The following is a 55084-nucleotide window of genomic DNA, read 5'->3' as shown; positions in this document are numbered from 1 at the left end:
TGCTGTCGCGCTTTGGCGAGGCCTTCCTGCGGCGCGCACGCCTGATCGCCACCGAGGCACGCAAGGCCAGCGACGAGATGAGCCAGATGCTCGGCGCGCGCAACGGCGTGGTGCGCGTGGGCGCCACCGGCGGCCCGGCGCACCTGCTGCTGCCGTCGGTGCTGACGCGCTTCCGCGCCCAGCATCCCGATGTGCTGGTGTGCATCGACAGCGGGGTCTACCCGACCCACCTCGACAACCTGCGCGCGGGCGTGATGGACATGGCGGTGAGCCCGGTGCCGGACGAGGGCATCGAGCGCGAATTCACCTGCGAGCCGCTCTACAACAACGATTCGGTGGTGGTGGCACACCGCGAGCATCCGCTGCGGCACGCGCGCCGGCTGCGCGAGCTGGTGGGATCGGACTGGGTGCTGACCGGCCAGCGCATGCAGGGCCCCGGCGCCGCCATCCTCGACGCCTTCCGCGAGCACGACCTGCCGCTGCCGCGCGTGGCGGTGCGCTGCGACACCTTCGGCATGATCCAGTCGCTGCTGCAGGACCGCCACCTGCTGTGCATGCTGCCGCGCCAGCTGGTGCCGGGGCAGCTCGCCGCCGCCGGGCTGGTGGCGCTGCCGATCGAAGACAAGCTGCCCAGTCACCGCGTCAGCCTGATCTACCGCGCCGATTCGCCGATGACGCCGGTGGCCGCGCAGTTTGCCACGCTGCTGCGGCGCGAAGTCCACTACCTGACCCACCTGGCCGACAGCCCGCTGCGCCGGCCCGCCTGAGCGCGCGCTACCGCAGCGCCCGGCTCGCGGGAACTGCCAGTACCGGCACGGTGCTAACCAGCGGTTTACACCTGAACTTCGCCAACCGGCGCGGGGCCGCGCCGGCGCTGGCTTTGCGGCCGCTGCGCCGCGGTGCGGCGGGATTTTCCCCAATCCCTGCGCGGCACCTTCTTGCCTGACAGTGGCACTGACACCAACGGAGCGCAGGGGGCAAGCATGCAGGACATCGAAGACCGGCCGTCGGCACTGGTCACGGGAACGGGGATCGACCGCGCCGGCGACGGCGTCTGGCTGCTGCACGGGCAGGGCCAGAGCTTCGTTGCCGAGATCGGCGACGGCCTGCTGGTGGTCGACAGCGGCCCCGGGGGGCGCATCACGCGCGGCATGATCGCGGCACTGCGCACGCAGACCGATTTGCCGGTGCTGGCGATCTGCTACAGCCACGGCCACCTCGGCTACAACGCCGGCCTGCAGCAATGGCTGGACCACGCCGCCGCGCGCGGCGAGCCCGCGCCGCGCGTGCTGGCCCACGTCAACGTGCTGGCGCGCCAGGCGCGCTACCGCGAGACCCGGCGCATGCAGGAGCGCATGGCCGAGATCCAGTTCCGCCAGCCGGCCGGCGCGCTGGCGCGCAAGCTGGTCGATATCGAGCCCACTGAAACCTTTGCCGACGGCGTGACGCTGGGCCATGGCGAGCGCCGCGCCGAAATCCTGTGGGCGCCGTCCGAGACCGACGATGCCGTGGCGGTCTGGCTGCCGGGCCGGCGCCTGCTCTACGGCGGCCCCGCGGTGATCGACTCGATCCCGAACATCGGCACCCCGTTCCGCACCATGCGCGACACCGTGCGCTGGGCCGACACGCTGGAACGGCTGGCGGCGCTGCAGCCGCGCGCGGTGGTGCGCGAGTTCGGTGCCACCGTGCAGGGCGAGGCCGAATGCCAGCGCGTGCTGGGCGAGACCGCGCGCGCCCTGCGCTGGCTGCGCGCCGAGGTGGTGCGGCTGATGAACGCGGGCTGCAACGAGCGCCAGATGCTGGCCGCGCTGCAGCCGCCCGCGGCACTGTTCGACCAGCCCTGGATGCGGCCCACCTACGGCGACCCCAGCTATATCGCGCGCGACATCTACCGCTCGGAGAACGGCTGGTGGGACCGCAACGCGACCACGCTGCATCCGGCACCACCGCAGCAGGCCGCAGCGGAGATCGCCGCCGCCGTGGCCGACCACGGCGCGCTGCTGCGCCACGCGCAGGCGCTGGCCGAGCGCGGCGATACGCAACTGGCCCTGCACGTGATCGACGTGCTGGCGCTGGCGCCCGACCCGACCCCGACCGTGCGCGAGGCGCGCCGGCTCAAGGCGGCGTGGCTGCGCCAGCGTGCCAAGCAGGTGCGCAGCTATGTGTCGCGCAGCTTGTATGGCGCCGCCGCCGACGCGCTGGAGAGCGAGGCCGCGGACAACTTCGGCCTGCACTAGCAAGCCGCCTGCACAGGAGACACCATGGAATCCACCGTGCCACGCACCCCCCTTGCGGCCGCGGCCACGCCGGCGCCCGACCCGCGCCGGCGCGCGCTGCTGCGCGGGCTCGCCGCGCTCGGGATGATCCCTGCGGCCGCTCCGCTGCACGGCGCCAATGGCTGGCCGGCGCGGCCGATCCGGCTGGTGGTGCCCGCGCCGCCGGGCGGCGGCACCGACCTGTTCGCGCGCACGCTGGCGGCAGCGCTGGGCCAGGCGCTGGGCCAGACCATCGTGGTCGACAACAAGCCCGGCGCGACCGGCATCATCGGCAACGATGCCGTGGCCAAGGCCAGCCCCGACGGCTACACGCTGCTGTTCACCTATGCCGCCACGGTGGTGATCAACCAGACCCTGCAGCCGAAGCTGCCGTATGACGGCCTGCGCGACCTGCTGCCGGTGGCGCAGATCGGCGCGGGCGGCAATTTCCTGGTGGTGACGCCGGAGTTCCCGGCGCGCACGCTCAGGGAATTCGTCGAGCAGGTGCGCAAGCGCCCGGATACCTATGACTACGGCTCATGGGGCATCGGCTCGGGCGGCCACCTGACCATGGAAGCGCTCGGGATGCAGACCGGCATCAGGCTGCGCCACGTGCCGTACAAGGGCGTGGCACCGATCCTGGCCGACCTGCAGGGCGGCGTGATCAAGGCCGCCTTCGTCGATACCTCGTCGTCGCTGCCGCTGATCCGCGCCGGCAAGCTGCGCGCGCTGGCGGTCAGCGGCACGCGCCGCGCGCCGGCCACGCCCGAGGTGCCGACCATGACCGAGCAAGGCTATCGGTTCGACACCGACAGCTGGTATGGCCTGTTCGCGCCCGCCCGCACCAGCGCCGCGATCGTGCAGCGGCTCAATGCCGAGGTCAACCGCCTGCTCGCGGACGCGGCCATGCGCGAGCGCTTCCTGCAACTGAATATGGGCATGGCGCCAGCCAGGACGCCGGAGCAGTTCGCGCGGACGGTGCGCGCCGATGTGGCGGTGTGGGGCAAGGTGATACAGGCCAACGGCATCAGCGTCGACTGATGCGGGCACGGGGCAACTGCTCCATTGCCCTGCCAGGCGCCAGGCGCAAAGTCTCTCACCCGGTGACGACGCCTGCCCTCTCCCCCCGTCCCCTCTGCCGCAGGCGGGAGTTGGCGCGCGGCGCTGCCGTGAGGCGCCGCCGTCGCCGGCCAGTCGACTTCTTCCTATACCGATGTCGGAGCCTCACCGACAGCGCGCGCCCTACCCAGCCGCTAGTATCGATTCATAAAAACAGCACGCCCCACACAGACCCGGTGCCGCAAGCGGCATCCGGGCACGGTTGCGCGCTGCCTGGAACGACCGCAACCACAGCAGGAGGAGCGCCATGGACCGCCGCCAGTTTCTCAAGTGGGGGAGTTTCCTGACCGTTACCGTTGCCACCGGCGGCCTCAGCGCCTGCGGCGGCGGCGGCGATGACCCGGCACCCGAACCGGATACCGGCAATCCCGAGAACTTCAATTTCCTGCACGGCGTGGCGTCGGGCGACCCGCGCCCCGACAGCGTGATCGTGTGGACGCGCGTGGAGGGCAACAATGGCAGGCGCCCGGTGGTGGTGCGGCTGCAGGTGTCGACGCAGCAGGATTTCGACCCGCCCACCCTGTTGGTGAATCAACCGCTGATGGCCCTGCCGGACTGGGACTACACCATCCGCAACAAGGTCACGGGCCTGAGCCCCGGCACCCGCTACTTCTACCGCTTCCTGCTCGGCAACCGCGCCAGCACCACCGGCCGCACGCGCACCGCCGCCGCCGCGGGCACCCCGCTGGCGCAGCTGCGCTTTGCCTTTGTCAGCTGCCAGGACTGGAATGCCAACCACTGGGCCGGCATGGAAGAGCTGGTGCAGCAGGACCTGGACTTCATCGTCCATGTCGGCGACTACATCTACGAGGCCGTGCCGGGCGGCTCGCGCGCCGGCAACGTCGAAGACCGCCATACCGCGCTGCAGCTGCCCAACGGCACCGTGCTGCCCGATGGCAGCATCTACGCCACCACGCTGGACGACTATCGCTACCTGTACCGCAGCTACCGCAGCGATGCGCGCCTGCAGGCGCTGCACGCGGCGTTCCCGATGATCGCGATCTGGGACGACCACGAGTTCTCGGACAACTGCTGGCAGGACCGCCAGACCTACAACATCACCGACGACCAGACCCCGCGCACCGCGCGCCGCCGCGCCGCCAACCAGGCCTGGTTCGAGTTCATGCCGGCCGACGTGACGCTGGACCCGGACAATCCGTCGTTCCAGAACATTCAGATCTACCGCGCCTTCACCTTCGGCAATCTCGCCACGCTGCTGATGACCGACGAGCGCCTGTACCGCGCCGACCACATCATTCCCGAGGCCTCGGTCGGGCGCTCGATCGGCAGCCTGTATTTCGTGCCGACGGCAACGCTGGCCGCGGCGGAGGCGCAGAAGATCGCGGCCGCGGGCAACGCGCTGACGCCGGTATCGATGCTGGGCGACAGCCAGCGCGCCTGGTGGCAGGACCGCATCGGCGCCGACGCCACCACCTGGAAGCTGTGGGGCAACCAGCTGTCGCTGTTGCGCATGCAGGTTGACGTGCCGCTGGCGCTGGCACGGCTGATCGCGCGGGCGCTGGTGCTGGCCATCAATGCGCTGGCCTCGCTCGAGAGCGCGATCGCCAATGCGCTCGCCGACGACCTGCGCGCGGCGCGCACCGCCGGCACCTATGCCAACCTGGCCTATACAGCGCTGCGCAACGTGCTGGCGCAGGCCGGCATCGACAGCGCCAGCTTCGACGCCAACATCAAGCCGCTGATCGAAGCCCGGCTGCCGGCGGTCACGCTGCTCGAACGCTTTATCCTCAATGCCGACCAGTGGGACGGCTTCAACGCCGAACGCAAGAACCTGATGGCGTTCCTGAAGACCAACGGCGTCCGCAACGTGGTGGCGCTGAGCGGCGATATCCACGCCTTCTTCGGCGGACAGGTGATGGACGACTACGATGCCCCGGCGCCTGCGCCCGTGATGGTGGATCTGGTCACGGCCGGGCTGTCGAGCAACACGCTGCTCAGCTCCTTCCGCACCGTGGTCGATACCGACCCGGCCTTTGCCGCGCTGCGCGAGCTGATCTACAGCAACGTGGGCGGCACCCTCGTCAATACCTTCGATGCCACGCTGCGCGCCTTCAATCCCTGGCTGCGGCATGCCGACACCAATGCCGAGGGCTACGCGCTGGTCACGCTGACGCCGCAGAAGCTGAGCTGCACCTTCCACACGCTGAAGCCGCTCGCGGGCGGCGCGGCGCCGGCGCTGCCGGCCACCGCCGGCACGCGCTTGCTGGAAGTGGCGGCAGGCACGGCCGATGTGACCGTGAGCTAGTGACCGTGAGCTAGTAGCCGGCCTGCCGGTCCACCAGGTTCAGCAGCGCGCGCCCCGCGCGCGCGCGCCGCAGGTTGTCGAGGCATTGCCGCGCCACCAGCGGGTATGACGGATCGGCCGCGATATGCGGCGTGGCCTCGATGCGCGGATGGTTCCACACCGGGTCGTCCGCCGCCGGCGGTTCCTTGGCAAACACGTCCAGCGCCGCGCCCGCGAGGTGGCCTTCGTCGATCAGCGCGACCAGGTCGGGCTCGACTACATGCTCGCCGCGGCCGACGTTGATCAGGTAGGCGCCCCGCGGCAGGCGCGACAAGGTGCGCCGGTCGAGCAGCCCCTCGGTGCGCGGCGTCAGCGGCAGCGTACAGACCAGGATGTCGCTCTGCGCCAGCATGGCGTCGAGGCCGTCGTCGCCGGTGAAATCCGTCACGCCGGGCAGGTGCTTGGCGGCGCGGCTCCAGCCGCTGACCGGATAGCCGATGGCGACGAACATGCGCGCCACCTCGCAGCCGATCTCGCCCAGCCCCAGCACGCCCACGCGGCACTGCGCGGCATCGCGCCCCGCATGGCGCTTCCATTCGCCGCGGCGCTGCTGTTCGGCATACAGGCCCAGCGCGCGGGTATGGCGCAGCGCCATCGCCAGCACGAAGCGGGCGATGCCGGCCTGCTGGCCGGGATCGACGATGCGCGTCACCGGGATGTGCGCGGGCAGGTCGTGGGCGGCCAGCAGCTTGTCGACGCCGGCGGTGGCGGCGCATACCAGGCGCAGGTTGGGATAGGCCGGCACCACTCCGGGCTTCAGGCCCCATGCGATGATGGCCTCGACCTCATCCGCGACGGCGGCCTCGCGGCCGTTCCACACGGTGATGTCGGGCGCCGCTTCGCGCAGCAGGGCGGTAATGGGAACCGCCATGAACGACGGCAGGTGGACGAGGATGGCCATGGTCAGTTGCGGTAGTCGGGATCGATGCGGTCGAGGCGGCGCAGCAGGCCGGGCCAGGCCAGGCTGGAGCCCTTGCCCTTGGTGGCCTGGCGCGCCTGCTGGCCCATGCTGGCGCTGGCGGCCTGCGGCACCCGCGTCAGCGGCGTGCCGCCGCTTTGCGCCAGGATCTGGATGCGGCACGCCGACTCCAGCGTATACATGGTCAGGAACGCATCCGCCACCGTGCGCCCGCAGGTGAGCAGGCCGTGGTTGCGCAGGATCATCTGCTTGCAGCGGCCCAGGTCTGCCACCAGCCGCGCCTTCTCGTCCTCGCGCAGCGCCACGCCCTCATAGTCGTGATACGCCAGCCCGGTCAGCGCGAACATTGCCTGCTGCGAGACCGGCAGCAGGCCGTCCTGCTGCGCCGACACGGCGACGCCGTGCGCGGTATGCGTGTGCATCACGCAGCCGACCTCCGGGCGCGCCTCGTGCACGGCGCTGTGGATGATGAAGCCGGCCGGGTTGACGTCATACGGTGTGGCCAGCACGGGCTGGCCATGGTGGTCGACCTTCACCAGGCTCGACGCCGTGATCTCGTCGAACATCATGCCGTACGGATTGATCAGGAACTGGTCCGGCGCATCCGGCACGCGCGCCGAGATATGGGTGAAGATCAGGTCGTCCCAGCCGAAGTGGGCCACCAGCCGGTACGCGGCCGCCAGGTCCGCGCGCATCTGCCATTCGGCGTCGGAGACGCGGTCTTTTACGGATTCGTCGAGCTGGACTTGCGCCATGTGCGGCCTCCCGGGGCATGTGAGTGAGTCATTGAACCGCTGCATTGTCCCGGCGCGCCGGGTCAAAGTCTGTTAAGTGTTAGACAATCTCGGCTGCGGCAAGGAGGGCGATGTGGCGCGTCAGGTGAAGGTGAAGGCTAAGGCGAAGCATGGGTTGCAAGCGGACGAACCGGTGCGCGCGCTGCCGCGCAGCGTGCTGGCCAGCGGCTGGCTGCGCAACGCGCCGCCGCGCGTGCTCGATGCCGTGGCGCAGGCCGCACGCCGCCAGCGCTTCGGCGACGGCGCGATGATCTTCGCGCGCGGCGATCCGCCCACCTATTTCTGCATGGTGGTGTCCGGCCGCGTGCGCATGAGCCGGGTCAGCAGCGGCGGGCGCGAGTCGGTGTACGCGGTGATCGGGCGCGGGCGCTGGTTCGGCGAGATCTCGCTGCTCGACGGCAAGCCGCGCACGCACGACGCCTTCGCCGTCGGCAACACCGAGCTGCTGGTGCTGGGCCAGCGCGATTTCCACCGCATCCTGGCCACGCATGCGGAAGGCATGCAGCTGATCGTGCAACAGATCTGCGCGCGCCTGCGGGTGGCCTTCGACCATGCGCAAAGCGCGGCGCAGGCGCCGGTCGACGCGCGCATGGCGGCGCGCCTGCTGGAGCTGGCCGACCGCACCGACCACGTGGTGCGTATCAGCGCGGAAGAGCTGGGCGACATGGTCAGCCGCTCGCGCCAGACCGTCGCCAAGACGCTGCAGGCGTGGCAGGACGCGGGCCTGATCCGACGCGCCTACCGCCAGATCGAACTGCTGGACCCGGCCGCGCTCAAGCGCCTTGCCAGGCGATGACGGGGCGCGCGGCCAGCCCCGCGTGCGCAAATAACCTGTCCTGGCCGCATTGGCAAGGCTGGTTAACGACCGTTGCAAAAACAAACAGAATGTCAGGTGCCCCGGCGCTACAGTGGCCATTCCCTTGCCTGTAGGCGTTTCTAGGAGGTACACGAATGAAGCAACATCTGGCGAAATCCCTGGTCATGGCTGGCGCGCTGATCGCGTCCTATCCGCTGTTCGCGCAGCAGGCCCAGCCGCTGCAGCCGAGCCAGCCGATGCCGATGACCCAGCCGATGCAGCCGATGCAGTCCGCCCAGCCGATCCAGTCCGCCCAGCCCGTGCAAGCCATGCCCGCGGCCGCGCCGTCGGCGCAGATGGCGCCGGCAGCCCCCGCCGCTGGCGGCAGCTATGCGCAGGCCCCGGTGCCACCGGCCCAGCCCGGCATGGCACCCGCGCCCGCCGATCCGTCGCTGGCAGGCGGCGCGGTCCCGGCCGCGGACCCCGCCAGCATGAGCCTGTCCCCCGATGCGCTCGGCACGCGCCTGGGCCAGCGCAGCCTGTTCCTCGACGGCGCCTGAGCGCCGGCCGGCGCGGGCCCGCGCCGCGCGGATCGCGCCGAACGGCGTGGCAATGCGCCCGCCGGCGCGGTCTGCCTCCAGCGTGGGAAAGGTGCCGATGGCAAAGCCCAGACTGTCTGCCACGGCCTGCAGCGTGACAAAGAAATGATCGAAGCGCAGCGTGCGCACCGGCAGCAGCGACGCATGCCCGGCCTGCTGCAGCCATGACTCCCAGTTGCCCGGCCGCGTTTCCGTATAGAGGAACACGCCCTCCACCAGGTCTTCCACGCCCTGCAGCGGCACCTGTTCCAGCAGCGCGGGACTGGCGATCACGGTCTGGTACTCCGAAAAATCGGCACTGACTCGAACTGCTCGCCACGCTCCAGCGTGCGCCGTATCGCCACGTCGAAGGTGCCGTTGAAGCTCGCTTCATTGCTGAACGCGGTCGAGACCCGCACGTCGACCTCGGCCTGCACGCGCCGGAAATCGTCGAGCCGCGGACAGGCAGTCCCGCTATGCGAGGAAGCCAAACCCCGTACGAAAACCCCCACGCACACTACGATCAGACATGCCGCCCGCAGGGCGCTTTTTGGTTACCTTTTGGCGCTCGGCCAAAAAGTGACCTGCCCAGGAGGGCGGAACCTCGCGTTTCAAAAGCCCACCGCATGTCACCACAGCTTCCGCGCCGCGCACGCGGCGCTGTGAGCGGACGGTCACGATCGGTTCAGAGGCGTCGGTGCTGCGCGGCCTGCAGGACTTCGACATCGACGCCACCCCGCCCCGATCGCCGGGCTGCATGTCGCACGCTACCGGCGCGAGCGCATCGTCGCGGTGATGCCGGCGGGCCATGCGCTGGCGGCGCGCACCGCGGTCACGCTGCAGGATCTCGCCGGCGAACCCGTGATCCGACGCGGTCGCGCGTCTTCGAGCCGGCTTCGCGCATGCGGTGGCCAGCGGCATGGGGCCGAGCTTCACTCCCTGTGCTGCCTTGCGGTGCGCAAGGAACGGCCGTTGATCTCGGCGCTGTTCGCGGTGGCGCTGGGCGGCGGCTGAGAGCGGGACCCGGCGCGCTCGCGTTCCAGTGCTAGTTCGCGCTCGCGCTCGGCCGCGGCCTCGTGCCGGCGCGAGCCGTAGCGGCGCGCGTACTGCCAGGTGAACTCGGCCCCCAGCAGGAAGATCTGCGCGGAATAATACACCCACAGCAGCAGCACCACCAGCGAGCCGGCGGCGCCGTAGCCGTTGGCGACGCCGCTCTTGCCGATGTACAGGCCGATCAGGAACTTGCCCAGCGTGAACAGCAGCGCCGTCACCGCCGCGCCCAGCCACACGTCGGGCCAGCGCACCTTGGCGCGCGGCATGATCTTGTAGATCATGGCGAACACCACCGTGATCAGCACCAGGCTCACCGCGGTGTCGAGCACATGGGCGATCAGTTCCTCGGCCCCGAACAACGGCCCCCACAGGCGGTTGAGCGCGGAGATGGCCGCGCTCAGCAGCAGCGACACCACCAGCAGGAAGCCGATGCCCAGGATCATGCCGAACGACAGCAGCCGCGCGCGCAGCAATGCGAACAGGCCGGAGCTCTTGCGCCGCTCGGGCACCTCCCAGATGCGGTCGAGCGCGGACTGCAGCTCGGCAAAGACCGTGGTCGCGCCGACCAGCAGCACCCCCACGCCGACCACCGCGGTCAGGGCACTGGCCGCGGGCTTGCTGACCGCCAGCAGCATCGCCTCGACGGTCTTGGCGCCTTCCGGGCCGAGCAGCCCCTGCAGCTGCGCCACCACTTCGCCGCGCGCGGCCTCGTGGCCGAACACCACGCCCGCCACCGAGATCACGATCAGCAAAAGCGGCGCGATCGAGAACACCGTGTAGTAGGCCAGCGCCGCGCCCATGCTGGGGGCGTAGTCTTCCACCCAGGCGTTGACGGTATCCCGCAGCAGCCCGTAGAGCGCGCGGGGCGAGGACAGCAGAACCGACGAAATGGAAGGCATCGCCCGACCCCCAGTCACGATACTGCCCTGCTCCCCGCAATTCCCGTTCCCGCCCCGCGGCGATGTGCTGCGGCCATGGCAGGCATGGCGCCGGCGCGCCGGCAGAGCGCCACTCGCGCCGCACCGGGCGGCCAGTGCGCGCCGCCCCGCGCCCCCCTGGCGTGCGGATCGCGTGCATTCTTTACAACGCGCGACTGCGCCTGGCGGCCGGGCCGCGCCCGCCTCACGGCGCCTGCATCGACACCCCGTAGCCGCCAAAGATGCGCGCCAGCTCGCCGTTGCCGCGCAGCGTGTCCAGCGCCGACTGCAGCGCCTCGGCCAGCTCGCGTTCGCCGGCCTTGACCGCCATGCCGACGGCCCAGCCGCGCGGCGGCAGCAGCGGCGCGCTGATGTCGGTGGCGGCATAGCGGCTGGCGGCGTGGCCGCCGGCCTTGAGCGCGCTTTCATACTGCGCGCGCGTCACCAGCGCGGCGGCGATCTCGCCGGAGAACAGCGCCTGCAGCGCCTGGCCGGCCTCGGGGTAGATCCGGACGCGCTCGCGCAGCGAGCCGCCGCCGGCGGACAGCAGCGCGTTGGCCCCGGCCGAGCCCGCGGCCGCGCCGGTGGGCTGGCCGGCCAGGTCTTCCAGGCCGCGCACGTCCGCTACCCGCTCGCGGTCCCGCACCAGCACGAAGGTCTCGCGATAGTAGGGGGCGACGATCAGCGCCTTGTCGTTGGCGCGCATGAAGGCCCGGTCCACCGGCACGTGCAGCATCACGTCGGCCGGTCCGTAGCCCAGGTAATGGCCGCGCCAGACCATCGCGCGCAGGTCGTCGGCCATGTTCTCGTCGGCATCGAACGGCATCAGCGCCACCGACAGGCCCAGCGCCTTGCCCAGCGCCTGCGCCAGCGCCACGTCGATGCCGGCGTACTGGCTGCCGGCCAGCGCCGAGAACGGCGGCAGGCCCTTGTACACCGCCACCTTGAGCGTGCCGGCCTGGCGGATCCGGGCCAGGTCGGCATGCGCCGGCGCCGCGCCGAGCCAGGCGGTAGCGGCCAGCAGGATGCAGCCGAGCCAGCGCGGCATCCGCGCCGACGGCGCGGGCAGGATGGAAAAGGTAAGCCGTGGGCCGCGCACAGGGCTGTCAGGCATGGCATTGCTCCAGTTGGACGAAGGGAACCTGCGGCATCGATCGGGTTGGCGCCGCGCCTACTCGTGGCGCGATTCCAGGTAGGTCTTGATGGCCCAGACCGCCTCCTGGCTCAGCACGCCGTCGAACGGCGGCATGTAGACGCGGCCGTCGCGGGTGCGGCCCTTGCGCACGGTGGTGGTGTAGAACTGCGAGATCTCGCTCTGGCAGGCCTGCTTCTTCCGGGCGTCGGCCAGCGCGACGCAGTCGCTGTCCAGCTTGCGCAGGTCGGGGGCAATGCCGCCCGACACGGCCTCGAGCCCGTGGCAGCGCGCGCAGTTCTGGTTGTACGCCGACGAGCCGATGCGCAGCGCCTCTTTGTGCGCATCGCCGCTGCGGTAGGGATTGTCCGGACGCCATTCGTCGCCCAGCTGTGGTAACGCTTTGGTATCGACGGCCTGGGGCGTGACATCGCCGTGGGCCAGCACCGGGCCGGCGGAAAAAGCGGTCAGGGACGCGCAAAGCGCGAGCAAGGCGAGCAGGCGGCGCTGCGTTTTCATGGATGTCTCCTACAGTGATGAGGCTGGGTTTTGTTTGCCCCATTTCCGCAAGAGCCATACCAACGCGGCGGCACGGCACAAATGCCGGCGAAGTGCCGCGTTTGCCGGGCAGAATCCGCCCGGACAAAGCCGCGGCGCGGCAGCGGTGTCCCGGAATGCCACACCCTGGCAAGTGTTTTGCTTCACCACGCAACACTGTCGAGCCGCCCCCGCGCGGCCGGCGACGACCCGCGCCAAGATCGCGGGCGGATTTTCCACAAGGAGACCGAGACATGACCATCCAGCCGGATCCGGCCCGTCCACGCGCGGACGCTCCCGCCGACGCCCCCGCTCATGCCGGGCAGCACGAGCGTGCCGAGCTGATCGCCCAGGCCCACCAGCGCTCGGAGTCTTATGGCCTGCGCCCCTATGAGTCGCCCGATTTCTGCCCGGTGCTGCAGAGCGAGCTGAAGACCCGCATCGAACGCAGCCAGTCACTGTTCACCTATGCCCTGCCGGTGATGGAGACCCTGCACGACCAGATCGTGGACACCCAGAGCATGATCGTGCTGACCGACGCCGACGGCCTGATCCTGCACGCCATGGGCGACGACGACTTCCTCGTCCGTGCCGACAAGATCTCGCTGCGCCCCGGTTCGGAGTGGTCGGAGGCGCGCCGCGGCACCAACGCCATTGGCACGGCACTGGCCGAGAACCGCGCCACGCTGGTACACGGCGCCGACCATTACCTGGAGGCCAACCAGTTCCTGACCTGCTCGTGCATGCCGATCCTGGACCCTTACGGCAAGACCGTGGGCGCGCTCGACGTGACCGGCGACCAGCGCGGCTTCCACAAGCACACCATGGCGCTGGTGCGGATGTCGGCGCAGATGATCGAGAACCAGCTGTTCGGCAATGCCTTCCGCGACATGGTGTGCATCCGCTTCCATTCGCGCGCGGAGTTCCTGGGCACGCTGGTGGAGGGCATCGTCTCGTTCACGCCCGGCGGGCGCTTCCTGTCGGCCAACCGCAGCGGGCAGTTCCAGCTGGGCCTGTCCAACGGCGCGCTGCAGGCGCATACCTTCTCGTCGCTGTTCGGGATGTCGATGTCGCAGCTGTTCGACGCGGCGCGCGCGGCCCATGCGGGCATCGTCCCGTTGCACCTCCCCAGCGGCGTCAAGGTCAGCGCGCGGGTGGAATGGAAAACCCCGGCCGCGGCGCTGTCCTCCGGCGCCAGCGAGGCGCGCCACGCGGGCGCGGGCGGCGCCACCGGCCTGCCGCGCAGCCTGGCGGCGGGCCCGGCGCCCTCGCCCGGGCTGGATCAGCTCGACACCGGCGACGCCCAGATCCGCACCGTGATCGGCAAGCTGCGCAAGGTCATCGGCAAGGACATCCCGGTGATGGTGCTGGGCGAAACCGGCACCGGCAAGGAGCTGATGGCGCGCGCCATCCACGCCGACAGCGGGCGCCGCACCGGCCCCTTCATCGCCGTCAACTGCGCCTCGATCCCGGAAAACCTGATCGAGTCGGAGCTGTTCGGCTACGAGGAAGGCGCCTTCACCGGCGCGCGCAAGAAGGGCGGCATCGGCAAGATGCTGCTGGCCAACGGCGGCACGCTGTTTCTCGACGAGATCGGCGACATGCCGCTGCACCTGCAGGGCCGCCTGCTGCGCGCGCTGCAGGAGCGCGCGGTATCGCCGCTGGGCAGCAGCAAGGTGATCCACATCGATGTCTCGGTGGTGTGCGCCACCAACCGCAACCTGCGCGACCTGGTCGCCAGCGGCCAGTTCCGCGAAGACCTGTACTACCGCCTCAACGGGCTGGTGGTGCGGCTGCCGGCGCTGCGCGAGCGCAGCGACCTGGACGTGGTCGCCGGCCAGCTGCTGCGCCAGGACCTTGGCGGCAGCGCGGCCGATGTGCCCGAGCACGCGCCCCGCATCAGCGACGCGGTGATGGCGCTGTTCCGCCGCTACCACTGGCCCGGCAATATCCGCCAGCTCGGCAACCTGCTGCGCACCGCGCGGCTGATGGCCGAAGGCGAAGCCGAGATCACCGAGGAGCACCTGCCCGACGACTTCCTCGACGACCTGCGCGCGGCGCCCGCAGCCACGCCCGCGGCCGCGCCGGCGGTGGCGATGGCGCCGGGCATGCAGCCCACGCGGCTGGCCGAGGTCGAGGCGATGGCGATCGTGGCCACGGTCAAGGCGCACAACGGCAATATCTCGGCGGCGGCCAAGGCGCTGGGGATCTCGCGCAACACGGTCTACCGCAAGATGGAGGAGGCGCGCGGCCTGCCGCAGCCGGGCGGCTGACCGGCGACCGCGCGCAAGGCCGCCGGTTCAGGCCGGCGGCTCGCCCTGCAGCCACGCGTCCTCCAGCTGGCGCCAGGCGCGCTGCAGGTTCAGCGGATGGCGCGTCGCGAAATGGCGCCAGTGACGGAACGGCGCCGCCGCCACGGCCTCGGCCGCCTGGCTCGCATCGCGGCCCGCGGCCAGCGCGGCGCCGATGCCGTGCGCGAGCGCATCGAGATAGGCCAGCGTCGGCACCAGCGTCTGCGCCGGCGTGCCGGTGGCGCTGGCGACGACGATGTCCGCCGGCAGCGCGATCAGCTGCCGCAGCGCCTGGCGCCAGCCTTGCAGCGAGGCTTCCTGCATCTCCGGCACGCGCTCCCGGTACCCCAGCCCCCCCGCGCACAGTAGCCGCAGCTGCGGCGCGTACAGCACCGTATCCGATGTACTGTGGGCAGGCGCATGCACCTGCACCTGCCACGCCGTGCCACCCGTGTGCAGCCAGGCGCCGTCCCGCAGCGCCGGCTCCGGCAGCACGATCGCGGTGCCGCGCATGGCCGCGCGGCCGAGCTGCGCGCCCAGGCGGGCCAGGCAGTCCTCGCAGCGTTGCCGCATCAACGCGGCGGTAGCGGGCGACGCCAGGAACCGCGGCCTTGGCCGCAGCCCGGCAAAGGCCGCGTTGGCCAGCACGTTCTCGGGATGGGCGTGGGTGTTGACCACCCAGCGCACCGGCTGCGCCGTCAGCGCCCGGATCGCGCCGAGCAGCGCCCTGCCCCACGCTGCGTGCGGCCCGGGATCGACCACCAGCACGCCCGCGCTCGTGACATGGACCAGGCTGGGCACCACCGCGCCGACGTTGGCGCGCATGGCTTCGGCATTGGACGCGCGGGCGACGTAGAGGCCGGGCTGCAGCCGCTCCAGCGCGACCCGCGTGCCGGCCGCCGTGGCCGCCGCCGGGCACCAGGCGTCGAGTGCCAGCGCCAGTGCGGTTCCGAGAAAGGCCCGACGCGTCGCCATCAAAGCTGCCAGGCGCAGGCGCGGATCTCGTCGGCGAGGGCATCGCGCATGGCGCCATCGGCCAGGTGCCCGCCGTCGACCCAGGCCAGCCGCGCGGCCGGCATGGCGTGCCGCAGCCGCAGCGCATTGGCTGGCCGGCACACCGCGTCGGCGCGGCCATGCAGCAGCGTCACCGGCATGCCGTGCACGGCGATGTCCCGCGCCGCGCGCAGCAACGCCGGCTTGCCCAGCCCGGCGCGATGGCGCAGGTAGTGCGCCTGGATACGGTATTTGCGTACCGTCGCCAGGCACTCGCGCGCGGCCTGCCGGCGTCCCTGTGCAACGTCGCGCAGGCCGAGCCGGTCCAGCTCGAGCCGGCGCCACGCCGTCGCGGTGTCCCGTTTTTGAACAGTCGTCCCACTTTGCAACAGTCGGGACACCGTCAGCAGCCGGGCGCGCGCCTCGGGCAGCCGCTCGCCCGCCGGCGCGACGCGGCGCAGCAGGCCGGCGCCGGGGCGCGCTGCAAACAAGCCCAGCACGTCGTCGCTCCCGGTCAGGAAGGCGCCGCGCAATACCAGCGCCGCGACCGCGTGCGGATAGCGCGCGGCATAGGCCAGTGCCAGCGCCGCGCCCCACGATCCCCCGACCACGCCCCAGCGCGCGATGCCCAGCGCCGCGCGCAGCCGTTCCAGGTCGGCCAGCAGCGCGCCGACGTTGTTGCGCCGCAGGCTGCCTGCCGGGGTCGAGCGGCCGGCGCCGCGCTGGTCGGGCATCACCACGCGGTGCCGTTGCGGGTCGAACCATGCCGCCATCGGCGCGGCGCAGCCGCTGCCCGGCCCGCCGTGCAGGACCAGCCAGGGCTCGCCGTGCGGCGGGCCGCCCAGCCGCACGTGCAGGCGCTGGGCGTCCGGCGTGCGCAGGTGGAAGACGGTGGTGTCCATGGTGGCTTCGGGCATGGTTGTTGCCTTTCAGGGCATTGCGGCAGACACGCTGCCATGCCGCAACGCTAATCACTAACCATGCCAAAGGAGACCGACATGACCTGGACCACGCCCGCCTACACCGAGCTGCGGCTCGGCTTCGAAATCACCATGTATATCGCCAACCGCTGACCGGCGGCGACGTTCCGCAGGTGGGCGCCGCCGGTGGTTGCCGGTATGGCGCCTGCGCGGGGCAGCCGTGGTCCACCCTCGAGCGCTCGCCTCATGACAACCATCCGGGTACTGGGATCGGCCGCCGGCGGCGGCTTCCCGCAATGGAACTGCAATTGCCGCAACTGCGACGGCGTGCGCCGGGGCACCGTGCGCGCCACCCCACGCACGCAATCGTCGATCGCGCTGTGCGGCGACGGCCCGGAGGCGATCCTGGTCAATGCCTCGCCCGATGTCCTGCAGCAGCTGCGCCAGGCCGGCGCGCTGCAGCCCGCGCGCGCGCCGCGCGACACCGCAATCGCCGCGGTGCTGCTGATGGACGCGCAGATCGACCACGTCACCGGCCTGCTGATGCTGCGCGAGCACCGCCGCGCACTGCCGCTCTATGCCTCCGCCAGCGTGCTCGAAGACCTGGCCGGGGCATTCCCGCTGACGCGCATCCTGTCGTACTACTGCGGGCTGCAGTGCCACGCGCTGCCGTGCGACGGCACCGCGTTCTCGGTGCCGCCGCTGGATGGCGTGGCGCTGACCGCGGTGCCGCTGCAAAGCAAGGCGCCGCCCTACTCGCCCCGGCGCCACGCGCCGCAGCCCGGCGACAACATCGGCCTGCGCATCGAAGACCGCCGCAGCGGGCGCAGCGCCTTCTATGCGCCGGGGCTGGGCCAGGTCGACGACCACGTGTTCGCGCAGCTGCGCAGCGCCGACGTGGTGCTGGTCGACGGCACTTTCTGGCGCGACGACGAAATGCAGGCGCTGGGCTTCTCCACGCGCAGCGCCGCCGACATGGGCCACCTGGCCCTGTCCGGGCCGGGCGGGATGATCGAGGTGCTGGACCGCCTGCCCGCCAGCCGCAAGGTCCTCATCCACATCAACAACACCAATCCGGTGCTGGCCGAAGACTCGCCCGAGCATGCCGAGCTGGCCCGGCACGGCATCGAGCTGGCCTACGACGGCATGGAAATCACGCTATGACAGCCACCGTTGCCTGGACCCCGGCCGAATTCGAGGCGCGCCTGCGCGCCCGCGAAAGCGGCTACCACATCTACCATCCGTTCAACCAGCGCATGGCGGCGGGCCAATGCGCGCCCGCGCAGATCCGCGCCTGGGTGGCCAACCGCTTCTACTACCAGGCCAGCATCCCGCTCAAGGATGCCGCGATCCTGTCCAACTGCCCCGACCGCGCCACGCGCCGCGAGTGGTTGGTGCGCATCCTCGACCATGACGGCACCGACACCGAGCCTGGCGGCATCGAGGCCTGGCTGCGGCTGGGCCAGGCCGTCGGCCTGGAGCGCGACGCGCTGCTGAACCACCGGCAGGTGCTGCCCGGGGTGCGCTTCGCCGTCGACGCCTATGTCAATTTCGCGCGCCGCGCGCCGTGGCAGGAAGCGGTGTGCTCGTCGCTGACCGAGATGTTCGCGCCGAAGATCCACCAGCAGCGGCTGGCCGGGTGGCCCACGCACTACCCGTGGATCGAGGCCGGCGGGCTGGATTATTTCCGCTCGCGCATCCCGCTGGCGCAGCGCGACGTCGACCACGGCCTGCGCGTGACGCTGGACTATTTCCGCAGCCCCGCGCAGCAGCAGCGCGCCCTCGACATCCTGCAGTTCAAGCTCGACGTGCTGTGGTCGATGCTCGATGCCATCCAGCAGGCCCAGCCATGACCGCCGGCACGCACGACCTCGCCACCCCGACCCTGCACCGCACCTTCCGGCTGCAGTGGGAAGACTCGCAGCAAAGCTGGGTGCTGCTGTATCCGGAAGGAATGGTCACGCTCAACGACAGCGCCGCCGCGATCCTGCAGCGCTGCGATGGCAACCATACGCTCGACATGCTGATCGACGACCTGCAGGCCGCCTTCGGCGTGCAGGGCATCGCGCCGGAGGTCCATGCCTTTGTCAAACATGCCACCGCACGCGGCTGGCTGGTCTGAGCCGGCGCCGCCCGGCCCGCCGCTGTGGCTGCTGGCGGAGCTGACCTACCGCTGCCCGCTGCACTGCGCGTTCTGCTCCAATCCGGTCGACTACGCCCGCCATACGCAGGAACTGGATACCGCGCAGTGGTGCGACGTATTCACCCAGGCGCGCGCGCTGGGCGCGGTGCAGCTGGGCCTGTCCGGCGGCGAGCCGCTGCTGCGCAAGGACCTGGAAGCGCTGGTGCACCATGCGCGCGGCCTGGGCTTCTACACCAACCTGATCACCTCCGGCGTGGGCCTCACCGACGCCCGCCTGGCGGCGCTGCGCGAAGCGGGCCTGGACCATATCCAGCTGTCGTTCCAGGACTCCACGCGCGAGCTCAATGACTTCCTGTCGAGCACGCGCACGTTCGAGCTAAAGCAGCGCGTGGCCGGGCTGATCAAGGCGCACGGCTATCCGATGGTGATGAACTGCGTGCTGCACCGGCATAACCTGCCGCACGTCGGCACCATCATCGAGCTGGCCTTGCAGCTCGGCGCCGAATACCTGGAGCTGGCCAATACGCAGTACTACGGCTGGGCCTGGGAGAACCGGCTGGCGCTGATGCCGACCCGCGAACAGCTGCGCGAGGCCGAGGCCGTGGTGGGGCAGTACCGCGCGCGCATCGGCCGGCAATGCCAGATCCTGTTCGTGGTGCCGGACTATTTCGAGGAACGGCCGAAGAAATGCATGAACGGCTGGGGCACCACCTTCCTCGGCGTGGCCCCGGACGGCACCGCGCTGCCGTGCCATGCGGCGCGCATGCTGCCGGACCTGGCATTGCCCAGCGTCACGACCGAAACACTGCGCCAGATCTGGCACCACAGCGACGCCTTCCGCCGCTTTCGCGGCACGCAGTGGATGCCGCAACCATGCCGCTCGTGCGAGCACAGCGAGGCGGACCTGGGCGGATGCCGCTGCCAGGCCTTCCTGGTCACCGGCGATGCCGCCGCGACCGACCCCGCCTGCGCACAGGCACCCGGACACGGGCGGCTGCGCGAGATCGTGCTGGAGGGCCGGCTGGCGGCGGCGCGGACGAACGAATATCCGCTGGTGTTCCGGAGTGATGGAAACTCGTTGAGATTGAGTTCATCACGGAATTGCGGGGGATGAGGGTGGGCCGCGCGGACAGATGCCTTGACTTCGTGGATGCGCCGGCCCCTCTCCCCCGCCCTCTTCCGCAAGCGGGAGAGGGGCGCAAACAAGCGGAAGGCGCGAATCCTTTGGGCTCGCTCGCGATAGCGCGTGCGAGCGCAGCGACGCACTCCGTGCCCGAGCCCAGGACCCGAGACAGTGCGTGCCCGCAGCGCAGCCGAAGGCGTCCCACCACTAGCGCCGTGAGTAGGCCGCCACCGACCTGAAGTCGGGTTCGTCCATCCGCCCCGCCAAGCACGACAAACCAACCAACCGCAATACCCCCGACCAGCCCTGAGTCAGCGCCGGCGCCGCCGCCGCCGTTGCAGGCGAGTCTTGCGCCGGCCACCCACGCCCGCGACGGACCTGGGTCCGACGCAGCGCCCCGGCTCAGCCGACGCCAAGCACCCACTCCGCCAGCTTCTTCGCATCGTCCTCTCCCAGGTTTCCGTGCGGCGGCATCGGAATCCGGCCCCACGCCCCCTTGCCGCCCTCCCGGATCTTCTTCGCCAGCGCCGCGGCCGCCTGGCCGTCGCCCTTGTACCGCGCCGCGACCTCGGCAAACCCCGGACCCACCAGCTTCGACTGCATGCCATGGCAGGAAAAGCAGCCGCTCTTGTCGGCCAGGGCCTGCATCTCCGCCGCCGTGGCGGCCAGCGCCGCGCCCGGCAACAACGCGCCGGCTGCCGCCAGCGCCATCCATTCCTTCTTCATGCCTGTATCCCGATCCGATGCTGTTGCTACCATGCTCCGCGCACACCCAGCATCGACGATGCGAGGGCATGTGCGCGGAGCCTCGTCACGCTTTCCCGCTCAGCTCTTGTGCAGCTTGAACACCCACACCGAGCCGCCCTGCTCGAGGAAATTCACGCGCTTGGCCACCTCGCCGCCCCACAGCGGCACCGCACCGCCCCAGCCGGACACCACCGCGACGAACTGCTCGCCGTTCTCTTCCCACGTCACCGGCGGCGCGACCACGCCGCTGCCGGTCTGGAACTGCCACAGCTCCTTGCCGGTCCTGGCGTCGGCGGCCTTCAGGTAGCCTTCCGGCGTGCCCCAGAACACCAGCCCGCCGGCGGTGGTCATGGCGCCGCCCCACAGCGGCGCGCTGTTCTTGACCTCCCACACGATCTTGCCGGTCTTGGGGTTGATCGCGCGCAGCGAGCCGATGTAGTCCTCATTGAGCGGCTGGATGGTGAAGCCCGCGCCGAGGAAGGCGGCGCCCTTCTTGTAGCTGATGGGCTCGTTCCAGATCTCCATGCCCCACTCATTCGCCGGCACGTAGAACATGCCGGTCTGCGGGCTGTAGGCCATCGGCTGCTGGTTCTTGCCGCCCAGGAAGCCGGGCGCGGCGAATACCGACTTGCCCTTCTTCTCGCCGTTGGCGGCGGCGGGGTCGCCGGGGCGGCCCGCGGCGACGTAGTCGGGCCGGCCGCTCTTCAGGTCGATGCCGGTGGCCCAGGTGATCTTGTTGACGAAGGGGAAGGCATTGACCAGCTTGCCGCTGCGCGCGTCGTTGACGTAGAAGAAGCCGTTGCGGTCGGCCTTGCCGCCCATGCGCTTGCCGTCCAGGTCGAAGGTGACGAACTCGTTCACGCCGTCGAAGTCCCAGCCGTCGTTGGGCGTGTTCTGGTAGTGCCAGACGATCTTGCCGGTGGCCGGATCCAGCGCCACGGTCGAGGCGGAATAGAGGTTGTCGCCCTTGCGGATATGGCTGTTCCACGGGCCCGGGTTGCCGGTGCCGAAGTAGGCCAGTCCGGTCGCCGGATCATAGGTGCCGCCCAGCCACGTGGCAGCACCGCCGGTCTTCCAGGTCTCGCCGGGCCAGCTGGCGTTCTGGGTGCCGGTCATGCCGATCTCGGTCTTGTTGCCGTCCTTGTCATACTTGTAGCCCATGTGGCCTTCGACCACCGGCCGCGACCACACCAGCTGCCCGGTCTTGGCATCGCGCGCTTCGACGCGGCCGACCACGCCGAATTCGCCGCCCGAGATGCCGGTCAGCACCAGGCCCTTGGCCACCAGCGGCGCGGCCGTGTACGAGTAGCCGGCCGCGTAGTCTTCCAGCTTTTCCTTCCACACCACCTTGCCGCTGTTCTGGTCCAGCGCCACCAGCTGCGCATCGAGCGTGCCGAAGATCACCAGGTTGTCGTACAGCGCCGCGCCGCGGTTGACCACGTCGCAGCACGGCATGATGCCTTCGGGCAGGCGGTGCTCGTACTTCCACAGCTTGCGCCCGGTCTTGGCGTCGAGCGCGTAGATGCGTGAATACGACGCGGTGACGAACATCTTGCCGTCGTGGATCAGCGGCTGCGACTCCTGGCCGCGCTGCTTCTCGCCGCCGAACGAGAACGACCACGCCGGCACCAGCCGGGCCACGTTCTTGGTATTGATGCGCGACAGCGTCGAATAGCGCTGGCCCTGCGGGCCCATGCCCCACGACAGCACGTCGCCGGGGGACTTCGCGTCGTTCTCGATCATGGCGTCGCTTACCGCGGCCTGCGCGGCCTGCCCCGCTTGCGCGGCAACGCTTGCCGCGGCGGCCGCGATTGCCGCGACCGCCAGCCCTGCTCGTATCATCCTCATTGCCATCTCCTCTCTTGTTTTCGATTTCGCTGGTGCGCCACTGCGCCACACACCAGCACGCAAATGGCAAATCCCATGCCAGTGGGCCCTGGCGCGATCACGCGCCCTGCAGGGCCACCGCACGGTTGGGGCCCGCGCCAGCGTGCAACACTGCGTTGCAGCTGCGCCAGAATTGAACAGCCACCGATGGCCCCGTCACTGGCCCAGCGCGGCGTCCTCGTGCGCCGGGTAGAGATGGATCACGTTGCGCAGGTACTCGGCCGGCATCGCGCCCCAGCGCGCGTAGGGCTCGGGCACGGGCATGGCCATCACCTCGGCCAGGTCGCGTCCCTGCGCCGCGGCCTCGCGCAGGCGCGCATCGAGCCATTGCAGGTAGGCGCGCGTCTGCGCGATGGCCTCGGTGCCGCCCAGCGCGGGGCCATGGCTGGGCACCAGCAGGCGCGCCCCGCTCTGCGCCATCAGCGCCTGCAGCCGCGCCAGGCTGTCGAGCCAGCGGCCGATGTGCGCGTGCGGCGTGGTCGGGATGCGCTCGCGGAACACCAGCCCGCCGGCAAAGACGATGCCGGCGCCGCGGTCCAGCAGCACCAGGTCGGCGTCGGTATGGCCTTCCAGGCGGATCAGTTCCAGCGTGCGGCGGCCGATCGTCTGTGCGCCGGCGTCGAGCGCGTGCACCGGCGGCGCGGGCTCGGTGCCGCGCATCCAGTCGCCGCACAGGCGGTAGAGGTTGTCGGCATAGGCCGCGCCCTCGCGGCGCGCGCCGTCGATGGTGGCGGGCAGCGCGCTGGCGCCCACGTCGGCATAGGCCTGGTTGCCGAAGAAGTAGTCGGGATGCAGGTTCAGGTTCAGCACCAGCCGTACCGGCGCGCCGGTGACCGCGGCGATGGCGCGGCGCTGCTGCTCGCCATACTCGCGCGAGGGGCCGGTGTTGATCACCACCACGCCGTCGCCGGTGTCGATGAAGGCGGTATTGATGATGTTGCAGCCATTGGCCGGGGCGAAGTCGGCATTGGCGCCTTCCAGCAGCCACACGCCGGCGGCAATCTCGCGCGGGGCCAGGCGGTAGTCGGGTGGCTGCGCCGGGGCCGCGTGGACCGCAGCAGTGGCCAGCCACGGCAACAGCGACAGCAGCGCGCGCTTGATGGCGACATTGGTGGCGAGGTTCATGGCGAAACCCGCGCCGCGATGCGGTTGCCGTTGTTGTCGTGGCCGGCCACGGTCATGCCCGGCACCACCGCCTCGCGCAGGTCGAACGAGAAGATCGGGTTCTCCGCCACCGGCTCGTGCAGGGTCAGCCGCAGCAGCGGCTGCCGCACGGCGTCGGCCAGCACCAGGGTCTCGATATGGAACGCGGGGATGCCGGCGACCAGGCCGGTGTCCATCGGGTGCATCACGCGCAGCCGCACGCGCGCGCCGGCCTGGCCCTGTCCCTGATCCAGGCCGGGGAACACGCGCGCCTCGACCCGGTTGAGGGTCCGGCTCCAGCTGCCGTCGCGGCGGGTCGCCCCGGGCACGGTGCAGCCACCGCCGCCGGCGTCGACCCACGCGCTGCCGACATGCCAGGTGCCGTCGCGCGTGCGCGCCGCCACCCGCACCGGCGAGGCCTGCTCCAGCTTGAAGCGGAACGACAGCGACGGCCGCGCGCGCAGCGGCTCGAACGCCAGCACCGCGCGGATCGGGTTGCGGTCCACCGCCACCACGATGCGCTCGACCTCGCCCAGTGCCGACGCGTCGAAGGCAATCGGCACGCGCATCGGGTCCTCCGCGAAGGCGGGCCCGGTGACCCTGACCCGGCTGTCGAACACCACCGGGGCGTTCTCCAGCAACTCCTTGTGGATCCACGCCCATTGCGGCGACTGCAGCGGATCGCTGCGCGCGACCACGGCGTTGGCGGCGCCCGCCGCCGCGCCCGGGGCAACCAGCCCCGGCCACCCCAGCGCCAGCAGCGCCATGGCTTGTCGGCGGCCGCTCATGCCGGCTGTCCGCGCCGCGCCATGCCGCGCTGCGGGTCATAGCCACGCAGCGCCAGCGCGAAACACACCACCGCGCTGGCCGCGACGATGGCCAGGCTGTGCGGCGCCAGTTGCCCGTACAGCGCAAAGCGGATCGCCTCGACCGCATGCGTGAACGGGTTCAGCCGCGCCAGCTGGTACACCGCCTCGGCGCCAGACTCCTGCAGGCGCCACAGCGGATACAGCGCCGAGCTGACGAAGAACATCGGGAAGATAACGAAGTTCATGGTGCCGGCAAAGTTCTCCAGCTGGCGCACGTGGACCGACAGCAGCAGGCCGAGCGCGCCCAGCATCAGCGCGGCCAGCGTCATCGCGCCCAGGCCGGCCAGCAGGTGCAGCGGCGCGAAGCGGATGCCGAAGCCCGCCGCCACCAGCAGGAACACCGCCATCTGCAGCAGCGACAGCAGCGTGCCCGCCGCCAGCTTGCAGCCCAGCAGCCAGCCGCGCGGCAGCGGCGCAGTCAGCAGCAGCCGCATCACGCCCATCTCGCGGTCGTACACCATCGCCAGCGACGACTGCATGCCGTTGAATAGCGCGATCATGCCCAGCAGCCCGGGCGCGACATAGACCTGGTATTCGATATAGGTGTCGTACGGCGGCGCGATCGCGACCCCCAGCGCGTTCTGGAAGCCCGCGGCAAACACCAGCAGCCAGAGCAGCGGGCGCACCAGCGACGACAGCAGCCGCCCGGGCTGGCGCAGGTACTTGCGCAGCTCGCGGCCGCAGACTGCGCGCAGCGCGCGCCAGCGATGGCGCATCAACGGAGGCATGGTGGCGGGCATGGTCATGGTGTCAGGTCGGGGCGCGGCACGCCGTGTCGGCTTCGTCGGCGCCCAGGGTGTCGAGGTTGTTCTTCGGATGCAGCACGCCGTCGGCCGGCGCGGTGCCGACCACGCCGTCCGGGTGCGCCAGCAGCAGCGGCTGGCGCAGCTGGCGGTCCCAGCGCCGGAACGACAGCGGCGGACCCTTGAAGCCGTCCACCACCACCTGTCCCGCGCCCAGCGCCTGCGCCTGCGCGGCAAAGCCGGCGGGCTGCCGCACCACGCTCTCGGCAATGGCCTTGACCGCGACCCACGCGGCCCAGTCGTAGCCGGTCATGGGCCGGCCCGCGGCGCGCGCGAAGCGCCGGTTGAGCTGGGGCCCGCCGTTGCGCTCCCAGGCCCAGTGCCAGGCCTGCGCGCCCAGGCCGCTGGCGCCCACCACCGGGCGCGGCAACTGCGTGGCATAGGGCAGGCCGCGCGCGAACTCGCCATCGGCGTCGGCCACCACCACCACGTCGTAGTCGGCGCCAGCGGTCAGCAGCCTGACATTGGCCTGGTCGCGCTCGCGCGGATCATTCGACAGCCGGAACGCCCGCTGCGCGCTCCAGGCGATGCCGAAGCGCCGCGCCGCGCCCACCAGCGCGTCGCGCTGCGCGGCATCGGCCGGCGACGGCCCGCTCAGCAGCAGCGCGCGGCGCCACTTGCGCGCGGCCAGGTATTGCATCAGCGCGTCGGCGCGCATGCGCATGCTCGGCAGCGTATGCAGCAGCACCGGCGCGCAGCCGGCGCCGCGCAAGCCATCGTCGTCGGCCGAGACATTGAACAGCAGCGCCTCGCCCGGCCTGACCGCGCCCGCCGCGGCCCGGACCGAAGCCGGCGGGAGGTCCAGCAGGATAAAGCGCGTGCCCTGGCGCGCCAGCGCCGCGACCAGCGTGGCCACCTCGGCTTCGCTGCGGGCCTGCTGCGCCTCGAGCCGCAGCGACTGGCCCGCGGCCTCGAGCGCAAAGCGCGCTTCCGCCGCCGCCACCTGCGCGCCGTCGAGCGCGCGGCCGTGCGGCTGGTCGGGATAGCGCTGCGCCAGGCGCCGCGGCGCATGGCGGGCATCGTCGGCCAGCGACACCACCGCCACGCGCACCTCCGCGGCGTGCAGCGGCGCCGCCAGCGCCAGCGCCAGCATGAGGGCCGGCAGCGCCAGCGCGCGCTCAGTCATCGATCGCCACCGAATGCGGCACGCGGCCCGCCCTGAGCGTGGCCACCGCCTTGCGGCTGGCGGTGTCGACCACGCTGACATCGTCGGACAACCCGTTGGCAACGTAGAGCCGCGCGTTGTCGCGGCTCAGCGCCAGCCCCCAGGCGCGCCGCCCCACCAGCACGTAGTCCTGCACGCGGCGCGACGCCACCTCCACCACCGCGACGTGGTTGGCGCGGCCCAGGCCGATGTAGGCGTGGCTGCCGTCGCTGCGCGCCGCCATCCCGACCGGGGTCACGTCCTCGGGGCGCATGCCGCGCGGCGCGAAGGCAATGGTCTGGACCACTTCCAGCGTATCGGTGCGGATCACGCTGACGCTGGCCGACAGCTCGTTGGAGACCCACAGCTCCTTGCCGCCGCGCACCAGCAGCAGCCGGCGCGGCCGGTTGCCGACGCGGATATTGCGCACCACCTTGCGCGTGGCGACGTCGACCACATGGACCAGGTTGGCCACCTCGGAGGCCACGTACACCTGGCGTCCGTCCGCGCTGACCCTGACGCCTTCGGGTTCTTCGCCCACCGCCACCGCGAACACGCGCTTGCCGGAACCGGTGTCGTAGGCCGACAGCAGCGCGTCCTCTTCGTTCGACACGTAGAGGGTGCGGCCGTCCTGGCTCAGGTCGAACAGTTCCGGATCGTCGCCCACCGGCAGCGACGCCACGGTCTTGCGCGTCGCCACGTCGACCACGTCGACGCGGTGGTCGTCGCTGCAGGCCACGTACAGCCGCGCGCGATCCGGTGACAGCTGCAGATGGCGCGGCCGCCGGCACTGGCGCCATGCCGCCAGCTGCTGGCCGCTGCCGGCATCGTAGGCGGTCAGCGCGTCGTCCTTTTCGCTGGAGACAAAGACCTGGCCGGTGGCGGCGCGGGCGGCGCCCGGCGCGCCCTCGGCCAGGCCGGCCGCAACCAGCAACGCGGTGGCGAGCAGCCAGGTGCCGGCAAGCCAGGCGGGGGATGGCATCGGCTTCATGCGGTCAGCTCCGTTTGCGCCGCGCGGACGAGCGACGGCGTCATGGCAAGGAATGCGGCCTCCAGCGTCGTGGCTGAGGTGGCGCCCAGCAGCGCGGCCGGGGTGCCGTCGAAGCGCACCGCGCCGCGGTCGAGCACGATCACGCGGTCGGCCTGTTCCACCTCCTGCACCAGGTGGGTGGCCCACAGCACGCCGGCGCCGGCGTGCCGCGCCAGCCGCCGGGTCTCGGCCAGCAGCTGCACGCGCGAGGCCGGGTCCAGCCCCACCGTCGGCTCGTCCAGCAGCAGCATGGCCGGTTCGTGCAGCAAGGCGCGCGCCAGTTCGACCTTACGCCGGCTGCCGCCCGACAGCTCGCGCACCGGGCCCTGCGCGCGCGCCGCCAGGCCGAAGGCCTGCAGCAGGCGCGCGATGCGCTGCGCCGCGACCCGCCGCGGCAGGCCATGCAGATCGGCATGGAAGCGCAGGTTGGCCAGCACCGGCAGGTCCAGGTCGATGGCGGGCTGCTGGAACACGATGCCCAGCTGCGCCAGCGCGCGCACGGGCTCGCGCCGCATGTCGCGGCCCATCACCGTGACCTGCCCGGCGTCGGCGACGAACAGGCCGCTGAGGATCTGGAACAGCGTGGTCTTGCCGGCGCCGTTGGGCCCCAGCAGCGCCACGAACTCGCCGCGGCGCACGCACAGCGAAACCCCGTCCAGCGCAACGCGGCCGCCGAACGCCTTGCGCACGGCATCGCAACCGAGCGCCGGCGCGTCCTGCATTGGCAGCGCGTTCATAGCTGCTCCTTCGCCCGCGCCGTGCCGGCGCGCTCGGCAAAGGCGCGTTCGGCCTCCCAGGCCTGGCGCAGAAACGCTTCGTATTGCGCGGTGCCCAGGTAAGTCAGCTCCTGGTCGTAGCGGGCCAGCTCGGCGAGATGGCGCGGCTGCTGCATGGCGGCGCGGAAGGCGTCGTGCAGCCGCCTGACGATGGCCGCATCGGTGCCGCGCGGCACGCCGATGCCATAAGGCGAGTTGTGGACCGCATCGGCGAAGCCCAGCTCGGCCACGGTCGGCACCTCGGGCCAGCGCGCCGAACGCTGCGCGCTGAACACCGCCAGCAGGCGCAGCTTGCCGGTCTCGACGAAAGGCGCGAAGCCGGTGGAATTGACTCCGGCCATCAGCGAGCCGTTGGCCACCGCCAGCATCTGGTCGGCGGTGCCATGGTACGGCACGTGCACGTAGCGCACGCCACTGCGGCCGAGCACGTCCTCCATCGCCAGGTGCGCGGTGGTGCCGATGCCGGTGGAGCCCACGGTGAGCTGCCCCGGATGCGCGCGGCCCCAGGCAATCAGCTCGCGCAGCGAGCGCCACGGGCTGTCGGCGGGCACCACGATGCCGAAGGTATAGCCCGAGATCATCAGCACCGGCTGGATGTCGCGCAGCGGCTGCCACGCCGTCTTCTGCTGGTGCGGGAACCGGTACACCGTCAGCGGCAGCTGGCCGATGGTGTAGCCGTCCGGCCGCGCCGCGGCGAGCAGGCCGCCCACCAGCGTGCCGCCGGCGCCTGGGCGATTCTCCACCACGATCGGCTGCCCCAGTTCGCGCCCGGCCAGCTCGGCCAGGATCCGCATCGAGATATCGGTGGCGCCGCCGGCCGGCCACGGCACCACCAGCGTGACCGGACGCGACGGATAGGCGGATGCGCCCTCGGCCCGCGCGCAGCCCGCCGGCATCAGGCCGAGGCACAGCGACAGCAGGCAGGCAAGGCAACGGAACATGGCGCAGCACCGGACCGGGTTGGGATGCGGTGTGACAGAGCAAGGCCGATACCAGGTGCGATGCAGCACGGCATGCCGCATCCGCGCGGACCTTGCCGGGCCGGCGCTGCACGGCTCCGGCCCGCCTCCCTCGCAGCGACGCGTGCTGCGATGCGCCGCGCCGCACTGTGCCGTGATGAAACACCGGCCCGCTCGCAGCAACGCCCGACTGTCCTGTTTTGTGACAGGGCGCCGGCCCGCGCCGCGGCCCGGTGCAGCGCCGCCCGCCCGGCCCCGCCACCATGCGCGGCACGGTACGAAAACTGCTGAAGCGCTGCCGACAGGCGCGGCCCGATGCAGGCATGCGCCACCTATCCCGAGGAGACCGACCATGCCAGCCCTCCCGCGCCCTGCGCCGCCAGGCCAGCGGACATCCCGATCGCCGCGCGCCGGCGCGGCCCGCCCGCGTTGGCGCGCCGGCACGCCGGCCGCGGTGCTGTCCGCGCTGATCACGCTGCTGTGCCAGCGCGCCGCTGTGGCGCAACAGGACACTGCTGCGCCAAACCGGGACACTGCGCTGTTGCCCGAGGTGCTGGTGGTGGCCGCCGCGCCGCTGCCCGGCATCGGCGTCGCCAGCGACCTGGTGCCCTACACCGTGCAGACCGTGCGCGGCAGCGACCTCGGCGGCGCGCGCGCCGGCAACCTGGCCGACTACCTGAACCGCCACCTCGCCGGCGTCAACGTCAATGACATCCAGGGCAGCCCGTTCCAGACCGACATCACCTACCGCGGCTTCCGCGCCTCGTCGATCCCCGGCGTGCCGCAGGGGCTGTCGGTATACCTGGACGGGATCCGCGTCAACGAGCCCTTCGGCGACGTGGTCAGCTGGGACATGATCCCGGAGGCGGCGCTGGCGAGCGCGTCGCTGGTGTCCAGCGCCAACCCCGCCTACGGCCTCAACTCGCTTGGCGGCGCGCTCGCCATGACCACGCGATCCGGGCTGGACTCGCCCGGCTTCAGCGCCGACTTGTCCTACGGCAGCCATGCGCGCAAGCGTGCCGACCTGTCCGCCGGCGTGCGCAGCGACGGCGGCTGGCACGCCTTCGCCGCCGGCACGCTGTTCCAGGAGCACGGCTGGCGCGACCATTCCGAGGGCCGGCTCGGCAATGGCTTCGCCAAGGCGGGCTACGCCGGCGCCAGCAGCAGCTGGGACGTCTCGCTGCTGCACGGGCGCAGCACGCTGACCGGCAATGGCCTGGTGCCCAGCTATCGTGCCGGCGATGATGGCGGCACGGTGCCGGAGCTGTACCAGTCCAACCCGCGCGCGGTCTACACCTATCCCGACCAGACCCGCAACCTGGTCACGCAGGCCGCGCTCAACGGCCGCCACTGGTTCGACGACACGACCAGCGTGGCGGCGCTGGCCTATGTGCGCAACAGCCGCCGCGACACCGCCAACGGCGACGTCAACCCGGACTACGAGGCCTATGCCGAAAACTGCGAAGGCGGCTTCAACGCCGACGGCAGCCCGCGCGGCGCCGACTGCGGCATGACCCGCGCCGCAGGCGCGGCGCTGCACCCGGCCGTGCTCAACACCAGCCATATGCGCCAGCAGACCGTCGGCATGGCGCTGAGCCTGGCGCGGGAGGGCGAGCACCACGTGCTCAATGCCGGCCTGACGCTCGACCGCAGCCGCCTCACCTATTCGCAATACGCACAACCCGGCAGCTTCACCGACGACCGCGGCGTGGTCGCCGATCCTGCCGAGGCCAATGCCCTGTTCTCCGGCGTCAGTGGCAACGCGCGCACGCTCGGCCTGTACCTGTCCGATACCTGGTCGCTGACGCCCACCACCTTCCTCACCGCCTCGGCGCGCTGGAACCACGTCACCGTGAGCAATACGCTGCGCAACAGCGACGGCAGCGAGCAGCCGCGCGAGAGCTTTACTTATCGCCGCCTCAACCCGGCGCTGGGGCTGGCGCAGAAGCTGGGCGGCGGCGTCACGGTATTCGGCGGCTATGCGCAGAACAACCGCGTACCGACCGTGCTCGAGCTGGGCTGCGCCGACCCGGAACGGCCCTGCCGGCTGCCGGCGGGACTGCAGGCCGATCCCTACCTGAAGCAGGTGGTGTCGCATTCGTTCGAGGCCGGCGTGCGCTGGCAACCGCGCGAGCACACCGAGGTCACGGCGTCGCTCTATCGCATCGACAACCACGACGACATCCTGTTCGTGCGCGCACCGAATACCCAGCTCGGCTACTTCGCCAACTTCGACCGCACCCGCAACCAGGGGCTCGACCTCGCCGCGCGCCACCGCCTCGGCGCGGTGACGCTGCGGCTGGCCTACAGCTACCTGCAGGCCACCTACCAGGCCGCCGGCGCGCTGGCCGCGGGCGAACGCACCATCGATATCCGTCCGGGCATGCGCATGGCCGGACTGCCGCGCCATACGCTCAAGCTGGGCGCCGACTGGCAGGCGCTGGCCGGGCTGGTGCTGGGCGCCGACCTGGTGGCGGTGTCGGGCTCGGTCTCCAGCGGCAACGAGGACGGCCTGCGCAGCGACCCGCAGCCGGGCGCAGCGCCGCAGGCCGCCGACTGGAGCACGCCCGGCTACGCCACCATCAACCTGCGCGCGGCGTATCAGGTCAGCAAGCGCTTCGAGATCTACGCGCGCGTGGCCAACCTGCTCGACCGGCGCTACCAGACCTACGGCCAGATCGCCAACGATGTGTTTCCCGGGGGCAGCCTGGTGCGGCCGCACGTGGCCCCGGGCGATGCCGCCAGCGCCCTGTTCGTGGCGCCGGGAGCGCCGCGCAGCGTCTGGCTGGGGGTGGTGCTGCGGATGTAGCCGCCCGCTGTTGCCCCGGCGCCGCGGTCTTCACGATTCCTTACAGACAACGGCGCTGGCACAATCTATTCTCCTGTCGCAATTGGAATCCCCCACAACAAGGAGAATGCAATGAAATCCGTCCTGGCCCTTCTGGTCGCGTGCAGCGCGCTGCTCGGCGGCTGCGTGGTCGCCCCTTACGACACCTACGGCGACGGCCCGCAGGGCTGTCCGCCGGGACAGGCCAAGAAAGGCAACTGCCGCGTCGACCCGTACGGCAACGAGTCATTCTGCCCCCCGGGACAGGCCAAGAAGGGCCGCTGCTAAGCCGGCCCGGGGGTTGCACCGGCCGGGCCGGCAGCCGGACAATGGCGGCTGCGGACATCCCTTCCTGCAGGAGCGCGCCATGCCACCCCGGTCCCTGCCCCGCCGTCGCCTTGCCCTCTTTTGCCTGGCCGCCCTGCTCGGCGCCTGCGCCACGCTGCAGCCGGAACAGACCGGCCGGCAGATGATAGGCAGCCCCGAAAGTGCCGTGCGTCAGACTTTCGGGCCGCCCACCGAGACCCACCGCCTGGCCGACGGCACCACCCGCTGGCTGTGGTCGCGGCAGCCCTTCGGCCATGAGGTCTACGCCGCCGATTTCGACGCCGCGGGCAGGCTGACCCGCTACCGCCAGATGCTGACCGAGGCCGAGATCTATCGCGCCGAGGTCGGGGTCTGGACCAAGCAGGACGTGCAGCAGCACTTCGGCCTGCCACGCGAGCCGGTGCAGTATTACCCGTTGATGCAACGCGAAGCCTGGTCCTGGCGCATGTACAAGGACGGCCTGCAGACCGCGCACTTCAGTTGCTACTTCGACCATGCCGGCGTGTTGCGCCAGACCATGATCATCGTCGATCCGCTCGGCGGCGACGCGCGCCGCGCGCGCTGACGCCGCCGCCGGTGCCAATGCCGGCAGCAGGGGCTCCCCGGCCCCGGCGCCGTTTTGCGCGCAGAATGGAGGCGATGCGGCAATGCCCGCCAACCCTCCATGCGGAAACCCGACGTGACCACAGCCATCCTGCTCGAGAACATCCACCAGAGCGCCAACGCCCGGCTGGCCGAAGCCGGCCTGCAGGTCGAGCGCCGCACCGGCGCGCTGGCCGGTGCCGAACTGCGCCAGGTGCTGGCCGATCATGACGTGATCGGCATCCGCTCCGCCACCCACCTGCGCGCGGACGATATCCGCAGCGCGCCCGGGCTGCTCTCGATCGGCTGCTTCTGCATCGGCACCTCGCAGGTCGACCTCGACGCCGCCACCGCCGCCGGCATCCCGGTTTTCAACGCGCCCTTTTCCAACACCCGTTCGGTGGCCGAGCTGGTGGTCGCCGAAGCGGTGATGCTGCTGCGCCGGATCCCCGAGAAGAACACGCTGGCGCATGCCGGCAAATGGGCCAAGGGCGCCACCGGCGCGTTCGAGACGCGCGGCAAGACCATCGCCATCGTCGGCTACGGCAATATCGGCTCGCAGGTCGGCGTGCTGGCCGAATCGATGGGCATGCGCGTGGTCTATTACGATGTGCTCGCGCGGCTCTCGCACGGTTCGGCCCGCGCCGCCGGCTCGCTCGAAGAAGCGGTGTCGCAGGCCGAGGTGGTGACGCTGCACGTGCCCGCCACGCCGCGCACGCGCAACATGATCGATGCCAACATCCTTGCCGCCTTCAAGCCGGGCGCGATCCTGATCAATGCCTCGCGCGGCAGCGTGGTCGACATCGCCGCGCTGGCCGCGGCGCTGCGCGAGCAGCGGCTGGGCGGCGCGGCCATCGACGTGTTCCCGGAAGAACCCAAGACCAACCAGGACCCCTTCACCAGCGAACTGCAGAACCTGCCCAACGTGCTGCTGACCCCGCACGTCGGCGGCAGCACCGAAGAGGCACAGGAGAACATCGGCACCGAGGTCGCGGCCAAGCTCGCGCACTTCCTGGCCACCGGCGGCACCATCGGCGCGGTCAATTTCCCCGAGGTCGATCCCGGCCCGCTGCATGCGCCGGCGCGCCTGCTCAACGTGCACGGCAACGCGCCCGGCGCGCTGGCCGCACTCAACACGCTGCTGGCGCAGGAAGGCGTCAACATCACCGGCCAGCATCTGCAGACGCGCGGCCACACCGGCTACGTGGTCACCGACCTCGACCGCGCGCCATCCGCGCAGCTGATGCAGGCGCTGCAGACGCATGCCGGCTTCGCGCGCTCGCGGCTGATCCTGCGCGGGGCGGCCTAGCACTGGCCAGGGCCGTCGACCATGGCGCTGGCCATGGTCGCGACCCGCTCGCTTTAATCTCCACCAAACTGTCTGAAATCCCAAAAATGCTCTGAAGCAGTGACTATGCTGAATGCAGCCCACGCGCGCACTGGTGGGCCTGCACGGTACGCGATGACAATGGCGGCCCGCGTCGGCGCCGCACCAACAATCGTGAGGTCAGACATGTCGCTTGAACGGAGCAGGAAGGCCGCCGCCATGGTCGCGCGGCTCGCCGCAGCCACGCTGCTGTTGACCGCGGCGATCGGCAGCGCGGCAGCGCAAACCGGCACCATTACGTTCCTCGGTGCGATCACCAACCCCTCGTGCGGATTCCGCCCGTCGGCGGGCCTGGTACAGGCCAGTTGCCACCAGCCTTCCGGCCAGATCGTCTCGGCGCCCTTCGCCGTGGCACCGCACCAGCCGGCCGGCCCGACGCGCATCGGCGTGGCCAGGCTGGAACTGCAACCCGCCCGCGCCGGCAAGCCGAGCGCGGTGCCGGCCTACCTGGTCGTGGTGACCTATCACTAGATGACATATCCGGCCGACTGCCTGGCGCCGGCTACCGCAACCGGGGGATCGGGCGGCCCGCGTTGCGGCCCATGCCGCATCCCGCGCCGCCGCCGGCCGCCCCGCCGCGAGTGCAGTCTTGACACCTTCGCATGTGCTGCCTTTAATGATGTAACGCATCGGGCCACACCTGCTCCCATTTTTGCCGAGGACGTCAACTGCGATGGAAACCGGTGATACCCACGATCCGCAACGCAAGCAAGAAGAACTGCGCAGTTTCCTTTTCCTGACCGCCGTGATGGTGCCGGTGCTGTCCGTCATCATCGTCGCGGGCTATGGGTTCATTGTCTGGATGACCCAGCTGATCAGCGGACCGCCGTCGCACTAGGCGCGGCCCGTGCAGGCCCGGTGCGGCAGGCCCGCCGCCGCCGGGGCATTTGACGGATAAAAACAAGCTGCAGCACAGACTGAAACGGCATCGAACCGGAGCTTGCGCATGCCCGCCGCCAGACGTGCCATCCCCATCCAGCCACTGCCGGCGAGCGCAGAGTGGCATATTGCCGGCATCGTGGTCCACGCCCTTCCCGACAGGCTGGCGCAGGTGCGTGCGGCGATCGAAGCCATCGCCGGGGCCGAAATCCATGCCGTCAGCGACAGCGGCAAGCTGGTGGTCACCCTCGAAGCGCCCAGCTCGCGCGCCATTGCCGCGCACCTGACTTTCCTGCACCAGTTCGACGGCGTGCTGTCGGCGGCACTGGTCTACCAGCACAACGAAGACGCCGAGGCCATGCACGAGGCCGTGAATCCCGCAATGAACGAGGAGGCAGGCACATGACCATCTCTCGTCGTGACTTCATCAAGCAGACCGCTGTCGCTGCGACGGCATCGGTGGCCGGCGTGGCGCTGCCGGCCGGGGCCGCCAACATGGTCACAGACAGCGAAGTGACCAAGCTGAAGTGGTCCAAGGCGCCGTGCCGCTTCTGCGGCACCGGCTGCGGCGTGACGGTGGCGGTGCGGGACAACAAGGTGGTGGCGACCAACGGCGATCCGCAGGCCGAAGTCAACAAGGGCCTGAACTGCGTCAAGGGCTACTTCCTGTCCAAGATCATGTACGGGCAGGACCGCCTGACCCGGCCGCTGCTGCGCATGAAGAACGGCAAGTACGACAAGAACGGCGAATTCGCCCCGGTCAGCTGGGAGCGCGCCTTCGACGAGATGGAACTGCAGTTCAAGCGCGTGCTGAAGGAAAAAGGCCCGACCGCGGTGGGCATGTTCGGCTCGGGCCAGTGGACCGTATGGGAAGGCTATGCCGCGTCCAAGCTGTACAAGGCCGGGTTCCGCTCCAACAACATCGACCCCAATGCACGCCACTGCATGGCATCGGCCGTGCAGGGCTTCATGCGCACCTTCGGCATGGACGAGCCGATGGGCTGCTATGACGACTTCGAAGCCGCCGACGCCTTCGTGCTGTGGGGCTCGAACATGGCCGAGATGCACCCGATCCTGTGGACCCGCATCACCGACCGCCGCCTGAGCCATCCGAAGACGCGCGTGGCGGTGCTGTCGACCTTCACGCACCGCTCGTTCGACCTGGCCGACATCCCGGTCATCTTCAAGCCGCAGACCGACCTGGCGATGATGAACTACATCGCCCACTACATCATCAAGAACAACAAGGTCAACAAGGACTTCGTCAACAAGCACACCGTGTTCAAGGAGGGCGTGACCGACATCGGCTATGGCCTGCGCCCGGAACACCCGCTGCAGAAGGCGGCCAAGAACGCCGCCGATCCGGGCGCCGCGCGCCCCATCAGCTTCGACGACTTCGCGCGCTTCGTCGCCAGGTACGACGCCGATACCGTCAGCAAGCTGTCGGGCGTGCCCAAGGCAAAGCTCGACCAGCTGGCCGAGCTCTACGCCGACCCCAATATCAAGGTGATGTCGCTGTGGACCATGGGCTTCAACCAGCATACGCGCGGCAGCTGGGCCAACAACATGGTCTACAACCTGCACCTCCTGACCGGCAAGATCGCCACCCCGGCAACAGCCCGTTCTCGCTGACCGGGCAGCCGTCGGCGTGCGGCACCGCGCGCGAGGTCGGCACCTTCTCGCACCGGCTGCCGGCCGACATGGTGGTGACCAACCCCAAGCACCGCGAGGAAGCCGAGCGCATCTGGAAGCTGCCGCCCGGCACCATTCCTGACAAGCCCGGCTACCATGCCGTGCTGCAGAACCGCATGCTCAAGGACGGCAAGCTCAACGCCTACTGGGTGCAGGTCAACAACAACATGCAGGCCGCCGCCAACCTGATGGAAGAAGGCCTGCCGGGCTACCGCAACCCGCAGAACTTCGTGGTGGTGTCCGATGCCTATCCCACCGTGACCGCGCTGGCGGCCGACCTGATACTGCCCAGCGCGATGTGGGTGGAGAAGGAAGGCGCCTACGGCAACGCCGAGCGCCGCACGCAGTTCTGGCACCAACTGGTCGATGCGCCGGGCGAGGCGCGCTCCGACCTGTGGCAGCTGATGGAGTTCTCCAAGCGCTTCAAGGTCGAGGACGTGTGGCCCGCCGACCTGATCGCGAAGAAGCCCGAATACCGGGGCAAGACCCTGTTCGACGTGCTCTACCGCAACGGCCAGGTCGACAAGTTCCCGCTCAAGGAGATCGACCCCGACTACCACAACGCCGAAGCCAACGCCTTCGGCTTCTACGTGCAGAAGGGGCTGTTCGAGGAGTATGCCACCTTCGGCCGCGGCCATGGCCATGACCTGGCCCCTTTCAACACCTATCACGAGGCGCGCGGCCTGCGCTGGCCGGTGGTCAACGGCAAGGAAACGCGCTGGCGCTACCGCGAGGGCAGCGACCCGTACGTCAAGGCTGGCACCGGCTACCAGTTCTACGGCCACCCCGATGGCAAGGCGGTGATCTTCGCCCTGCCCTACGAGCCGCCGGCTGAGTCGCCGGACCAGGAATATCCGTTCTGGCTGGCCACCGGCCGCGTGCTCGAGCACTGGCACTCCGGCTCGATGACGCGACGCGTGCCCGAGCTGTACCGGGCCTTTCCCAACGCGGTGGTGTTCATGCATCCCGAAGACGCCAAGGCCATGGGCCTGCGCCGCGGCGTCGAGGTCGAAGTGGTGTCGCGGCGCGGACGCATGCGCTCACGGGTCGAGACCCGCGGCCGCGACGCGCCGCCGCGCGGGCTGGTGTTCGTGCCGTGGTTCGACGCCAGCCAGCTGATCAACAAGGTGACGCTGGACGCCACCTGCCCGATCTCGCTGCAGACCGACTTCAAGAAGTGCGCGGTCAAGATCGTCAAGGTCTAGGCCCCAACCTAACAGGGAGACGCCATGAAGCCAAGCCGATCCTGGATGCCGCTGCTGGCGCTGTGCGCGCTGCTGCTGGCGCTGCTGGCGCCGCAGGCCCCGGCGCGCGCGCAGGGCGTGGTCGACGCGATGCGCGGGCCCACGCCGATCGCCAATGAAGCCAAGGCGCCGCTGCTCTACCCCACCGAAAACAAGGACATCCGCCGCACCCGCAACTACACCATGCAGCCGCCGACGATTCCGCACAAGATCGACGGCTACCAGCTGGACAAGGACTTCAACCGCTGCATGTTCTGCCACGCGCGCACCCGCACCGAAGAAACCCAGGCGATCCCGGTCAGCATCACGCACTACATGGACCGCGACAACAACGTGCTCGCCGACGTGTCGCCGCGCCGCTACTTCTGCACCCAATGCCACGTGCCGCAGGCCGACGCCAAGCCGCTGGTGGGCAATACCTTCATCGATGTCGAGCAGATGCTCAAGCGCAAGCCCGGCGCCAAGGGCTCGTCCAACTAGCCGGTACGCGCCATGCTCGACCTGATCAAGCGTTACTGGCGAACCATCAACCGGCCCAGCGCGTATTTCAGCCTGGGCTTCCTGACGCTCGGCGGCTTTATCGCCGGGGTGGTGTTCTGGGGCGCGTTCAACACCGCGCTGGAGCTGACCAACACCGAACAGTTCTGCACCGGCTGCCACGAGATGCGCGACAACGTCTACCAGGAGCTGCAGGGCACCATCCATTTCACCAACCGCAGCGGCGTGCGCGCCAAGTGTTCGGACTGCCATGTGCCGCACAACTGGACCACCAAGATGGCGCGCAAGATGCAGGCCTCCAAGGAGGTCTGGGCCAAGATCTTCGGCACCGTCGACACCCGCGAGAAATTCCAGGCGCACCGGCTTACGCTGGCCCAGCACGAATGGGCCCGCTTCAAGGCCAACGATTCGCTGGAATGCCGCAACTGTCACGACTACCAGTCAATGGACTTCACCCGGCAGAGCCCGCGCGCGCAGGCCATGCATTCGACCTACCTGGCCAACAAGGAGAAGACCTGCATCGACTGCCACAAGGGCATCGCCCACCATCTTCCCGACATGTCCAAGGCCGAGGTGAAATGACGCCTGCCGCCGCGTCCGTGCTCCGTGCCAGCGGCCTGGCGGTGTCGCGTGCCGGCCGCCCGGTCCTGCAAGGCCTCGACTTGGGCCTGGCGCCGGGCGGATTGCTGCAGGTGCTGGGCGCCAACGGCAGCGGCAAGACCACGCTGCTGCGCGTGCTGTGCGGCCTGGCCAGCGCCGATGCCGGCACGCTGCAATGGCATGGCCGCCCGCTGCGCGCCGCCGATCCGGAGTTCCAGCAGGCGCTGGCCTACCTCGGCCACGCCAACGGCATCGACATCGACCTGACCCCGGCGGAGAACCTGCGCTTTGCCGCCCGCCTTGCCGGCCGCCATGCCGATGCCGGCCGGCGCGCCGACAGCATCGCGCGCGCGCTCGCCGCCCATGCGCTGGAGCGCGTCGCGCACGTGCCGGTGCGCACGCTGTCGCAAGGGCAGCGGCGCCGCGTCGCGCTGGCGCGGCTGGCGCTGGCGCCGCGCACCCTGTGGCTGCTGGACGAACCGGTCACCGCGCTCGATGCCGACAGTTGCGTGCGCTTCCAGCGCCAGCTGGACGCGCACCTGGCCGCCGGCGGCATGGCCGTGATCGCCACGCACCAGCTGCTGCCCGGCGGCGGCGCGGTGCTGCGCCTGGACCGGCCGGCGGCATGACGGACATGCTGCGCGCGCTCGCCGCGATCGTCGCGCACGATGTCTCGCTGTCGTGGCGGCGGCGCGGCAGCCTGCTCGGCGGCGTGGTGTTCTTTGTCATGGCCGCGAGCCTGTTCCCGCTGGCGATCGGCCCCGAGCCGCAGCAGCTGCGCGCGCTGGCGCCGGGCATCCTGTGGGTGACGGCGCTGCTGGCCTCGATGCTGTCGCTGTCGCGCCTGTTCGCGCAGGAGCATGCCGACGGCAGCCTGGACCAGCTGCTGCTGTCGCCGCATCCGCTGGCGCTGCTGGTGCTGGCCAAGATCGCCGCGCACTGGCTTGCCAGCGGACTGCCGCTGCTGGTGCTGACGCCGCTGCTGGCGCAGCAATACGGGCTGCCGTCCGGCGCCGCGCTGTTGCTGGCGGCATCGCTGCTGGTCGGCACGCCGGCGCTGAGCCTGATCGGCGCGGTGGGCGCGGCGCTGACGCTGGGCCTGCGCGGCGGCGCGGTGCTGCTGTGCATCCTGGTGCTGCCGCTGTGCGTGCCGGTGCTGGTGTTCGGTGCCGGCGCCGCGGCCGCCGCCGATGCCGGGCTCGACGTGACGGCGCAGTTCTCGCTGCTGGGCGCGTGCCTGGCGCTGTCGCTGTTGCTGTGCCCGCTGGCCGCCGCCGCCGGGCTGCGCATTGCCATGGAGACCCCGGCATGAGCCAGCCGCTGCCCTCGTTGCCACAGCGCATGCCGTCGCAAGCCCGCGCCCGCCGCGGCTGGCTGGCCTATGCCGCGCCGGTGCGCTTCTATCCGCTGGCCGGGCGCATGGCCCCGTGGTTCTTCGCCGCGGCGGCGCTGTGCGCGGTGGCCGGCTTGTGGACCGGCTTCGGCGTGGCGCCGGCCGATGCGCAGCAGGGCGAGGTCTACCGCATCATCTTCATCCATGTGCCGGCGGCATGGATGTCGATGTTCATCTACCTGGTCATGGCGGGCTACTGCGCGCTGGCGCTGGTACTGCGCACGCGGTTGTCGTCGATGATGGCGTCGGCGCTGGCGCCGACCGGCGCGCTCTTCACCGTGCTGGCGCTGTGGACCGGCGCGCTGTGGGGCCAGCCCACCTGGGGCACGTGGTGGGTGTGGGACGCGCGGCTCACCTCCGAGCTGCTCCTGCTGTTCCTGTACCTGGGCTTTATCGCGCTGGAAGCCGCCATCGACGAGCCGCGCCGCGCCGAGCGCGCGTGCGCGGTGCTGGCGCTGGTGGGCGTGGTCAACATCCCGGTGATCTATTTCTCGGTGCAGTGGTGGAACACGCTGCACCAGGGCGCCTCGGTCAGCCTGACCGCGGCGCCGTCGATGGCCGCCACCATGCTGGCCGGCATGCTGCTGATGACGCTGGCCTGCTGGATGTACACGGTGGCGGTGGCGCTGGTGCGCGTGCGCTGCATCCTGCGCGAGCGCGGCGACGTGCCGCACGGCCCCGCCATGGTTACCGGAGAGAGGTCATGACGCTGTCCACGCTGCTGCCCTACGGGCACCACGGCATCTTCATCGCCGGCGCCTTCGGTGCGAGCGCGCTGCTGCTGGCGCTGGAACTGGCGCTGCTGGCGCGCCGCTGCCGGGCCACGCGCCGGCGCCCGGATCCGGAAGCCGGCCAATGACACCGCGCCAGCGCCGCTTCGGGCTGCTGGCCGCGGCGCTGGCCTGCTGCGGCATCGCGGCGGCGCTGGTGCTCAATGCCTTCCGCTCCAACCTGGTGTTCTTCTTCAGCCCGAGCCAGGTGGCCGCGCGCGAGGCGCCGGTGGCGCGCAGCTTCCGCCTGGGCGGGCTGGTCGCGCCGGGCTCGATCCGGCGCGAGGGCGACGGCATGACGGTGCGCTTCGTCGTGACCGACAGCGCGCGCGAGGTCCCCGTGCAGTATCGCGGCCTGTTGCCCGACCTGTTCCGCGAAGGCAAGGGCGTGGTCGCGCGCGGCCAGCTGGGCGCCGACGGCACCTTCATCGCCAGCGAGGTGCTGGCCAAGCACGACGAGAACTACATGCCGCCCGAAGCCGCCGATGCGCTCAAGCAGGCCGGCCAGGCCAACCCGCGCATGGCCGGCGCCATGGCCGCGCAGGAGCTGCGCCGGTGATCGCCGAGCTGGGCCACTTCACGCTGATCGTCGCCCTGCTGGTGGCGCTGGTGCAGGCGGTGGTGCCGCTGGCCGGCGCCGCGCGCGGCCGGCTGGCATGGATGGCGCTGGCGCGCCCGCCGCGCGCGCGCAATGCGTGCTGGTGGCGCTGTCGTTCGCCGCGCTGACCTGGTGCTTCGTCGACCACGACTTCAGCGTGCGCTACGTCGCCGCCAACGCCAACAGCGCGCTGCCGCTGGCCTACCGCATCGCCGCGGTGTGGGGCGGGCACGAGGGCTCGATGCTGCTGTGGACGCTGATGCTGGCGCTGTGGTCGCTGGCGGTGTCGGTGTGGAGCCGGCAGCTGCCGCTGGCCGCGGTGGCCCGCGTGCTGGCGGTGATGGGCGCGATCAGCGCCGGCTTCCTGGCGTTCCTGCTGTTTGCCTCCAACCCCTTCGTGCGGCTGCTGCCGCCGTCGATGGAAGGCCGCGACCTCAACCCGCTGCTGCAGGATCCCGGCATGGTGTTCCACCCGCCGCTGCTGTACATGGGCTACGTCGGCTCCTCGGTGACCTTTGCCTTTGCCGTGGCGGCGCTGCTGGCCGGGCGCGTCGACGCGGCGTGGGCGCGCTGGTCGCGACCGTGGACCACGGTGGCATGGGCCTTCCTGACGCTGGGCATCATGCTCGGCAGCGCCTGGGCCTACTACGAGCTGGGCTGGGGCGGCTGGTGGTTCTGGGACCCGGTCGAGAATGCCTCGTTCATGCCCTGGCTGGCCGGCACCGCGCTGATGCATTCGCTGGCGGTGACCGAGAAGCGCGGCGCGTTCCGCGCGTGGACCGTGCTGCTGGCGATCTTCACCTTCTCGCTGAGCCTGCTCGGCACCTTCCTGGTCCGCTCGGGCGTGCTGACCTCGGTCCACGCCTTTGCCGTGGACCCCAAGCGCGGCATCTTCATCCTGGCGCTGTTGGGGCTGGTGACCGGGCTGGCGCTGGCGCTGTATGCCTGGCGCGCGCCGGCGCTGGCGCGCCGCGTGAAGTTTGCGGCGGTGTCGCGCGAGTCGATGCTGCTGGCCAACAACGTGCTGCTGGCGGTGGCCGCCGCCACGGTGCTGCTGGGCACGCTCTACCCGCTGCTGGTCGATGTGCTCGGCCTGGGCAAGATCTCGGTCGGCCCTGCCTATTTCGAGCAGGTGATGGTGCCGCTGATGGCGCCCGCGGTGCTGCTGATGGGCGCCGCGCCGCTGGCGCGCTGGCGCCACGGCGACCTGCCCGGCATGGCGCGCCGGCTGCGCTGGGCCGCGGTGGCCAGCGCGGCGCTGGCCCTGGGGTTGCTGCTGGCGCTGCGCAATGCCTCGGCGCTGAGCGGGCTGGGGCTGCTGCTGGCGGCCTGGTGCGTGCTGAGCGCGGCGGCCAGCGTGGCGGCGCGGCTGCAGCACCAGCGCGGCCGCCGGCTGGCGGCGCTGCGCCAGTTCACGCCGAGCTACTGGGGCATGCTGCTCGCGCACGCCGGCGTGGGCGTCTTCATCGCCGGCGTGACGCTGGTGTCCGGCCAGGAAAGCCTGCGCGAATTGCCGCTGCGCGCCGGCGACAGCGTCGGCGTGGGCGGCTATGACTTCCGCTTTGCCGGCGTGACGCAAGCCGGCGGCCCCAACTACGAAGCGCTGCGCGGCACGCTGGTGGCTTCGCGCGACGGCCGGCGCGTGGCGGTGCTCCATCCCGAGCGCCGCATCTACCGCAGCCAGGACCTGCCCACCACCGAAGCGGCGATCGACAGCGGCGTGACGCGCGACCTCTACGTGGCGCTGGGCGAGCACGTCGGCAACGACGCCGCGGGCAGCGCCTGGGCCGTGCGCATCCACGTCAAGCCTTTCGTCGGCTGGATCTGGGCCGGCTGCGTGCTGATGGCGCTGGGCGGACTGCTGGCGGTGTGCGACAAGCGCTACCGGCTGCGGCGCCGCGCCACCGACGCGGTCAACGCGCCGGCCGCAACCGATGCGCCCGCGGTGCCGGCATTGAGCCCGGTCCGCGAGGAGACGCCCGCATGACACGCTTCCTGCTGCCGCTGGCCGCCTTCCTCGCCCTGGCGGTGGCGCTGGCCGCGGGGCTGCGCCACGATCCGCGCGCGCTGCCGTCGCCGCTGGTGGGCAAGGTCGCGCCGGCATTCCAACTGCCCCTGCTGGCGCCCGAGGGCCGCACGCTGGCCAGCGCCGATCTGCGCGGCAAGGTCTGGCTGCTCAATGTGTGGGCCTCGTGGTGCGCCGCCTGCCGCACCGAGCATCCGCTGCTGGTGGACTTTGCCGGGCGCGCGCCAGTGCCGCTGTACGGCCTCAACTACAAGGACGAAGCCGGCGCCGCGCGCGACTGGCTGCGGCGGCTGGGCGACCCCTATGCCGCGTCACTGGTCGACGCCGACGGCCGGGTCGGCATCGACTACGGCGTCTACGGCGTGCCGGAGACCTTTGTCATCGACCAGCATGGGGTGGTGCGCTACCGCCAGGTCGGCCCGGTCACGCGCGAGGTGCTGGAGCGCAAGCTGATCCCGCTGATCGAGCAGCTGCAGCGGCAGGGAGATGGCCATGCGTAGCCGCGCCCTCGCCGCGTGGCTCGCCGCGACCCTGTGCGGCGTGGCGCTGCAAGCGGCGGCGCTGAGCGAAGCCGAGCTCGACGCGCGCGTGCATGCCTTGTCCGCCGAGTTGCGCTGCCTGGTCTGCCAGAACCAGACCCTGGCCGACTCCAACGCCGAGCTGGCGCTGGACCTGCGCCGCCAGATCCGCGCGCAGCTGCGCGACGGCGCCAGCGACGCGGCCATCAAGGATTACCTGGTGCAGCGCTACGGCGACTTCGTGCTGTACCAGCCGCCGCTGCGGCCGCTGACGTGGCTGCTGTGGTTCGGGCCGCTGCTGCTGCTGGCCGCTGCCGTGGCCGCGATCGTGCGCGCGCGCTCCCGCATAGCCGCGGCCGGCATCCCGACCGACCAGCCACTGGACGCAGCCGCGCAACACCAGCTGGCGGACTTGCTCGACACCGCGACCACGGAGCGTCGCCCGCCATGACCACCTTCTGGCTGCTGGCCGCGGCGCTGATCGGCGCCGCCACCCTGTGCCTGCTCTGGCCGCTGTTGCGCCGCGGTGCGCCGTCCGACTCCGCCACGCCCGCGCGCGCGCTGCTGGTCGACCTCTACCACGACCAGTTGCGCGAGCTGGACCGCGACCTGCACGCCGGCACCCTGGGCGCGGCGCGCCATGCCGAAGCCCGCGCTGAGCTGGGCCGCCGGCTGCTCGACGAGGCCGCCGGCAGCGCCACCGCTCCGGCCAGCGCGCGCCCCGCGCCGCTGCTCGCCGCGCTGCTGCTGGCCGCGTTGCCCAGCGCCGCGATCCTGCTCTACCTGCATCTGGGCAACCCGGTGGCGCTGTGGCGGGCCGACGACCTGCCCGCGGCCAGCGGCAGCGAGCACCAGCTCAGCGGCGCGCAGGTCGAGGGCATGGTGAACCAGCTGGCGCAGCGCCTGCGCGAGGCGCCCGGCGATGCGCAGGGCTGGGCCATGCTGGCGCGTTCGTACAGCGTGCTGGAGCGCCATGCCGACGCCGCGGCCGCCTACGCGCGCGCGGTCGAGCTGGCGCCGGACGTGGCCGCGCTGCGCTCCGACTACGCCGACGCGCTGGCCACGCTGGGCGGCGGCGTGCTGGACGATGCGCCGATGGCGCAGGTGCGCCAGGCGCTGGCGCTCGACCCGACGATCCCAAGGGCCTGGCGCTCGCCGCCAGCGCCGCGGCGGCGCGCGGCGACAAAGAGGCGGCGATCGGCTACTGGGAACACCTGTACCGGCTGCTGCCGGCGGACTCGCAGACCGCGGCGCGCATCGCCGCCAACCTCGCGGCCGCGCGCGGCACGCCCGCCGCGGCGCCGGCCGCGGCCATCAGCGGCATGGTGACGCTGAGCGAGCGGGCCGGACGCGCGCCGCAAGCGGGCGATACGCTGTTCGTCTATGCCCTGCCGGTGGACGGCGCGCGCATGCCGCTGGCGGTGCTGCGGCGCTCGGCGCGCGACCTGCCGCTGTCGTTCACGCTGGACGATGCCATGGCGATGCGCCCGACCACCGGCTCTCGGGCCAGCGCCAGGTCATGCTGGAAGCGCGGATTTCCGCCAGTGGCAGCGCCTTGCCGCAGGGGGGCGACCTGGTCGGCCGCACCGGGCCGGTGGCGGTCGGCAGCGAAGGCATCCGCATCGCCATCGACAGCAGCATCGGAGGCAACGCGGCGCCATAGCGGCTCAGGCAGGCAAGCTCGCCCTCAGGTTGGCCAGCATGTCGGCCACCATCTCGCGCAGCCCGTACCGCGCGCGCCAGCCCCAGTCCGCGCGCGCGACCGCGTCGTCGATCGAATCCGGCCAGCCTTGCGCGATCGCCTGGCGATAGTCCGGCTCGTAGCGGATCTGGAAGTCCGGCACCTGCGCGCGGATGGCCGCGGCGATCTGCGCCGGCGTAAAGCTCATGCCGGCGATGTTGTAGCTGCCGCGCTCGCTCAGCCGGTCCGCCGGCGCTTCCATCAGTTCGATGGTGGCGCGGATGGCATCGGGCATATACATCATCGGCAGAGCCTCGTCTTCGCGCAGGAAGCAGGTGTAGGGCTCGCCCTTGACCGCCGCATGGAAGATATCGACGGCATAGTCGGTGGTGCCGCCGCCGGGCGGGGTCTTGTGCGAGATCAGGCCGGGATAGCGCACGCTGCGCACGTCGACGCCATGGTTGGCGTGGTACCAGCGGCACCAGCCCTCGCCCGCCTGCTTGGAGATGCCGTAGACCGTGGTCGGCTCCATCACGGTCTGCTGCGGCGTGTGCGCGGCCGGCGTGGTCGGGCCGAAGGCGGCGATCGAGCTGGGCCAGAACACCCGCTCCAGCCCGTTCTGCCGCGCCAGCTCCAGCACGTTGAGCAAGCTGGTCATGTTGAGGTTCCAGGCCCACTGCGGGGCCTTCTCGCCGGTGGCGGACAGCGCCGCGGCCAGCAGGTAGACCTGGGTGATGCCATGGCGCTCGACCACCGTGGCCAGCTCGCCGCGGTCGGTGGCGTTGAGCATCTCGTGGGTCAGCTGCACGTGGCGGCCGGTGGGCACCACGTCGGATGTAATGACGTTGGCGCGGCCGTAGCGCTCGGCCAGCGCCAGCGCCAGCTCGGAGCCGATCTGGCCATTGGCGCCGACGATCAGGATTTTCGGTTTGGCATCCGCCATCAGATCAGCCCCAGTTCTCGGCCGGCGTGGCCGAAGGCGTCCAGCGCCGCCTGCAGCGTGGCCTCGTCATGCAGCGCGCTCATCTGCACGCGGATGCGCGCCTGGCCCTTGGGCACCACCGGGTAGAAAAAGCCCACTACGTACACGCCCAGCTCCAGCAGCCGCTGCGCCAGCTGCTGCGCCTTGTCGGCGTCGTAGACCATGATCGGGATGATGGGGTGGTCGCCGGACTTGACGTCGAAGCCCAGCCGGCCCAGCCCGGCGCGGAAGAACTTCGTGTTGCGCTCGAGCCGGTCGCGCAGTTCGGTGCTTCCTTCAAGAATATCGAGCACCGCGATCGAAGCGCCCACGATGGCCGGCGCCACGGTATTCGAGAACAGATACGGCCGCGAGCGCTGGCGCAGCAGCGCCACCACTTCCTTGCGCGCACTGGTGAAGCCGCCCGAGGCGCCGCCCAGCGCCTTGCCGAGCGTGCCGGTGATGATGTCGATCTTGCCGAACACGCCGCGCGCCTCGTGCGTGCCGCGGCGCTGGCCCATGAAGCCGGTGGCATGGCATTCGTCGATGCCCAGCAGCGCGCCATACTCGTCGCACAGCGCGCGCATCTGGTCCAGGCGCGCCACGGTGCCGTCCATCGAGAACACGCCGTCGGAGAACACCAGCGTGTAGCGCGCGCCGTCGGCCCGGGCCTGCTCCAGCTGCGCGCGCAGGTCGTCCATGTCGTTGTGCTGGTAGCGGTAGCGCCGCGCCTTGGACAGGCGGATCCCGTCGATGATCGAGGCATGGTTGAGCGCATCGCTGATGACCGCGTCTTCCGCCCCCAGCAGCGTTTCGAACAGCCCGCCGTTGGCATCGAAGGCCGAGCCGTAAAGGATCGTGTCCTCGGTGCCGAGGAAGGCCGACAGCCGCGCCTCCAGCGTCTTGTGCAGGTCCTGGGTGCCGCAGATAAAGCGCACCGAACTGAGGCCGAAGCCATGCGTGCGCAGCGCTTCGTGCGCGGCCTCGATCACGCCCGGATGCGACGACAGGCCCAGGTAGTTGTTGGCGCACAGGTTGATGACCTCGCGGCCATCGCTGGTGCGCACGCGCGCGCCCTGCGGCGTGGCGATCACGCGCTCGTTCTTGTACAGCCCGGCGTCGCGGATGGATTGCAGTTCGTCGCGGATGGACGCATAGAACGCCTGGGCATTCGGCATGGCTTGGCTCCGTTGGGTCGAGGGTGTGCTGGCTGGTGTGCTACGATCCGATCGATAAATCGAACGCGTTCTGTATATCGAACGTTTTGCGCAATATAACGAACATCATTCCATGACGCAAGCCCTGGTCCAGACCCCGCAGGCCGACGGGCCGCCCGCCGTCGGCATGGCGCTGCAGGCGCTGCGCCAGCAGCACCGGCTCTCGCTCGACGAACTGTCGCGCCGCGCGGGGGTGTCCAAGTCGATGCTGTCGCAGATCGAACGCAACCTCGCCAATCCGACCGTCGCGGTGCTGTGGCGCCTGGCCAATGCGCTGGGCGTGAACCTGGCGGATTTCCTGGCCGGCGGCAGGCGAGCGCGCCGGCGGCGGCATCACCGTGGTCCAGCCGCACGCGATCCCGTCGCTGAAGAGCCCGGACACGCGTTGCGACCTGCGCATCCTGGGCCCGATCGAACTGGCCGGGCGCTTCGAGTGGTATGAGCTGACCATCCAGGCCGGCGGCGTGCTGGCCTCCGAGCCGCACGAGGCCGGCACCCAGGAACACCTGTCGGTGCTGAGCGGATCGATGACGGTGCGCGCGGGCGCCGATGAGAAGAAGCTGCGGCACGGCGAGACCGCGCGCTATGCGGCCGATGTCGCACATGCGATCTCCAATGGTGGCAAGACCACCGCCACCGCACTACTGGTTGTAGTGCATCCGGGGTAAGGCGGGCAAGGAAGGCCGCGCCTCCCGCCTATCCGGCCAGGGATGTTCAGCGGGCGCCGAACAAACGCTTCATACGCTCCCACAGCACGCCGAAGAACATTGTCACCGGGTTCAGGCGCACGGCCTGGTTGCGCTCGGCCTCGCTGAGCGTAGGGTCCATCCTGCGCGACACCGCCTTGCCGAAGTCGGCGATCATCCGCCGCACGAAGTCGCGCACCAGCCCCGAGCGCGAGAACTGGGCAGCGGCCCTTGCAGCGAATACTGCAGGTCGACCTCGACTTCGGTCTCGCCGGCGGACAAGGCCTTGAGCGCATAAGCGATATCGCCCGCGGCCTTGGAATTGCTGAGCGAGTCCTGCCCCGCCCCTTTCAGCACGCCGCGCTGGTTTGCATCATCGCGCTGCAGGCGCGCGGCGCCCTCGAACCTCGCCGACATGGGGCCGAACTTGATGGCGATATGGCCCTTGACCTTGTCCCCGGCCACTTCCGTCAGCACCGCGCCGGGCAGGCAGCCCGCCACGGCCGGCAAGTCCGCCATGAAGGCCCATACCTGGTCCAGTGCATAGGGCACGGCGAAGCCGCCTTCGATGCGCGACCAGCCCTTGCGGTCGGCCGAGCGCTCCGGCTCGGCGCTGCCCGCCGCGGCAAGGTGCGGCTGCGTGCCGAGCGCCTCGTCGGCGACCGTGAAGCCCGCGAACGGCAGCGGTGCGGCGGCCGCGCCGGCGTGCCGCGCGATCACGCCGGCGGCCGCGCGACGCGCGTCCAGCACCGAACGGATCGCGGCGACGATGCCCATATAGCCGGTGCAGCGGCACAGGTTGCCCGACAGCTCGTGGCGGATGGTGGCTTCGTCGGCATCGGGCAGGCGCACCACGATATCGCGCGCGGTGGCCAGCATCCCGGGCGTGCAGTAGCCGCACTGCAGCGCGTGATGCCGTTGAAGGCCGCGCGCAGGTCGGCCATGACCGGGTCATCCTCGTAGCCCTCCACCGTGACGATGTCCGCGCCCTGGCAGGCGGCGGCGAAGGTGATGCACGAGCGCACCGGCTTGTCGTCCACCAGCACGGTGCAGGCGCCGCACACGCCGTGCTCGCAGCCAAGGTGGGTGCCAGTCAGGCGATGCGTGTCGCGCAGGTAGTCGCCAGGTGCGTCCGGTCCGCGCACGCGCCGGACACCCGGCGGCCGTTGACAGTGAATTCGATGGTCTGCACGGGACGCTCCTCAGTTCAGCAATTGCGTGACGCAGCGCATCACGACGGTTCGGTACAGCTTGCGGTCGATGGCGTCCTTGCCCGGCGCGGCCTGCGCGACGGCTTCGGCAACTGCCTCGGCAGTCAGCGCGGCCGCGCCCTGCGCCGCCACGGCGCGCGTCAGGCCGGGCAGCACCATGGGCGGACCGTCCAGCGCGCCCAGGACGATGCGGCCGAAGCGGCGGCTGGCGTCGAAGTAAGCGGCGCAGCTGGCCTCGGCGAATTCGCCGGTCTTGCGGCACAGCTTCTGGTAGCCCCAGCGGCTGTGCGCGGTCTTCGGCGGCACCCGCACTGCGGCGATCAGCTCGCCTTCGGCCAGCACGGTGGTGTAGGCGCCGATCATGAACGACTCCATCGGTACTTCGCGCATGCCGGCCGCGGATGCGATCTCGATGCGCGCGCCCAATGCGGTCATTGCCACGACCCAGTCGGCCGCCGGATCCGCATGCGCTAGGCTGCCGCCTACGGTGCCACGATTGCGGATCGCCCGATAGGCGATGCCGCCGGCAACGGCCTGCAGCATGGTGCCGCGCAGCGGTTCGAACACGCCGTCCTCGATCTGCGCGTGGGTGACGCAGGCGCCGATGCGGATGCCGTCAGCGGCTGCAGTCACGTCGCGCAATTCGCGCAGCGCCGACACATCGACCACCGTATCGGGCCGGGTCAGGCGCAGGTTCAGCATCGGCCCCAGCGATTGCCCACCGCCCATGGCCTTGGATACATCGGTACCGCGCCCAGGCGGGACAGCGCCTCCGGCAGCGAGCCGGGCGCGTGGTAGGAAAATGCAACGGCTTTCATCGGTCAGGCAGCCTTCCGGTTATGCGCATCGGCCTCGGCCGCATCCAGCGCCTCCAGGAGCTTGCGCGGCGTCAGCGGCGTCTCCTTGAGCTCGACGCCGAAATCGCGCAATGCGTCATTGACGGCATTGAAGATGGCCGCCGGCGGCGCGATCGCCCGCCCTCGCCCATCCCCTTGGCGCCGAACTCCGTATGCGGTGACGGCGTCTCGAAATGATGGATGCGGATCGACGGGATCTCGGTCGGCCCGGCAGCATGTAGTCCGCCAGCGTCGACGCCAGCGGCTGGCCATTGCCATCGTAGTGCATGGCTTCGAACATCGCGGTGCCGATGCCCTGCGCCACACCGCCGTAGGTCTGCCTTCCACACCATCGGGTTGATCATGGTGCCGCAGTCCTCCACCACCACGTAGTCGAGGATCTCGACGTGGCCGGAGTCGATATCGACTTCCACCGCCACGGCATGCGTGGCGTAGGTGAAGCTGCCGGTATCGACGGCAGGCTTGAAGCCATCGTGACTTCCAGCCCTGCGCGTCGACGTCCGGCGGCAACAGGTGCGGGTTGATGTACCAGGCGTTGGCGATGCGTGCGATATCGGCGGTGCCTGCATCCCCGCCCGCCACGGCGCCGTCCCGGAACGCCACGGCATCCTGCGGCTGGCCGAGCATGTGCGCGCCGATCTTCAGTAGGCGCGGCAGCAGCGCCTTGCAGGCACGCGACACCGCGCCACCGGACATCACCAGCGAGCGCGACGCATACGTGCCGGTCGAGAACGGCGTCAGGCCGGTATCGCCGTGCACGACCTTGATCCGCGCGATGTCGATGCGAGGATCTCGTGGGCGATCTGCGCGAAGGTGGTCTCCATGCCCTGCCCGTGCGAATGCACGCCCACGCGCACCTCCAGCCCGCCGTCCGGCGTGATGCGCACCGTCGCAGAATCGAAGCCCGGGATCACCGGCGTGCCCCACGCGGCGAACACCGAGGTGCCGTGCGCCGATTGCTCGGTGTAGGTGCCGAAACCCACGCCGACATAGGTGCTGCCTGCGGCCCCGCCTTCTGGCGCGCACGGATCGCGGGCAGGCCGATCATCTCCATGGCCTTGCGTACGCTGGCCGGATAGTCGCCGCCGTCGAAATGCTTGTTGGTGACGTTGACATAGGGCATGGCCTCGGGCGGCACCAGGTTTTCGCAGCGCACCTCCCACGGCTCGCGTCCCTTCGCGGGCGATGGCGTCGATCATCAGCTCCATCGCAAAACAGACCCGGTACGCGCCACGCCGCGATAGGGCACGAAGCCCGGCTTGTTCGTCGCCACGCAAGTGGTTTCGCAGCGGTAGCCCTCGAAGGCGTACGGCCCCGGCAGGTTGCCGATCGCCTGCCCCGGTTCCAGCCCGATGGTGAACGGCCACACGGAATAAGCCCCGCATCGATCTCGATCCTTGCATCCAGCGCCAGCAGGCGGCCGCGCGCATCGGCATACGCGGTCAACTCGTAGTGGTGCTCGCGCGAGTTTGCGCCGGCGGTCAGGTGCTCGCGCCGGTCTTCGATAAAGCGGAACGGGCGCTTGTAGGTCAGCGCCAGCCACGCGATGCACAGTTCTTCCTGCTGCAGCACGCACTTATAGCCGAAGGCACCACCCACGTCGGGCGAAATCACCGCACGCGCTCCTGCTCCAGCCCCAGGCAGTGCGCCAGGATCGTGCGGATCATGTGCGGCACCTGCGTCGCGCTGTAGACCACCAGTTGGTCGAACTGGTGGTCCCAGTAGGCCAGCACTGCCTTGCCTTCCATCGGCACCATGCACTGCCGCGCGAGGTCGATCTGGCGGCGCACCACCACCGTGGCCTCGCGCCGGCGCGTCTCGAAGTTCTTGTCGGCGCTCAGCGCCAGGAAGGTATTGTCGCGCCAGTGCTCGTGCACGCGCACCTCGCCGGCAAGCTGGCGGGCCTGCGTCACGTCGGCCAGCGCGGGCAGTTCGTCGAACGACACGGCGACCTGCTCGGCGATATCCTCTGCCTCGGCGCGGGTGGGCGCGAACGCCATCGCCACCGGCTCGCCGACGAAGCGCACCTTGCCGCTGGCCAGTGGCGGCTGTGCCGAGGGCTGGTAGGACGGGAAGGCCGAATCGGCGACGATGTCGCTGGCCGCCGTCATGTCTTCACGCACGATCACGCGGCGGCGTGCCGGGACGGCTTGGTCACCGATAGCAGCCGGGCGTGCGCAACCGGGCTGCGCAGGAACGCGACTTCCTGCAAGTCCGGCATGGCGATGTCCGCGACGAAGCGGCCCTTGCCGTGCAGATGACGGGCGTCTTCCTTGCGCGCCACGCGCGCGCCGACTCCCTGGCCGCGCGCGCTTTCCGGGTGATCCGGTTCGATCGACGATGTCATTGCCTTGTCCGTTCCGATGATAAGCGTGGCTTATTCAGCATACTGACCAAAATCCTATGAAAATGCGGGCGGCCCTGTCAATTGCGGCTTTACCGCATCCCGGCAGCCCGTCATGCCTTGCGGGACCTAGTCCACGCCGATGGCGGCAAGCCCTCCGCCCGCGTGGCGACCGTTGCGTATTTCTGCGCCATGTCGAACAGGTTGGCCTCGTGCGGCGCCAGCGCGCGTCGCCCACGCAGTCGGACAGCACCAGCGGGCGGAAGCCGTACTGCATCGCATCGACCACGCTGGCACGCACGCAGCCGCTGGTGACGGCCCCGGCCACAAGCAGCGTGCGCACGCCGCGCTGCGTCAGCCACGCCGCCAGCGACGTGCCGAAGAACGCCGACGGCACGGTCTTGCGCACCACCAGTTCGCCAGGGCGCGGGGCCAGATCTGCCACGATGGCGCTGTTGAAGGCTTGCTCCTTCAGCGTCAGCATGTTCGGCACCTTCATCGAGAACACGTTGTGGTCGGCGTCGTCGGCATACACGATGCGGCTGTGCGCGACGGGCCAGCCTTCGCACCGCGCCACCGCGAGCAGCGGCACGGTATTGGCAATGGCCTCGCGGATATTGCCGCCGCCGAAGACCGCCGGATCGGCGAAGCCGTTGACGAAGTCCACGATCAGCAGCCCGAAGGGGCCGGCCAGCTCGAGCGTATTGCCAAAGCCCTGGCGCTGGTACGCGCCGATTTCCTTGTGCATCACGACTTGTCCTCCGGGTAGCGGAAGCCGTCGGTCACCTTGCCCGCGGTCACCACGTCGACGCCGTCCAGGCGCACGGTGCAGCGGCGCACCGGGATGTCGATATGGCAGGCCGTAGTGCGATGGCCGCCGGCCTCGTTGTTGGGGCCAAGCGAAAACAGGAAGTTGCCCTCGAACGCGCGCGCATCCATGCGATGGTGGCCTCACGGTCGTACAGGCCCAGCGTCGACCAATGCGCGCGCGGCTGCAGGCCCCAGCCGATATGCGAGATCGCATAGGCTTCGGGATCGTTGAACGACGCCATGTATTCGCTCAGCAACTCCGCATGGAGCCCGCCTTCGATGCGCGTCGCAAAGCCTGCTTCCACCGTCAGGCGGATCGGCTCGGTGACGTAGGTCTTCTGCGGCAGCAGGATGTCGCCCTTGTCCAGCACGATGGTCCCGTAAGCGGCGCCTTCATTCGGCCAGGTCAGCGCGAAGCCGCTCGGCCAGTGGTCCCACCGCCCGGCTCGTCAACAAAGCCATACTCGCTGATCGCGGGGAATTCCCCCAGCGGGCAGCGCAGGTCGGTGCCGGCGGGCGAGACCACGTGCATTTCCCTTGCGCTTGCCAGGCGTTGCGAAGCCGCTTCACGCGTTCGCGATCGGCCTCGCAAGGCACCATGCGCGCCAGCACCTCGGGCGGCTCGACGGCCAGCAGGATCCTGGTTCCGCCTGCAGGATCTCGTGCTGCTCGGCGAGAACAGCAGCGTCATCAGATCCACACCAGGTCGCTCGCCTTCAGCGCGGCGATGGCCGCCGGGTTGC

Annotated in this window: 49 protein-coding genes and 9 pseudogenes (1 of these 58 running past the window's edge); 34 read left to right on the top strand and 24 right to left on the bottom strand. The window is 70.6% G+C overall.

Annotated features, from left to right (window positions below; translation table 11 throughout):
* The 4 genes from CBM2586_RS20775 to CBM2586_RS20760 all read left to right on the top strand — a co-directional run.
* On the top strand, window positions 1-767 hold the 3' portion of the coding sequence (locus CBM2586_RS20775) for a LysR family transcriptional regulator (protein WP_115689532.1). Its footprint begins 166 nt before the window's first position; only the last 767 of its 933 coding nucleotides appear in the window; its start codon lies off the left edge, out of view; its stop codon occupies window positions 765-767.
* A gap of 216 nt (window positions 768-983) precedes the next feature.
* On the top strand, window positions 984-2237 hold the full coding sequence (locus tag CBM2586_RS20770; RefSeq protein WP_115689530.1) for an alkyl sulfatase dimerization domain-containing protein: 1254 nt from the start codon (window positions 984-986) through the stop codon (window positions 2235-2237).
* Between the two features lie 24 nt (window positions 2238-2261).
* On the top strand, window positions 2262-3296 hold the full coding sequence (locus CBM2586_RS20765; protein ID WP_115665145.1) for a Bug family tripartite tricarboxylate transporter substrate binding protein: 1035 nt from the start codon (window positions 2262-2264) through the stop codon (window positions 3294-3296).
* A gap of 325 nt (window positions 3297-3621) precedes the next feature.
* A complete protein-coding gene (locus CBM2586_RS20760; RefSeq protein ID WP_115689528.1) occupies window positions 3622-5640 on the top strand; it encodes an alkaline phosphatase D family protein in 2019 nt (672 codons plus the stop codon).
* A 10-nt stretch (window positions 5641-5650) separates the two neighbouring features.
* Here the strand turns inward: CBM2586_RS20760 and CBM2586_RS20755 are convergent, their stop codons facing one another.
* Window positions 5651-6580: a 2-hydroxyacid dehydrogenase gene (locus tag CBM2586_RS20755; protein ID WP_115689526.1), complete on the bottom strand. Its 930-nt coding sequence runs from the start codon at window positions 6578-6580 to the stop codon at window positions 5651-5653.
* Between the two features lie 2 nt (window positions 6581-6582).
* Window positions 6583-7353, bottom strand: coding sequence for a class II aldolase/adducin family protein (locus CBM2586_RS20750; protein WP_115689524.1), 771 nt, complete (start codon window positions 7351-7353; stop codon window positions 6583-6585).
* A gap of 76 nt (window positions 7354-7429) precedes the next feature.
* Here CBM2586_RS20750 and CBM2586_RS20745 point away from each other — a divergent pair, with 76 nt between their 5' ends.
* The gene (locus CBM2586_RS20745; protein ID WP_240987982.1) at window positions 7430-8188 is read left to right on the top strand and encodes a Crp/Fnr family transcriptional regulator; all 759 of its coding nucleotides are present in this window, start codon (window positions 7430-7432) and stop codon (window positions 8186-8188) included.
* Window positions 8189-8343: 155 nt separating this feature from the next.
* Entirely contained in the window at window positions 8344-8748 is a 405-nt protein-coding gene (locus CBM2586_RS20740) for a hypothetical protein (RefSeq protein WP_115691392.1), read from the top strand.
* A 308-nt stretch (window positions 8749-9056) separates the two neighbouring features.
* On the opposite strand, the gene CBM2586_RS32160 is transcribed toward CBM2586_RS20740, so the two are convergent.
* A complete protein-coding gene (locus CBM2586_RS32160) occupies window positions 9057-9257 on the bottom strand; it encodes a hypothetical protein (RefSeq protein WP_240987981.1) in 201 nt (66 codons plus the stop codon).
* A gap of 253 nt (window positions 9258-9510) precedes the next feature.
* Here CBM2586_RS32160 and CBM2586_RS32155 point away from each other — a divergent pair, with 253 nt between their 5' ends.
* Window positions 9511-9780, top strand: a complete 270-nt coding sequence (locus CBM2586_RS32155; protein ID WP_306418345.1) for a LysR family transcriptional regulator substrate-binding protein — start codon at window positions 9511-9513, stop codon at window positions 9778-9780.
* Here the strand turns inward: CBM2586_RS32155 and CBM2586_RS20725 are convergent.
* The 3 genes from CBM2586_RS20725 to pedF all read right to left on the bottom strand — a co-directional run bounded on the left by CBM2586_RS20725 (window position 9699) and on the right by pedF (window position 12387).
* Entirely contained in the window at window positions 9699-10718 is a 1020-nt protein-coding gene (locus CBM2586_RS20725) for a YihY/virulence factor BrkB family protein (protein WP_115689522.1), read from the bottom strand. The genes CBM2586_RS32155 and CBM2586_RS20725 overlap by 82 nt on opposite strands.
* Before the next feature lie 223 nt (window positions 10719-10941).
* A complete protein-coding gene (locus CBM2586_RS20720; RefSeq protein WP_115689520.1) occupies window positions 10942-11850 on the bottom strand; it encodes a substrate-binding periplasmic protein in 909 nt (302 codons plus the stop codon).
* A 57-nt stretch (window positions 11851-11907) separates the two neighbouring features.
* Window positions 11908-12387 carry a cytochrome c-550 PedF gene (gene pedF / locus CBM2586_RS20715; protein WP_115665151.1) on the bottom strand — a complete coding sequence of 160 codons (480 nt, stop codon included), beginning with the start codon at window positions 12385-12387 and terminating at the stop codon, window positions 11908-11910.
* Window positions 12388-12659: 272 nt separating this feature from the next.
* Between pedF and CBM2586_RS20710 the strand changes: the two genes are divergently transcribed.
* Window positions 12660-14678, top strand: a complete 2019-nt coding sequence (locus CBM2586_RS20710) for a sigma-54-dependent Fis family transcriptional regulator (protein WP_115665152.1) — start codon at window positions 12660-12662, stop codon at window positions 14676-14678.
* Window positions 14679-14705: 27 nt separating this feature from the next.
* Here CBM2586_RS20710 and CBM2586_RS20705 read toward each other — a convergent pair whose 3' ends face one another.
* On the bottom strand, window positions 14706-15671 hold the full coding sequence (locus CBM2586_RS20705) for an MBL fold metallo-hydrolase (protein ID WP_172587103.1): 966 nt from the start codon (window positions 15669-15671) through the stop codon (window positions 14706-14708).
* Entirely contained in the window at window positions 15671-16606 is a 936-nt protein-coding gene (locus tag CBM2586_RS20700; protein WP_115689516.1) for an alpha/beta fold hydrolase, read from the bottom strand. The genes CBM2586_RS20705 and CBM2586_RS20700 overlap by 1 nt, the downstream gene beginning before the upstream one ends.
* Before the next feature lie 81 nt (window positions 16607-16687).
* On the opposite strand from CBM2586_RS20700, the gene pqqA reads away from it, so the two are divergent.
* The 5 genes from pqqA to pqqE all read left to right on the top strand — a co-directional run bounded on the left by pqqA (window position 16688) and on the right by pqqE (window position 19866).
* Window positions 16688-16762, top strand: coding sequence for a pyrroloquinoline quinone precursor peptide PqqA (gene pqqA / locus CBM2586_RS20695; RefSeq protein WP_012355514.1), 75 nt, complete (start codon window positions 16688-16690; stop codon window positions 16760-16762).
* Window positions 16763-16855: 93 nt separating this feature from the next.
* Window positions 16856-17773, top strand: coding sequence for a pyrroloquinoline quinone biosynthesis protein PqqB (gene pqqB, locus CBM2586_RS20690; protein WP_115689514.1), 918 nt, complete (start codon window positions 16856-16858; stop codon window positions 17771-17773).
* Window positions 17770-18462 (top strand): pyrroloquinoline-quinone synthase PqqC, encoded by a 693-nt coding sequence (pqqC, locus tag CBM2586_RS20685; protein ID WP_115689512.1) that lies wholly within the window; start codon window positions 17770-17772, stop codon window positions 18460-18462. The genes pqqB and pqqC overlap by 4 nt, the downstream gene beginning before the upstream one ends.
* Window positions 18459-18731 (top strand): pyrroloquinoline quinone biosynthesis peptide chaperone PqqD, encoded by a 273-nt coding sequence (gene pqqD, locus CBM2586_RS20680; RefSeq protein WP_115665157.1) that lies wholly within the window; start codon window positions 18459-18461, stop codon window positions 18729-18731. The genes pqqC and pqqD overlap by 4 nt, the downstream gene beginning before the upstream one ends.
* Window positions 18688-19866 carry a pyrroloquinoline quinone biosynthesis protein PqqE gene (gene pqqE / locus CBM2586_RS20675; RefSeq protein WP_115689510.1) on the top strand — a complete coding sequence of 393 codons (1179 nt, stop codon included), beginning with the start codon at window positions 18688-18690 and terminating at the stop codon, window positions 19864-19866. Before pqqD ends, pqqE begins: the two co-directional genes overlap by 44 nt.
* 411 nt (window positions 19867-20277) lie before the next feature.
* Here pqqE and CBM2586_RS20670 read toward each other — a convergent pair whose 3' ends face one another.
* The 9 genes from CBM2586_RS20670 to CBM2586_RS20630 all read right to left on the bottom strand — a co-directional run bounded on the left by CBM2586_RS20670 (window position 20278) and on the right by CBM2586_RS20630 (window position 29215).
* On the bottom strand, window positions 20278-20601 hold the full coding sequence (locus CBM2586_RS20670; protein ID WP_115665159.1) for a c-type cytochrome: 324 nt from the start codon (window positions 20599-20601) through the stop codon (window positions 20278-20280).
* Window positions 20602-20700: 99 nt separating this feature from the next.
* The gene (locus CBM2586_RS20665; protein ID WP_115689508.1) at window positions 20701-22470 is read right to left on the bottom strand and encodes a PQQ-dependent methanol/ethanol family dehydrogenase; all 1770 of its coding nucleotides are present in this window, start codon (window positions 22468-22470) and stop codon (window positions 20701-20703) included.
* Between the two features lie 195 nt (window positions 22471-22665).
* On the bottom strand, window positions 22666-23634 hold the full coding sequence (locus CBM2586_RS20660; RefSeq protein WP_373424250.1) for a quinoprotein relay system zinc metallohydrolase 1: 969 nt from the start codon (window positions 23632-23634) through the stop codon (window positions 22666-22668).
* Window positions 23631-24440, bottom strand: coding sequence for a quinoprotein dehydrogenase-associated SoxYZ-like carrier (locus CBM2586_RS20655; protein WP_240987980.1), 810 nt, complete (start codon window positions 24438-24440; stop codon window positions 23631-23633). Before CBM2586_RS20655 ends, CBM2586_RS20660 begins: the two co-directional genes overlap by 4 nt.
* Entirely contained in the window at window positions 24437-25267 is an 831-nt protein-coding gene (locus CBM2586_RS20650) for an ABC transporter permease (protein ID WP_240987979.1), read from the bottom strand. The genes CBM2586_RS20655 and CBM2586_RS20650 overlap by 4 nt, the downstream gene beginning before the upstream one ends.
* A gap of 4 nt (window positions 25268-25271) precedes the next feature.
* Window positions 25272-26450 carry an ABC transporter substrate-binding protein gene (locus CBM2586_RS20645; RefSeq protein WP_115689504.1) on the bottom strand — a complete coding sequence of 393 codons (1179 nt, stop codon included), beginning with the start codon at window positions 26448-26450 and terminating at the stop codon, window positions 25272-25274.
* Entirely contained in the window at window positions 26443-27459 is a 1017-nt protein-coding gene (locus CBM2586_RS20640; RefSeq protein ID WP_115689502.1) for a PQQ-dependent catabolism-associated beta-propeller protein, read from the bottom strand. Before CBM2586_RS20640 ends, CBM2586_RS20645 begins: the two co-directional genes overlap by 8 nt.
* Window positions 27456-28235, bottom strand: coding sequence for an ABC transporter ATP-binding protein (locus tag CBM2586_RS20635; protein WP_172587102.1), 780 nt, complete (start codon window positions 28233-28235; stop codon window positions 27456-27458). The genes CBM2586_RS20640 and CBM2586_RS20635 overlap by 4 nt, the downstream gene beginning before the upstream one ends.
* Window positions 28232-29215 carry a tripartite tricarboxylate transporter substrate binding protein gene (locus CBM2586_RS20630; protein WP_115689500.1) on the bottom strand — a complete coding sequence of 328 codons (984 nt, stop codon included), beginning with the start codon at window positions 29213-29215 and terminating at the stop codon, window positions 28232-28234. The genes CBM2586_RS20635 and CBM2586_RS20630 overlap by 4 nt, the downstream gene beginning before the upstream one ends.
* A 370-nt stretch (window positions 29216-29585) precedes the next feature.
* On the opposite strand from CBM2586_RS20630, the gene CBM2586_RS20625 reads away from it, so the two are divergent.
* The 20 genes and pseudogenes from CBM2586_RS20625 (at window position 29586) to CBM2586_RS32680 (ending at window position 46237) form a co-directional block, all read left to right on the top strand.
* Window positions 29586-32042 (top strand): TonB-dependent receptor, encoded by a 2457-nt coding sequence (locus CBM2586_RS20625; RefSeq protein ID WP_115689498.1) that lies wholly within the window; start codon window positions 29586-29588, stop codon window positions 32040-32042.
* A gap of 111 nt (window positions 32043-32153) precedes the next feature.
* Window positions 32154-32348 (top strand): hypothetical protein, encoded by a 195-nt coding sequence (locus tag CBM2586_RS20620; protein WP_115665166.1) that lies wholly within the window; start codon window positions 32154-32156, stop codon window positions 32346-32348.
* Between the two features lie 79 nt (window positions 32349-32427).
* Complete coding sequence (locus CBM2586_RS20615) at window positions 32428-32952, top strand: hypothetical protein (RefSeq protein WP_115665167.1); 525 nt, start codon at window positions 32428-32430, stop codon at window positions 32950-32952.
* A gap of 99 nt (window positions 32953-33051) precedes the next feature.
* Window positions 33052-34278 (top strand): phosphoglycerate dehydrogenase, encoded by a 1227-nt coding sequence (serA, locus tag CBM2586_RS20610; RefSeq protein WP_115665168.1) that lies wholly within the window; start codon window positions 33052-33054, stop codon window positions 34276-34278.
* 204 nt (window positions 34279-34482) lie between these two features.
* The gene (locus tag CBM2586_RS20605) at window positions 34483-34827 is read left to right on the top strand and encodes a hypothetical protein (RefSeq protein ID WP_115665169.1); all 345 of its coding nucleotides are present in this window, start codon (window positions 34483-34485) and stop codon (window positions 34825-34827) included.
* A 202-nt stretch (window positions 34828-35029) separates the two neighbouring features.
* Window positions 35030-35194, top strand: coding sequence for a periplasmic nitrate reductase, NapE protein (napE, locus tag CBM2586_RS20600; protein ID WP_115665170.1), 165 nt, complete (start codon window positions 35030-35032; stop codon window positions 35192-35194).
* Window positions 35195-35302: 108 nt separating this feature from the next.
* Complete coding sequence (locus tag CBM2586_RS20595; protein WP_115665171.1) at window positions 35303-35641, top strand: chaperone NapD; 339 nt, start codon at window positions 35303-35305, stop codon at window positions 35639-35641.
* A pseudogene (napA, locus tag CBM2586_RS20590) lies at window positions 35638-38132 on the top strand (periplasmic nitrate reductase subunit alpha). Before CBM2586_RS20595 ends, napA begins: the two are co-directional and overlap by 4 nt.
* Before the next feature lie 24 nt (window positions 38133-38156).
* Window positions 38157-38651: a nitrate reductase cytochrome c-type subunit gene (locus CBM2586_RS20585; RefSeq protein ID WP_115689496.1), complete on the top strand. Its 495-nt coding sequence runs from the start codon at window positions 38157-38159 to the stop codon at window positions 38649-38651.
* 12 nt (window positions 38652-38663) lie between these two features.
* Window positions 38664-39251: a cytochrome c3 family protein gene (locus CBM2586_RS20580; protein ID WP_112775016.1), complete on the top strand. Its 588-nt coding sequence runs from the start codon at window positions 38664-38666 to the stop codon at window positions 39249-39251.
* Window positions 39248-39898 (top strand): cytochrome c biogenesis heme-transporting ATPase CcmA, encoded by a 651-nt coding sequence (gene ccmA / locus CBM2586_RS20575; RefSeq protein WP_240987978.1) that lies wholly within the window; start codon window positions 39248-39250, stop codon window positions 39896-39898. Before CBM2586_RS20580 ends, ccmA begins: the two co-directional genes overlap by 4 nt.
* A 5-nt stretch (window positions 39899-39903) precedes the next feature.
* Window positions 39904-40581 (top strand): heme exporter protein CcmB, encoded by a 678-nt coding sequence (ccmB, locus tag CBM2586_RS20570; protein WP_115666470.1) that lies wholly within the window; start codon window positions 39904-39906, stop codon window positions 40579-40581.
* Complete coding sequence (ccmC, locus tag CBM2586_RS20565; RefSeq protein ID WP_115665173.1) at window positions 40578-41369, top strand: heme ABC transporter permease CcmC; 792 nt, start codon at window positions 40578-40580, stop codon at window positions 41367-41369. The genes ccmB and ccmC overlap by 4 nt, the downstream gene beginning before the upstream one ends.
* Window positions 41366-41521 carry a heme exporter protein CcmD gene (gene ccmD / locus CBM2586_RS20560; RefSeq protein ID WP_115689492.1) on the top strand — a complete coding sequence of 52 codons (156 nt, stop codon included), beginning with the start codon at window positions 41366-41368 and terminating at the stop codon, window positions 41519-41521. Before ccmC ends, ccmD begins: the two co-directional genes overlap by 4 nt.
* The gene (ccmE, locus tag CBM2586_RS20555; protein WP_115665175.1) at window positions 41518-41991 is read left to right on the top strand and encodes a cytochrome c maturation protein CcmE; all 474 of its coding nucleotides are present in this window, start codon (window positions 41518-41520) and stop codon (window positions 41989-41991) included. Before ccmD ends, ccmE begins: the two co-directional genes overlap by 4 nt.
* Window positions 41988-44017, top strand: a pseudogene (locus CBM2586_RS20550) (heme lyase CcmF/NrfE family subunit). Before ccmE ends, CBM2586_RS20550 begins: the two are co-directional and overlap by 4 nt.
* The gene (locus CBM2586_RS20545; RefSeq protein WP_115689488.1) at window positions 44014-44556 is read left to right on the top strand and encodes a DsbE family thiol:disulfide interchange protein; all 543 of its coding nucleotides are present in this window, start codon (window positions 44014-44016) and stop codon (window positions 44554-44556) included. Before CBM2586_RS20550 ends, CBM2586_RS20545 begins: the two are co-directional and overlap by 4 nt.
* A complete protein-coding gene (locus tag CBM2586_RS20540; protein WP_172583358.1) occupies window positions 44549-45025 on the top strand; it encodes a cytochrome c-type biogenesis protein in 477 nt (158 codons plus the stop codon). The genes CBM2586_RS20545 and CBM2586_RS20540 overlap by 8 nt, the downstream gene beginning before the upstream one ends.
* On the top strand, window positions 45022-45903 hold the full coding sequence (ccmI, locus tag CBM2586_RS20535; RefSeq protein ID WP_240991480.1) for a c-type cytochrome biogenesis protein CcmI: 882 nt from the start codon (window positions 45022-45024) through the stop codon (window positions 45901-45903). Before CBM2586_RS20540 ends, ccmI begins: the two co-directional genes overlap by 4 nt.
* Window positions 45897-46237 (top strand): annotated as a pseudogene (locus tag CBM2586_RS32680) (c-type cytochrome biogenesis protein CcmI/CycH). The gene ccmI and the pseudogene CBM2586_RS32680 overlap by 7 nt, the downstream one beginning before the upstream one ends.
* A gap of 4 nt (window positions 46238-46241) precedes the next feature.
* Here the strand turns inward: CBM2586_RS32680 and CBM2586_RS20530 are convergent.
* Window positions 46242-47198, bottom strand: a complete 957-nt coding sequence (locus CBM2586_RS20530; protein WP_115665180.1) for an NAD-dependent epimerase/dehydratase family protein — start codon at window positions 47196-47198, stop codon at window positions 46242-46244.
* Complete coding sequence (kbl, locus tag CBM2586_RS20525; protein ID WP_115689494.1) at window positions 47198-48394, bottom strand: glycine C-acetyltransferase; 1197 nt, start codon at window positions 48392-48394, stop codon at window positions 47198-47200. Before kbl ends, CBM2586_RS20530 begins: the two co-directional genes overlap by 1 nt.
* 112 nt (window positions 48395-48506) lie before the next feature.
* Between kbl and CBM2586_RS20520 the strand changes: the two are divergent.
* Window positions 48507-49101, top strand: a pseudogene (locus CBM2586_RS20520) (helix-turn-helix domain-containing protein).
* Window positions 49102-49147: 46 nt separating this feature from the next.
* On the opposite strand, the pseudogene CBM2586_RS20515 reads toward CBM2586_RS20520, so the two are convergent.
* The 5 pseudogenes from CBM2586_RS20515 to CBM2586_RS20495 all read right to left on the bottom strand — a co-directional run.
* Window positions 49148-50311, bottom strand: a pseudogene (locus CBM2586_RS20515) (xanthine dehydrogenase family Fe-S subunit).
* Between the two features lie 10 nt (window positions 50312-50321).
* A pseudogene (locus CBM2586_RS20510) lies at window positions 50322-51148 on the bottom strand (FAD binding domain-containing protein).
* A 3-nt stretch (window positions 51149-51151) separates the two neighbouring features.
* Window positions 51152-53534: pseudogene (locus CBM2586_RS32565) on the bottom strand (xanthine dehydrogenase family protein molybdopterin-binding subunit).
* Window positions 53535-53644: 110 nt separating this feature from the next.
* Window positions 53645-54279, bottom strand: a pseudogene (locus CBM2586_RS20500) (isochorismatase family protein).
* Window positions 54279-55084: pseudogene (locus CBM2586_RS20495) on the bottom strand (2,5-dihydroxypyridine 5,6-dioxygenase); the annotation flags it as partial. The pseudogenes CBM2586_RS20495 and CBM2586_RS20500, both read right to left, overlap by 1 nt.

The sequence above is a fragment of the Cupriavidus taiwanensis genome, assembly GCF_900250115.1.
GTDB classification, from domain to species: Bacteria; Pseudomonadota; Gammaproteobacteria; order Burkholderiales; family Burkholderiaceae; genus Cupriavidus; species Cupriavidus taiwanensis_B.
The sequence above is the reverse complement of the archived record's forward strand: the minus strand, read 5'-3'. Positions and strand labels throughout refer to the sequence as shown.

Excerpts from the sequence above, each read along its gene's own strand:
- CBM2586_RS20770 (WP_115689530.1), top strand. The coding sequence starts at position 984 with ATGCAGGACATCGAAGACCGGCCGTCGGCACTGGTCACGGGAACGGGG.
- CBM2586_RS20765 (WP_115665145.1), top strand. The coding sequence starts at position 2,262 with ATGGAATCCACCGTGCCACGCACCCCCCTTGCGGCCGCGGCCACGCCG.
- CBM2586_RS20760 (WP_115689528.1), top strand. The coding sequence starts at position 3,622 with ATGGACCGCCGCCAGTTTCTCAAGTGGGGGAGTTTCCTGACCGTTACC.
- CBM2586_RS20755 (WP_115689526.1), bottom strand. The coding sequence starts at position 6,580 with ATGGCCATCCTCGTCCACCTGCCGTCGTTCATGGCGGTTCCCATTACC.
- CBM2586_RS20750 (WP_115689524.1), bottom strand. The coding sequence starts at position 7,353 with ATGGCGCAAGTCCAGCTCGACGAATCCGTAAAAGACCGCGTCTCCGAC.
- CBM2586_RS20740 (WP_115691392.1), top strand. The coding sequence starts at position 8,344 with ATGAAGCAACATCTGGCGAAATCCCTGGTCATGGCTGGCGCGCTGATC.
- CBM2586_RS20725 (WP_115689522.1), bottom strand. The coding sequence starts at position 10,718 with ATGCCTTCCATTTCGTCGGTTCTGCTGTCCTCGCCCCGCGCGCTCTAC.
- CBM2586_RS20720 (WP_115689520.1), bottom strand. The coding sequence starts at position 11,850 with ATGCCTGACAGCCCTGTGCGCGGCCCACGGCTTACCTTTTCCATCCTG.
- pedF (WP_115665151.1), bottom strand. The coding sequence starts at position 12,387 with ATGAAAACGCAGCGCCGCCTGCTCGCCTTGCTCGCGCTTTGCGCGTCC.
- CBM2586_RS20710 (WP_115665152.1), top strand. The coding sequence starts at position 12,660 with ATGACCATCCAGCCGGATCCGGCCCGTCCACGCGCGGACGCTCCCGCC.
- CBM2586_RS20705 (WP_172587103.1), bottom strand. The coding sequence starts at position 15,671 with ATGGCGACGCGTCGGGCCTTTCTCGGAACCGCACTGGCGCTGGCACTC.
- CBM2586_RS20700 (WP_115689516.1), bottom strand. The coding sequence starts at position 16,606 with ATGCCCGAAGCCACCATGGACACCACCGTCTTCCACCTGCGCACGCCG.
- pqqB (WP_115689514.1), top strand. The coding sequence starts at position 16,856 with ATGACAACCATCCGGGTACTGGGATCGGCCGCCGGCGGCGGCTTCCCG.
- pqqC (WP_115689512.1), top strand. The coding sequence starts at position 17,770 with ATGACAGCCACCGTTGCCTGGACCCCGGCCGAATTCGAGGCGCGCCTG.
- pqqD (WP_115665157.1), top strand. The coding sequence starts at position 18,459 with ATGACCGCCGGCACGCACGACCTCGCCACCCCGACCCTGCACCGCACC.
- pqqE (WP_115689510.1), top strand. The coding sequence starts at position 18,688 with ATGCCTTTGTCAAACATGCCACCGCACGCGGCTGGCTGGTCTGAGCCG.
- CBM2586_RS20670 (WP_115665159.1), bottom strand. The coding sequence starts at position 20,601 with ATGAAGAAGGAATGGATGGCGCTGGCGGCAGCCGGCGCGTTGTTGCCG.
- CBM2586_RS20665 (WP_115689508.1), bottom strand. The coding sequence starts at position 22,470 with ATGAGGATGATACGAGCAGGGCTGGCGGTCGCGGCAATCGCGGCCGCC.
- CBM2586_RS20660 (WP_373424250.1), bottom strand. The coding sequence starts at position 23,634 with ATGAACCTCGCCACCAATGTCGCCATCAAGCGCGCGCTGCTGTCGCTG.
- CBM2586_RS20655 (WP_240987980.1), bottom strand. The coding sequence starts at position 24,440 with ATGAGCGGCCGCCGACAAGCCATGGCGCTGCTGGCGCTGGGGTGGCCG.
- CBM2586_RS20650 (WP_240987979.1), bottom strand. The coding sequence starts at position 25,267 with ATGACCATGCCCGCCACCATGCCTCCGTTGATGCGCCATCGCTGGCGC.
- CBM2586_RS20645 (WP_115689504.1), bottom strand. The coding sequence starts at position 26,450 with ATGACTGAGCGCGCGCTGGCGCTGCCGGCCCTCATGCTGGCGCTGGCG.
- CBM2586_RS20640 (WP_115689502.1), bottom strand. The coding sequence starts at position 27,459 with ATGAAGCCGATGCCATCCCCCGCCTGGCTTGCCGGCACCTGGCTGCTC.
- CBM2586_RS20635 (WP_172587102.1), bottom strand. The coding sequence starts at position 28,235 with ATGAACGCGCTGCCAATGCAGGACGCGCCGGCGCTCGGTTGCGATGCC.
- CBM2586_RS20630 (WP_115689500.1), bottom strand. The coding sequence starts at position 29,215 with ATGTTCCGTTGCCTTGCCTGCCTGCTGTCGCTGTGCCTCGGCCTGATG.
- CBM2586_RS20625 (WP_115689498.1), top strand. The coding sequence starts at position 29,586 with ATGCCAGCCCTCCCGCGCCCTGCGCCGCCAGGCCAGCGGACATCCCGA.
- CBM2586_RS20620 (WP_115665166.1), top strand. The coding sequence starts at position 32,154 with ATGAAATCCGTCCTGGCCCTTCTGGTCGCGTGCAGCGCGCTGCTCGGC.
- CBM2586_RS20615 (WP_115665167.1), top strand. The coding sequence starts at position 32,428 with ATGCCACCCCGGTCCCTGCCCCGCCGTCGCCTTGCCCTCTTTTGCCTG.
- serA (WP_115665168.1), top strand. The coding sequence starts at position 33,052 with ATGCGGAAACCCGACGTGACCACAGCCATCCTGCTCGAGAACATCCAC.
- CBM2586_RS20605 (WP_115665169.1), top strand. The coding sequence starts at position 34,483 with ATGTCGCTTGAACGGAGCAGGAAGGCCGCCGCCATGGTCGCGCGGCTC.
- napE (WP_115665170.1), top strand. The coding sequence starts at position 35,030 with ATGGAAACCGGTGATACCCACGATCCGCAACGCAAGCAAGAAGAACTG.
- CBM2586_RS20595 (WP_115665171.1), top strand. The coding sequence starts at position 35,303 with ATGCCCGCCGCCAGACGTGCCATCCCCATCCAGCCACTGCCGGCGAGC.
- CBM2586_RS20585 (WP_115689496.1), top strand. The coding sequence starts at position 38,157 with ATGAAGCCAAGCCGATCCTGGATGCCGCTGCTGGCGCTGTGCGCGCTG.
- CBM2586_RS20580 (WP_112775016.1), top strand. The coding sequence starts at position 38,664 with ATGCTCGACCTGATCAAGCGTTACTGGCGAACCATCAACCGGCCCAGC.
- ccmA (WP_240987978.1), top strand. The coding sequence starts at position 39,248 with ATGACGCCTGCCGCCGCGTCCGTGCTCCGTGCCAGCGGCCTGGCGGTG.
- ccmB (WP_115666470.1), top strand. The coding sequence starts at position 39,904 with ATGCTGCGCGCGCTCGCCGCGATCGTCGCGCACGATGTCTCGCTGTCG.
- ccmC (WP_115665173.1), top strand. The coding sequence starts at position 40,578 with ATGAGCCAGCCGCTGCCCTCGTTGCCACAGCGCATGCCGTCGCAAGCC.
- ccmD (WP_115689492.1), top strand. The coding sequence starts at position 41,366 with ATGACGCTGTCCACGCTGCTGCCCTACGGGCACCACGGCATCTTCATC.
- ccmE (WP_115665175.1), top strand. The coding sequence starts at position 41,518 with ATGACACCGCGCCAGCGCCGCTTCGGGCTGCTGGCCGCGGCGCTGGCC.
- CBM2586_RS20545 (WP_115689488.1), top strand. The coding sequence starts at position 44,014 with ATGACACGCTTCCTGCTGCCGCTGGCCGCCTTCCTCGCCCTGGCGGTG.
- CBM2586_RS20540 (WP_172583358.1), top strand. The coding sequence starts at position 44,549 with ATGCGTAGCCGCGCCCTCGCCGCGTGGCTCGCCGCGACCCTGTGCGGC.
- ccmI (WP_240991480.1), top strand. The coding sequence starts at position 45,022 with ATGACCACCTTCTGGCTGCTGGCCGCGGCGCTGATCGGCGCCGCCACC.
- CBM2586_RS20530 (WP_115665180.1), bottom strand. The coding sequence starts at position 47,198 with ATGGCGGATGCCAAACCGAAAATCCTGATCGTCGGCGCCAATGGCCAG.
- kbl (WP_115689494.1), bottom strand. The coding sequence starts at position 48,394 with ATGCCGAATGCCCAGGCGTTCTATGCGTCCATCCGCGACGAACTGCAA.